We start from the raw sequence: 56,597 nt of genomic DNA, 5'->3' as shown, positions 1-56,597 counted from the left end.
CTGTCGGCGCGGGCGGACTCCATCGACGTGGTGCTCGGCCTGGAGGCGGGCGCCGACGACTACGTGACCAAGCCGTTCGACGGGGCCGTGCTGGTCGCCCGGATCCGTGCGGTGCTGCGCCGCTTCGGGCACGCGGGCGGCGGCGACCGGGCGGACGCGGGGAGCGGCCCGGACACCGGGGGTGTGCTCACCTTCGGCGAGCTGGAGGTCGACACCGAGGGCATGGAGGTGCGGCGGGCCGGACGGCCGGTGGCACTCACCCCCACCGAGATGCGGCTGCTGCTGGAGTTCTCCTCGGCGCCGGGCACGGTGCTCTCCCGGGACAAGCTGCTGGAGCGCGTGTGGGACTACGGCTGGGGCGGGGACACCCGCGTCGTCGACGTCCACGTGCAGCGGCTGCGCACCAAGATCGGCCAGGACCGGATCGAGACGGTCCGCGGCTTCGGCTACAAGTTGAAGGCCTGAGCGGGGACGGCGGGACACAGGGACATGCGGGGGTTCTTCCGACGCGGGCAGGGCGTCCGCACGCCAGGCATCCGTACGCTCGGCATCCGCAGCGGGCTGCGCTGGAAGCTCAGCGCGGCGATCGCGCTGGTCGGCGCGCTGGTCGCGGTCGCGCTGAGCCTGGTCGTGCACAACGCGGCGCGGGTCTCGATGCTGGACAACGCCCGCGACCTCGCGGACGACCGGGTCCTGATCGCCCAGCGCAACTACGAGCTGTCCGGGCGGCAGAACTTCCCCAACGCCAAGATCGACGACCCCGACCTGCCCCCGGAGCTGCGCCGCAAGGTCGAGGCCGGGCGGCGGGCGACGTACGTCTCGGAGCGGGACGGGGTGACGGACATCTGGGCCGCCGTGCCGCTCAAGGACGGGCACGTGATGTCCCTGCACTCCGGCTTCACCGACCGCAGCGCCGACATCCTCAAGGACCTGGACCAGGCCCTGGTCATCGGCTCCATCGCGGTCGTCCTCGGCGGCAGCGCGCTCGGCGTGCTCATCGGCGGCCAGCTCTCGCGCCGGCTGCGCAAGGCCGCCGCCGCCGCGAACGAGGTCGCCAACGGCGAGCCGGACGTACGCGTGCGGGACGCCATCGGCGGCGTCGTACGGGACGAGACGGACGACCTCGCGAGCGCGGTGGACGCGATGGCGGACGCCCTGCAGAAGCGGCTGGACGCCGAGCGCCGGGTCACCGCGGACATCGCGCACGAGCTGCGTACGCCGGTGACCGGACTGCTGACGGCGGCCGAGCTGCTGCCGCCCGGGCGGCCGACCGAGCTGGTGCTGGACCGGGCCAAGGCGATGCGCACGCTGGTGGAGGACGTCCTGGAGGTGGCCCGGCTCGACGGCGCCTCGGAGCGGGCCGAGCTGCAGGACATCATGCTGGGCGCCTTCGTGACCCGGCGGGTGGCGGCCAAGGATCCCGCCGTCGCCGTCCACGTGGTGCACGAGTCGGAGGTCACCACCGACCCGAGGCGCCTGGAGCGCGTGCTGTTCAACCTGCTCGCCAACGCCGCCCGGCACGGCCGTCCGCCCGTCGAGGTCAGCGTCGAGGGGCGGGTGATCCGGGTCCGCGACCACGGGCCGGGTTTCCCCGAGGACCTGCTCGCCGAGGGACCGAGCCGCTTCCGCACCGGCGCGGCGGACCGGGCCGGGCGGGGACACGGGCTGGGCCTGACCATCGCGGCCGGCCAGGCCCGGGTCCTGGGGGCCCGCCTCACCTTCCGCAACGTCCGGCCCGCCGGGGCACCCGAGCACGTACCCTCCGAGGGCGCGGTCGCCGTGCTCTGGCTGCCGGAGCACGCGCCGACGAACACCGGGAGCCACCCGATGCTGCCGGACCGGGTGGGCGGGGCCTAGGGGCTGCGGCGCTGGCTGGGCTTCCCGGCATGAATCCCGTGATCGACGTCCTTGTTGCTTCCGAGCTGGACCGCCTTGAGCATCTGTGGGGGCAGCTTCTGGCCCACCACAGTCGGGAAGCGGCGCACTTGGCGGCGCTCGGCACGGTTCGTCCGCGTCCTGGACGCCCCCGGGTCGTGGCAGTGGGGGGACCGGGTCGGCGTGCTGGAAACCCTCGTGGTCGATGACGAGGCTCGCGGTGCCGGGGTCGGACAGGCCCTTGTCGGAGCCGTGCGCGGGCAACGACCGCGCCCTGCGCTTCTACCAGCGCGAAGGAGCCGTCGACTTCACGAGCACGCTGGTCATGCCTGTCTCGCGGGCGTGAGCAGTCCGAGGGTGAGTGTCATCGAGCTGCTCGAATGAGCGGCTCGATGACAGTTGGGGGGCTAGTGGAGGTTGGCGACGAAGGCCTGCCAGGCGCTGGCCCCGACGGTGACGACCGGACCGGCCGGGTTCTTGCTGTCCCGCACGGGGACGGCACCGGCGGGGCAGTTGTCGGCGACCTCGACGCAGTCACCTCCGTTAGGACCGCTGTAAGTCGAGGTGCGCCAGGCGGCGCCGCCGGTGACGGTGCACTCGACGCATTCGCCGCCGGTACTTCCGCTGTAACTGGACTTACGCCACTGGCTGTTCCTCTGGCTGGGAGCCGTGTCCATAGCGTTCCTCCATCACCCGCATGATCAGTTCCGCCGAATCCTCCACGGAGAGGGCAGCAGCCTGCAAGCGAGCGTAACGGAGAGCGGCTTCCCTGATGGTCTCGGAATTGGCCGTCATGTGGCCGGAGATGAGGTCCTCCGTGTAGATGATGTCCGGGTTGTCGTCGAAGCGCATGGTGGTGAACGCCCCGTCCAGACTCGCGTGGGCCCCCGCCTCGTTCGGCAGCACCTGCACATGCATCCACCGGTGACCGGCGAACTCCAACAGCCGGGCCAGTTGCCGCCGCATGACCTCGCGCCCGCCGATCGGCCGGTGCAGTACCGCCTCGTCCAGCACCACCCAGGTCAGCGGCGGCTGTTCACGCTCCAGAATGCGCTGTCGTTCCATTCGGGCGGCCAGCAGGCCTTCCAAGTCGTCCGGCATGCCGGTGGCGAGCACCGCCCGCGCATACTCCTCCGTCTGCAACAGCCCGTAGACCAGCTGCGCCTGGTACGTCGAGATGTACGCCGCCTTCGCCTCCATCTCCGCGTACGGCTGGAACCACGTGGGCAGTTGGCTGCGCAGCACCAGGCCGATCAGCCGCGAGAACAGCCCGTCCGTGCCCAGCGCGGCGTCCACCCGTTCGGAGAAGTCCCGCGTCGGGACCTTCTTCGTGGTCTCGATCTGGCCGATCAGCGATCCGGTGCAGAAGATGATCTCGCCGAGCTGGCCCTGCTTGAGGCCGTGGGCCTCGCGCTGGCGGCGCAGTTCGTAGCCGTAGTAGTCGAGGGGGGAAGCGGTCGGGTCAAGGGACTGGATGTTGGCCACTGCGGCACCTCACTCCGGGACTGCGGACGGCAACACCTCACGGCGTTCGCTCCTGTGCGTAGTCGAGCGTACGCAGGGCGTCGCAGCCTTGTGGCGTGAATCACGTAACCGGTCCGCAGGCGGCGGACGTTGAGAGCCAGTACCACGCCGAGTTCGCCATGGGCGCGCACTCGGCCCGCCATCTGCGCCGCGTGCTGCGGCTGTACCTCGTCCGCTCGGGCCTGCGGGACGTGGCCGACGCCGCCGAGCTGGCGCTCACGGAGCTGGTCGCCAACGTCGTACGGCACGTGCCCGGCCGTCGTTGCCGCGTGTGCTTCCTGCTGTACCCGGGCGGCGTGCGCGTGGAGGTCGCCGACGGCTGCCCGGAGCTGCCGGTGGCGGCGGCCGTCGACGTACTGGGCGAGGGCGGGCGGGGGCTCGTGATCGTCGGGGCGGTGGCCGACCGGTGGGGCGTCACGCCGTACGCCGACGGGCGGGGCAAGACGGTGTGGTTCGAGTGCGGCCGTGACTGATCCCCGGGCCGGTGGGGTCACTCCTCGTGCGGCATGGGTGCCGGTTCGGCCTCCGCCATGCGGCGCTCGGTCCAGTACCTCTCCACCTCGCGCTGATTCTGCTGGACTTCGAAGGACGATGTGCCGCTCCCGGACTCGGCGGGAGATGCGGGGTCCTCGGACGTGTCCTGCCGGAGTACGACGACGGTGGCCACCAGCGCGGCGACGCCCGCGGTGAGGACGAGGGCGCGGACACCGGAGCGCTTCATGGGCGACCTCCTCGCGAGTGCGGAGCCGTACCGGAGCGGTGTTGCGGGAACGGCGCTCGTCCCGCCACGCTACCGGCCGCGCGGCGGGGTGAACACAGCCCACGAGGAAGGTCCCCGGGGGTCGGAACCACCCGGGGACCTTCCGGCGGGCAGAGCAGGGCAGGGGGCGTCACACCGCCTCGGTCACCGGTGCCTTCTTCGCCGCCGTGTCGTCGTCCCCGTCGGCCGGGCCGTCCGCCGCCCGCGGGCCCGCGCCCTTCAGCGGGACCTCCTTCACGAAGACCGCCGCGACCAGCGCGAGCACCGCCACCGCGGCGCCGAGCAGGAACGCTCCGTGAGTGCCGGAGGAGACCGCGTGCTGGTAGGCCTCGCGGGCCGTCGCCGGAAGCAGGTCCAGCGCCTCCTTGGTCAGCGTCGCCGACTGCTCGGTCACCTGGGAGCCGGCCGCTCCGGCGCGCTCGGACATGACGTCCTGGACCCGGTGGTTGAAGATCGCGCCCATGATCGCCACGCCGAAGGAGGAGCCCAGGGTGCGGAAGAGGGTGGTGGAGGAGGAGGCGACGCCCATGTCCTTCATCTCCACGCTGTTCTGCGCCACCAGCATGGTGATCTGCATCAGGCAGCCCATGCCGAGACCGACGACGGCCATGTACAGCCCGGAGGTGACGCGGCTGGTGTCGGTGTCCATGAGGGAGAGGAGGAAGAGCCCCGCCGTCATCAGCGCGCCGCCCGCCACCGGGAAGACCTTGTAGCGGCCGGTGTTGGTGGTGATCCGCCCGGCGACCATCGACGTGACGAGCATCGCGCCCAGCATCGGCAGGAGCAGCAGCCCGGAGTTGGTGGCCGAGGCGCCCTGCACCGCCTGCTGGTACAGCGGGAGGAAGAGGGTGGCGCCGAACATCACGAAGCCCACGATGAAGCCGATGAGCGACATCAGCGTGAAGTTGCGGCTGCGGAAGATGTGCAGCGGCACGATCGGCTCGGCGGCCTTGGTCTGCCAGAACACGAAGCCGACCAGCGCGGCGACGCCGATGCCGATCAGCTCCATGATCCGCGCGGAGGTCCAGGCGTACTCGGTGCCGCCCCAGGTGGTGACCAGCACGATCGCGGTGATGCCGACGGTCAGCAGCGCGGCGCCGAGATAGTCGATCCGGGCCTGGCCGCGCTTCTTCGGCAGGTGCAGCACGGCGCTGACGGCGACCAGCGCGATCGCGCCGAGCGGGATGTTGATGTAGAAGGACCAGCGCCAGCCCCAGTGGTCGGTGATGGTGCCGCCGACCAGCGGTCCGCCGATCATGGCCAGCGCCATGACGCCGGCCATCATGCCCTGGTACCTGCCGCGCTCCCGGGGCGGTATGAGGTCGCCGATGATCGCCATGACGCCCACCATCAGACCGCCGGCGCCGAGGCCCTGGACGGCGCGGAAGCCGATGAGCTGGCCCATGTCCTGCGCCATGCCGCTGAGCGCGGAGCCGATCAGGAAGATGACGATGGACGTCATGAAGACGCCCTTGCGCCCGTACAGGTCGCCGAGCTTGCCCCACAGCGGGGTGGAGGCCGCGGTCGCGAGCGTGTAGGCGGTGACCACCCAGGAGAGGTGCTCCAGGCCGCCGAGTTCGCCCACGATCGTCGGCATCGCGGTACCGATGATCATGTTGTCCAGCATCGCGAGCATCATCGCGATCATGAGCGCGAGCAGGACCACCCGCACGCTCCTCGGCTGTTTGCCGCCGCCCGTTTCGACGGCCCCTGCCGCCGGTGCGTCCGCCATGGACCTTCACTCCCCCAGCTACCGCTGTCGCTCGCCCGCTTACTTGCCGACCGGCAAGTTGACTACACTCGGGAAGGTAGAGGCGTAACTAGCCGGGCGTCAAGTAAGTTTTTGGAAAGTGCGCGGAGCGGGAGGTGCGTAGGAGGATGGGCGGCACGATGGACAGCACCAAGCAGCAGCGACGCCGCGGGGACACCCGCCGGCGCATCCAGGACGTGGCGCTCGCGCTCTTCGCCGAGCAGGGGTACGAGAAGACCTCGCTGCGCGAGATCGCCGAGCGGCTGGACGTCACCAAGGCGGCGCTCTACTACCACTTCAAGACCAAGGAAGAGATCCTGGTCAGCGTCTTCGAGGGTCTGGTCCGGCCGATGGAGGACCTGATCGAGTGGGGGCGGGAGCAGCCGCACACGCTGGAGACCAAGCAGGAGATCATCCGCCGTTACAGCGACGCGCTGGCGGCCGCGGGCCCGCTCTTCCGCTTCATGCAGGAGAACCAGGCGACCGTGCGGGACCTGCGCATCGGCGAGATGTTCAAGAGCCGCATGCTCGGTCTGCGGGACATCCTGATAGACCCCGAAGCGGACCTGGCCGACCAGGTCCGCTGTGTGAGTGCGCTCTTCACGCTGCACGCCGGGATGTTCGTCCTGAACGACCTGGCGGGCGACCCCGAGGACAAGCGCGCGGCCGTCCTCGAGGTCGCCACCGATCTGGTGACTCAGGCGCACCGGGGTGCTACGGGTACGTGACCCTCGGTCCTCAGACCGTCACGCCCTTGGAGCGCAGGAAGGAGACCGGGTCCACCGCCGAGCCGTAGTTCGGGGTCGTACGGATCTCGAAGTGCAGGTGCGGGCCGCTGGAGTTGCCGGTGTTGCCGGACTTCGCGATGGACTGGCCGGTCTTCACGATCTGGCCGGCCTTCACGTTGATCTTGGACAGGTGCGCGTACTGGGAGTACGTGCCGTTGCCGTGCTTGATCACGATCGCGTTGCCGTAGGCGGGGCCGTCACCGGCGCCGTTGCCGCCGGCCTTGACGACGGTGCCGCCGTGGGTGGCGACGACGTTGGTGCCGATCGGCACGGCGAAGTCCTGGCCGCTGTGCTTGCTGGCCCACATGCCGCCGTTCTGCGCGAAGCTGGCGGTGAGCTTGTAGTTCTTCACCGGGTCGACCCAGGAGGCGGCCTTCTTCTTGGTGGCCGTCTTCTTGGCGGTGGCGGTCTTGGCGGCGGCCTTCTCGGCCTTCGCCGCCTTGGCCTGCGCCGCGGCCTGGGCCTCGACGGCGCTCGCCGCGGTGGAGGTGCTGGAAGCCGCCGTGGTGCCGGTGGCTGCCGCGACCCCGGCCCCCAGTGCGACCGAGGCTCCGAGGCCGGCGGCCATCACCGCGGCGCGGGTGCGGACGGTCGTACGGGAAACACGGGACGTGACACGCGGGAACATTCGAACCTCATGGGGACGGGAACAGAGGAAAGCCCCTCCGGCGGGACGCTCGAGGCGCTCACCGGGCGGGCTCAACCTTGGTAACCCGACCAGCCCAAACCGCACAATGGTGTGACCTACGACCCTATCTAGTACTTCAGCACGATACTTCCCACCTCTTGACACAACTCCCGATTCGGACAAAACCAGGCCAGAGCCCCGCAAATCGGCCATCTCTTCGCGGAGGTATGTCCGTTTTCGTAGTTCTTGAGGCGTCCACTATTCCCCGTAGTACGCCCCGGAAGCCCTGTGCGGCACATCACCGGCGGCGGTCCTCGATGACCCCTCGAATGTGACCCGGGCTACTCCCGTCACCCTTAACCCGCCCCCCGCACAAGGCCGTTCACCTAGGCTCGGAACATGGTCGACGTCACAGCACTCGGGGCCCGTGTCGCGTCCAGCGCGGTGGTTCCGCTCGTCCGCAGGCTCTTCGTCCGGGACGGCCCCGGTGCCGGGCTCGTCGACCGGCCGGTGCGGATATCGGCGCTGGTGTCCTTCCGGGGCGAGAAGCGCGGCGTCACGCCGAAGGACGTCGACAAGGTCGCCGGGGAGCTGGTCCGCCGGGCGCTGCGGGCGGCCGGGCCGGACGAGCGGCCCGTCGGTCCCGACGAGGCCCGCGCCGTCACGGACGCGCTGGCCCGCACCTTCGCCCGGCTCGGCGAGATCACCATCGAGGACTACCAGGCCGTCGGGCTCGGCCCGGAGCGCTTCGCCCGCGAGCTGCGCACGGGCGTGCCGCTCGACCCGTACGGCCTGGGCGAGAGCGGGACGCTCCTGTACGAGCGGCTGCTGCACACCGCCGCGCTGCACATCCTGAACTTCCTCACCCAGCGCTCCACCTACGTGGCCCGCCAGCAGACCGTCCAGACCCAGCAGCTGGCCCGGCTGGTCCGGGCCGTCGACGTACTGCTGGAACGGCTGCCGTCCCAGTCGGCCGAGGACGCCGGGTTCGAGGAGCGCTACGCGGACCACGTCGCCGCCCGCTACGGCACCCTCACCATCTACGGGCTGGACGCCGGTACGCGGGAGTGGCCGCTGGACGCGGCCTACCTGAGTCTGGAGGCGACCCGGCCGCACGCGGGGCGGGAGGGCCGCCGCGACCCGGAGTACCTGACGGTGGCCGCCGAACGGCTGCTCGCCGGGCAGGAGCAGGTCTTCCTCCGCGGCGCCGCCGGTTCCGGGAAGACGACCCTCGTGCAGTGGCTCGCGGTGACGGCGGCGAGCCGCGCCTACGACCACGGGCTCACCCACCTCATCGGGCGGGTGCCCTTCGTGCTGCCCATGCGCCGCATCGTCCGGCCGGGGGCGGAGCTGCCCTTCCCCGGCGACTTCCTGCGGGCGGTGGGCGCCCCCGTGGCCGGGGAGCAGCCGCCGGGGTGGGCCGAGCGCGTGCTGCGGGCCCGGCGCGGCGTGCTGCTGGTGGACGGCATCGACGAGATCGCCGGCGACCGCCGCGCCGCCGCCCGGCGCTGGCTGCGCGAACTGGTGCGGGCCTTTCCCGGCAACCTGTGGCTGGTCACCTCCCGCCCCTCGGCCGTACCGGAGGACTGGCTGGCCGCCGAGGGCTTCGGCGAGCACTCCCTCGCCCGCATGTCCCAGGACGACGTCGCCACCTTCGTACGCCGCTGGCACCGCGCGGCCGACGCGCGGGAGTCGGTCGGCGAGTCGCTGCTGAGGTCGGTGCGGAGCACGTCCGAACTGAACCGGCTGGCCACCAACCCGCTGATGTGCGGCATGCTGTGCGCCCTGCACCGCGACCGCCGCGGCTTCCTGCCGCAGGACCGCAAGTCCCTGTACGAGGCCGCCCTGACCATGCTCCTGGAACGCCGCGACCGGGAGCGTGAACTGCCCGGTTCCGAGGGGCCGCGGCTGCCGTACTCGACCCAGGTGCAGCTGCTGCAGAAGCTGGCGTGGTGGCTGATCCGCAACGGCCGCCAGGAGATGGACCGGGCCGAGGCCCTGCAGCTCATCGGCCGCTCGCTGCCGGCACTGGGCCTGGCGGACACCGGCGGGGAGGAGGTCTACCGCGCGCTGCTGCTGCGCTCCGGACTGCTCCGCGAGCCGGCCGAGGGACGGGTGGACTTCCTGCACCGCACCTTCCGGGACTATCTGGGTGCCCGGCTGGCCGTGCAGGAGATGGACTTCGACCTGCTGGTCAACCACGCGGAGTTGGACGACTGGGAGGACGTCGTCCTGCTCGCCCTCGCACACGCCCGGCCCAGGGAGGCGGAGTACGTACTGGGCCGGCTGACGGAGCTGAGCCACCCGCGCGGCAGTCTGCTGGCGGCCGCCGGGCTCCAGTACGTGGCGGAAGTCGACCCGGCGGTGCGCAAACGGGTCGAGGCCGGGCTGCTCGCCCACGTGCCGCCGAAGACCTTCGACGCGGCGCTGGAACTGGCGCGCGCCGGAGGCGACCTGGTGCTGGGGCTGCTGCCGGGCCCGGAGGAGGCGGACCTCGGCCTGGCGGCCCGCGTGGTGCACACGGCGGTCGGCGTGGGCAGCGAGGCGGCGCTGCAGTTCCTGTGCCGCTTCCGCGATCACCGCGGTGCCGGCGTGCAGCAGTCCCTCGCCGCCGCCTGGCACACCTTCGACCGGGAACGGTACGCCCGCGAGGTCCTCGCCCATCTGCCCAGGCAGTGGGCCGTCGGCGTGTCCACGGTCGAGGACCTGCGCACCCTGCGCTCGCTCGGCGGCTGGGAACACATCCACGTCCGCGGCGCCTACCGGGTCGAGGACCTGACCGAACTGATCGTCGCCGACCGCCTCCTCCACCTGACGCTGGACGCGACCCACCCCGTGGAAGGGCTGGCCTGGCTCGCCGCCTTCCCCGGCCTGCGCACCGTCACCGTGCTGTCGGACACGGACCCCGCCGTGGCCCGGCAGGTGCCGGGAGGGGTGAAGCTCCAGATCACCGCGAACGACTCGTCCTCCCGACCCCAGGGGTAAGCCGTATCCATGGATTCCGCCGTCCGCACGCCCTCCCACCTCGCCGCGCCCCTCGTCCGCGGACTCTTCCGCGCCCCCTCCCGGCCGCCCGTGTTCTCCGAACCGGTCCCCGGCCTCGTCACCTGGCACGGCCGGGGCGCGTCGGCCACGCCGGACGACGTCCACCGCACCGCCGCCGACCTCGTCCACCTCGCCGCCGAGCGGCACACCGCGCCCGCCGCCGAACTGGCGTCGGTCGTCGACGTCCTGGCCCGCACCCTGCTCGCGATCGCCGAGGTGGACGTCACCGACGCCGACGCGGTACGGCTCGGGCCGCAGGGCTACGCGCGGCGCCTGCGGGGCGCGGTGCAGGGCGCGGACCGGGGGCTGTCGCCGGACGCCGCCTGGTTCCACGACGCGCTGCTGGTCTCCGTGTGCCTGCACGTCCTGCACCACCTGGTGCGCCGCTCGCCGCACCTCCAGCGGCAGTTGCCGGGCCGGGCCAGCCGGATCGCCCAGCTCGTCGACCTGGCGGACGCGGAGGCGGCGGCGCGGCAGCCCGAGCGGTCCGAGGAGGACGCGGCGTTCGAGGCCGAGTACGCCCAGTGGGTGGCCCGACGGCACGGCTGGCTGACCATCGTCGGCGTGGACTTCCCCAACGCGCCCGACCGTTGGCCGCTGGAGGAGACCTATCTCAGCCTGGAGGCGGAGGAGCGCAGCGGCGGCGTGGGCGGCGACGAGGACGAGCAGCGCACCGTGCTGCTGGCCGACCGTGCCCTGGAGGACCACGAGCGGGTGCTGCTGCGCGGCGGCGCCGGTTCGGGCAAGACGACGCTGGTGCAGTGGCTGGCGGTGGCCGCCGCCCGGGAGGGCTCCCGGGTCCCCTTCGTGCTCCCCGTACGCCGGTTCGCCCGGGAGGGCTTCCCCGCGCCGGACGACTTCCTGCACGCGGTCCGGCACCCGCTCGCCGGCCGGGCTCCGGAGGGCTGGGTGGTGCGCACCCTGCTCGCGGGCCGGGCGCTGCTGCTGGTCGACGGCATCGACGAGGCGCCCGAGAAGACGCGGGCCGAGCTGCGCGACCGGCTGCGGCGGCTGCTGCGGGTCTTCTCCGGCAACGGCTGCCTGGTCACCTCCCGGCCGTCCGCCGTCTCCGACGGCTGGCTGTCGGGGGGCGGGCTGGCCGAGGAGGACTTCGTCGAACTGTCGCTCGCGCCCATGTCGCGGGAGCAGGTGACGCGGTTCATCCGCGACTGGCACTCGGCGGCCCGCCTCGACGAGCAGAGCCGGTCGCGCGGGCCGCGGGAGCGCGGCGCCCTGGACGAGTACGAGCAGCGCCTCCTGCACTCCGTACGCATCTACCGCGAGCTGCGCCAGCTCGCCACCAACCCGCTGATGTGCGGCCTGATCTGCGCCCTGAACCGCGACCGGTCCGGCTCCCTGCCCAGCGGCCGCAAGGAGCTGTACGACGCCGCCCTGGAGATGCTGCTCCAGCGCCGCGACCCCGAACGGGACGTGCTGTACGCCGACGACGTGCGGCTCCAGCAGAGCACCAGGGAGCGGCTGTTGCAGAAGCTGGCCCACGCCATGCTGGAGGAGGACGCCTCCGAGCTGACCCGCGAGCGGGCGGTCGGCATCCTGGACGCCGCGCTGCCCGCCATGCCGGCCGCCCGCGCGCAGGGCGACGGAGCGAAGATCTTCGACCATCTGCTGCACCGCACCGGGCTGCTGCGGGAACGGTCGGGCGAGTCCGTCGACTTCGTCCACCGCACCTTTCAGGACTACCTGGCCGCCAAGGAGATCGTGGCGCGGGGCCGCTTTCCCACCCTGGTCGACCACGCCCACCAGCCCGAGTGGGAGGAGGTCATCCGGATGGCCGCCGCCCACGCCCGCCCCGAGGAGTGCGCGCACTTCCTGGACCGGCTGCTCGCCGCCGCGCCAGGGCTGCGCCGCCCGCAGGTCAACCACCGCCGGCTGATGGCCGCGGCCTGCCTGGAGCACGTCACCGAACTCGACCCCGCGGTGCAGCAACTGGTGCACGAGCGGACGAAGAACCTGGTGCGCCCGACGACGGAGCTCGCCGCCCGGGGCCTCGGCTGGGTCGGCCCCATCGTGCTGGAACTGCTGCCGGACCCGGGGCAGGTCCCCGACGACCGCCAGGCGCTGCTGCTCGCGATCACCGCGACCCGGGTGGAGGACGACGCCGCGATCGACTACCTCGTCCGGCTGCGCTCCCGGTCGGCCCTGCCGGTCCGCGCCGAACTGGCCCGGGGCTGGCGGCACTTCGACACCGAGCGGTACGCCGAGGAGATCATCGCCCACCTGGACCCGGACGGCCTCTACTTCCCGGTCTCCGACGCCGCCGAGCTGGCGGCGCTGCGCGGGCTCGGCGGACGCCCGCGCATCCAGGTGGCCGGCGTGATGCGGGCCGAGGAACTGCTGGCGGGGCTGATCCCCGAGCAGCTGACCCACCTCTGGCTGAACGCGGAGCTGCCCGACACGGACCTCTCCTGGCTGTCCGGCTTCCCCCGGCTGCGGGTACTGCGGGTCAATCCGCGGCTGCCGCGGGTGCGGAACGTGCCGGACGGGGTGGAGATCACGGCCTGACGGCGACTCCCGCACCCAGCTGACTACTGCTCAGTAACCCAATCGTTGCCGTCCCGCCACTTGTTCGGGCGAACATGCACGCGACAACTTGGTGCCGTCAGGCATCCGCGCAGGCATGAGAGGACCCCAACCCCCCATGACCGAACAGAACGGACAGACCAGACAGGCCTCCACGGAGACCGGCCAGGCTCGGCGCACGTGGCAGCGCGCCGTCGGTGCCGCCGCCGTGACCGCGGCGGCCCTCTCGGTGACGGTCACGCCCGCCGTGGCCGCCCCCTCCGCTCCCGCCGAGCAGCCGGCCGTCACCACGGTCGCCGCTGCCGCGGCCGACGTCGACTACGACACCTGGCAGCGCGACTGCCGGGCGGTGATGGACCAGGCGCTGCCCTACCTCAAGGAGCGCATCGCCGACGCCGCGCCCGGCGAGAAGCAGGCGATCGTCCTCGACATCGACAACACCTCGCTGGAGACCGACTTCGGCTTCAGCTACCCGCAGCCCGCCAACCGGCCGGTCCTGGAGGCCGCCCAGTACGCCCAGGAGCACGGCGTCGCCCTGTTCTTCGTGACCGCCCGCCCCGGCATCATCGAGGCGCCCACCGAGTGGAACCTCGACCACGCCGGGTACGAGTCCTCCGGCCTGTACGTGCGAGGCTTCCTCGACCTGTTCCGGGACGTCGCCGAGTACAAGACGGAACAGCGCGCCGAGATCGAGTCCAAGGGCTACACGATCATCGCGAACATCGGCAACAGCGCCACCGACCTGTCGGGCGGCCACGCCGAGCGGACGTTCAAGCTCCCGGACTACGGCGGCCAGTTGTCCTGACGCCGCCCGATAGGCTCCTCCCCTGGTCGAACGAGCTCGGGGGTGGCGCATGGAACCGACGGTACTGGGCGGGAAGTTGGCGTCCAGCCTGGTCGCCCCACTGGTGAAGAAGCTGTTCGCCACGGGCGGCCCCGGCGCCGGACTGGTCGACCGGCCGGTCCGGCTGACCCACCTCGTGGCGTTCCGGGGCGAGCAGCGCACGCTCGGCGAGAAGGAGGTGCGCGGGCTCGCGGGGCGGCTGGTCGGGGCGTCCCTGGACTCCCCCGGCGAGCCGCCCTTCCCGCCGGACGAGACGGAGGCCGTCGCGGACGCCCTGACGGCCCGTCTGCTGGCCCTCGGTGACCTGGACATGGACGACGTCCAAGCGGTGCGGCTCGGGCACCGGGAGCTGGCCGAGCAGCTGCGGCGCCGTACGCCGTCAGCCACCAGGGGCCTGTCCACCGACGCCTGCTACTTCCTCGACTCCGCGACCGAGTGGGCCTGCCTGCACATCCTGGAGTTCTTCACCAGGCGCTCGACCTTCGTGGCACGGACCCTGGTGGAGCAGACCCGCGGCCAGTCCGAACTGATCGCGAAGGTCGACGAGCTGATCGCCCGCGTCCCGCGCCCCGACGCCCGCGACACCGCCTTCGAACGCCGCTACCTCCCCTACGTCGCCGAGCGCCACAACCACCTCACCATCTACGGCCTCGACCTGCGCGACTCCCCCGACCGCTGGCCCCTCGAAGTCGCCTACCTGAGCCTGGAGGCGACCATCGGCGGGGAACCCGGCCGGGACACGGCGACCGGCGAGAGCGCACCGGCCCGTACGGGGCGGATGCCCGCCGAAGCGGCGCTGGACAGGGAACCCCGTGTGCTGCTGCGCGGCGACGCGGGCTCCGGCAAGACGACCCTGGTCCAGTGGCTGGCGGTGACCGCGGCCCAGGAGGGCACGCGCGTCCCGTTCGTGCTCCCCCTGCGTACCCTGGTCCGTACCGGCCCCCTGCCCGCCCCGGCCGCCTTCCTCGGCGCGGTCGGCTGTCCCCTGACGCCGCCGGACGGCTGGGCGGAACGCGTCCTGGCCGACGGCCGCGCGCTGGTCCTGGTCGACGGCCTGGACGAGATTCCGCAGGCCGACCGTCACGCCACCCGGGACTGGCTGAGCGGCCTTCTCCACGCCTACCCCGGCAACCACTGGCTGCTGACCAGCCGCCCTACCGCCGTGCGCGCCGACTGGCTCGCCCGGGAACGCTTCACGGAACTCTCCCTCGCGCCGATGGGCCGGGCGGAGGTCGCCACCTTCGTCCACCGCTGGCACGAGGCCGCTCGCTCCCCCGAGTACGAGCAGCGGCTGCTGGACTCCCTGCGCACCAAGCGCGATCTGGCCCGTCTCGTCACCAACCCGTTGATGTGCGGCCTGATCTGCGCTCTGCACCGCGAGCGCCGCGGCTACCTGCCCACCGGCCGCAAGGAGCTGTACGACGCGGCCCTCACCATGCTCCTCGCCCGCCGGGACCGGGAACGGGGCACGGTCGCCGTGGACGGCCCGGAGCTGGGCGAGGAAGCCCAGCTCGAACTGCTGCAGCGCCTCGCCTACGCCCTCGTCCTCAGCGGTCGGCAGGAAATGACGCTGGAGACGGCCGAGGGCATCGTGGACCGAGCCCTTCCCTCCCTCGGCCCGGCTTCCGGGCAGGGGGGCGCCCCCGAGGTGCTGCGGACCCTGCTGCTGCGCAGCGGTGTCCTGCGCCGCCCGGCCCAGGACGTCCTGGACTTCGTCCACCGCACCTTCCAGGACTACCTGGCAGCCCGGTACGCGGTCGAGGAGGGCCACCTCGGTGTCCTCGCCGGCCATGCCGAGGACACCGGGTGGGAGGACGTGATCCGCATGGCCGTGGCCCACGCCCGGCCACGCGAACGCGTCTCCCTGCTCAGGGAGCTGCTGGGCGGGAACGACCCACGACTCACCCTGCTGGCCCTGGCCGCCCTGGAGCACGTCGCCGCCCTGGATCCGGAGGTACGGGCGGAGGTGGAGCAGCGGGCCGCCGAGCTGATCCCCCCGCGTACGGCCGAGGCCGCGCGGGAGCTGGCGGGCGCGGGGCCGCTGGTCCTGGAACTGCTGCCGGGCCCGGAGGGCCTGTCGGCCGAGGAGGCGCAGGGCGTCACGGTCACCGCCTCGATCCTCGGCGGCGAGGAACCCGACGGCGCCCTCGCCGTCCTCCGCCGGTTCCGGGACCACCCCGACCTGGACGTCCGCCGCCAGCTCGCGGGCACCTGGCACCGCTTCGACGCGGAGGAGTACGCGAGGGAGGTACTGGACCACCTGGACCGGACGAACCTCTTCCTCGGCTGCGAGACACCCGAGCAGTTCGCGGCGCTCGCCGGAATGCGGCCGTGGCACAGGCTGACCGTCTCGGGGCGGTACTCCGCCGATTCGCTCGTCGCCCGGATCCCCGAGCCCTCGGCGGTCACCGCGCTGACCCTCACCGACAACCCGCTGCTCACCGACCTGTCCGCCCTGCGCCGCCTCACCTCGTTGAAGCGGCTGGCGTCCTACCGGTGCCCGAACGCGCACGGCCTGGACCGGCTGGCGGGGCTGGGCCTGACCGAACTCGCCCTCAGTTCCGGCACCGACCTGGCGGGGCTCCGGTCGCTCACGACACTGACCCTCCTCTCTCTGGTCCAGGAACTGCCGGGCACCGATCTCACCGAGGCGCTGCCCACCGACGCCCCACTGGCCTTCCTCTACCTGGGGGACGAGTGCACTGCCTCGACCGGGCTGCGGGGACTCGGTCAGTGGCGGACGTTGCGCACCCTCAGCCTCGGTGCGCTGACCACGGAGCTGACGGAGGAGGACTGGCGGCAGGTCGCCGCCCTGCCCGCCCTCACCCACCTGTACCTGAACGCGGCGATCCTCCGTGAGGTGCCGGCTTCCATCGGCCGGATGCCCGAACTACCGGGCGTGGAGGAGCTGGCGGTCGTCGGCCTGGAGGGCACCGAGCACCTGGCGGCGCTCGCGGCCCGGCTGCCGGAGGTGCACCGAGTGACCCTCCTCAACCGCGTCGGCCACTCCCTCGCTCTGGCCGACTTCCGTCCCCTCTTCCCGGGCGCCGAGGTGGTCCTGGAGGAACAGTGACCCGGCATGCGAAAGGGGGCTGCCCCGGGACCGAAGTCCCGGGGCAGCCCCCTTTCAGGCTCACCCCCGGAGGGCTACGCCTCCTTGCTCAGGTTCGGCCCGGCACCGCCGGCCGCCTGCTCGATCGGCGGGACGTCGGGGAGGGCCGACTTCTCCTCGCCCCGGAAGGTGAAGGTCGCCGAGTCGCCCTCGCCCTCGGTGTCCACGACCACGATGTGGCCGGGGCGCAGCTCGCCGAAGAGGATCTTCTCCGACAGGGTGTCCTCGACCTCGCGCTGGATCGTGCGACGCAGCGGACGCGCGCCCAGCACCGGGTCGTAGCCCTTCTTGGACAGCAGCTCCTTGGCGGACTGGGAGAGCTCGATGCCCATGTCCCGGTCCTTGAGGCGCTCGTCCACCTTCTGGATCATCAGGTCGACGATCCGCAGGATGTCGTCCTGGCTGAGCTGCGGGAAGACGACCACGTCGTCGACGCGGTTGAGGAACTCGGGCCGGAAGTGCTGCTTGAGCTCGTCCTGGACCTTGTTCTTCATGCGCTCGTAGTTGGTCTTCGTGTCACCCGCGGCGGCGAAGCCGAGGTTGAAGCCCTTGGAGATGTCCCGGGTGCCGAGGTTGGTCGTCATGATGATGACCGTGTTCTTGAAGTCCACGACCCGGCCCTGGGAGTCGGTCAGGCGACCGTCCTCCAGGATCTGCAGCAGCGAGTTGAAGATGTCCGGGTGGGCCTTCTCGACCTCGTCGAAGAGGACGACGGAGAACGGCTTGCGGCGGACCTTCTCGGTCAGCTGGCCGCCCTCTTCGTAGCCCACGTAGCCGGGGGGCGAACCGAAGAGACGCGACACCGTGTGCTTCTCGCTGAACTCCGACATGTCGAGGGAGATCAGCGCCTCCTCGTCGCCGAAGAGGAACTCGGCGAGCGCCTTGGACAGCTCGGTCTTACCGACACCGGACGGGCCGGCGAAGATGAACGAGCCACCGGGGCGCTTCGGGTCCTTCAGACCGGCACGGGTACGGCGGATCGCCTTGGACAGCGCCTTGACGGCGTCGACCTGGCCGATGACCCGCTTGTGGAGCTCGTCCTCCATGCGCAGCAGGCGGGACGACTCCTCCTCCGTGAGCTTGAAGACCGGGATGCCGGTGGCGGTCGCGAGGACCTCGGCGATCAGCTCACCGTCGACCTCGGCGACGACGTCCATGTCGCCGGCCTTCCACTCCTTCTCCCGCTTGGCCTTGGCGGCCAGGAGCTGCTTCTCCTTGTCGCGCAGGGAGGCGGCCTTCTCGAAGTCCTGCGAGTCGATCGCGGACTCCTTGTCGCGGCGGACGCCGGCGATCTTCTCGTCGAACTCGCGCAGGTCCGGCGGCGCGGTCATCCGGCGGATGCGCATCCGGGAGCCGGCCTCGTCGATCAGGTCGATCGCCTTGTCCGGCAGGAAGCGGTCCGAGATGTAGCGGTCGGCGAGCGTCGCCGCCTGCACCAGGGCCTCGTCCGTGATGGAGACGCGGTGGTGCGCCTCGTAGCGGTCGCGCAGGCCCTTGAGGATCTCGATCGTGTGCGGCAGCGACGGCTCCGCGACCTGGATCGGCTGGAAGCGGCGCTCGAGGGCCGCGTCCTTCTCCAGGTGCTTGCGGTACTCGTCCAGCGTGGTCGCACCGATGGTCTGCAGCTCACCGCGGGCCAGCATCGGCTTCAGGATGCTCGCGGCGTCGATGGCGCCCTCGGCGGCACCCGCACCGACCAGCGTGTGCAGCTCGTCGATGAACAGGATGATGTCGCCGCGGGTGCGGATCTCCTTGAGCACCTTCTTCAGGCGCTCCTCGAAGTCACCGCGGTAGCGGGAGCCGGCGACCAGCGCGCCGAGGTCCAGGGTGTAGAGGTGCTTGTCCTTGAGGGTCTCGGGCACCTCGCCCTTGACGATGGCCTGCGCGAGGCCCTCGACTACGGCGGTCTTGCCGACGCCGGGCTCACCGATGAGCACCGGGTTGTTCTTGGTACGGCGGGACAGCACCTGCATGACCCGCTCGATCTCCTTCTCGCGCCCGATGACCGGGTCGAGCTTGGACTCACGAGCGGCCTGGGTGAGGTTCCGGCCGAACTGGTCGAGGACCAGGGACGTGGAAGGCGTGCCCTCCGCAGGACCGCCGGCGGTGGCGGTCTCCTTGCCCTGGTAACCGGAGAGCAGCTGGATCACCTGCTGCCGCACCCGGTTCAGATCGGCGCCCAGCTTGACCAGGACCTGGGCGGCGACGCCCTCGCCCTCACGGATCAGGCCGAGCAGGATGTGCTCCGTGCCGATGTAGTTGTGACCGAGCTGAAGGGCCTCGCGGAGCGACAGCTCCAGGACCTTCTTGGCACGGGGGGTGAAGGGGATGTGACCCGACGGGGCCTGCTGGCCCTGCCCGATGATCTCCTCCACCTGCTGGCGGACCGCCTCGAGCGAAATCCCGAGGCTCTCAAGGGCCTTGGCGGCGACACCCTCACCCTCATGGATCAGGCCCAGGAGGATGTGCTCGGTGCCGATGTAGTTGTGGTTGAGCATCCGGGCTTCTTCCTGAGCCAGGACGACAACCCGCCGCGCGCGGTCGGTGAACCTCTCGAACATCGTTAATCGCTCCTCAGAGCGGTCAGGCAGTAAGGGGAACTTCCCCTCCCTGTCCTTCCGCAGCTTAGTCCCGCAAGCGGGGACCGCTCATTCCAACTGCCGACACCGTCGATGGCCTCCTGACCCCAGACGCCGACATCTGCCACAACCCGATGGTGCGAGACGATGTTCCCGCAGGCCAGGCACTTACCCCACTCGCCACTACGCCGATGGCGAACGTGAGGCGGCCCGATCCGCTCGTCGCCCCCTCCCACTAGGGATGTCTTACCCGCTGGGACTGACACTCCATGCCGCGCGCACCGGTTCCCTCCGCTATGGGCGAACAACCTTGCGCCTCCCCGCACCCCCGCACGCCTCCCTTTCCGGCACTCTGCGCGTCCACACCGCAACCCAGCGTAACTCGGGGGTTGTTTCGACTGTTGCACTTGGCATGGTTGGCGTCCCGCCCCAGGCACCGGTACCGGCAGTCCGTGATGCGTCCGTCGCCGCTTCCGGCGTGCCCGTTCCCCGCCGGCCGGCCGAAGCGGCCGGCTCCCGGGACCGGGTGCGGCGGTGGTACGAAAGCGTGCTCGGCTGGCCGACGGCCGCCGGGGCGCCGGTCCGGCTGCGCACGGGGGTCCGCTTCGACGTCCTGGACGTCCCGGCGAAGGCCGGTCACGCCGCGCTGGAGCGGCTCGGTCACCGCGGCACCGGCCCGCGGCGACCCGGATTCCCGGTGGCCCTGCGGGGTGAGCGGATGCTGCTGCTCGTGGCCGCGGGCGGCGCGGACGAGTTGCCCGGGCTGCTGGAGTGGCTGGAGTGGGGGTCCCTGCCGCTCGATCTGACGGCGGTCGGGGCGGGCGGCCTGGTCGACGCGCCGCTGGAGCCGACGGGCGGTGCGGGCGCCCCGGCCCCGGCTTCCGGCTCGGCACTCCCGCCGCCGCGTCCCGAGGACCGCGACGGCCGGCTCCGGCGGGGGGCCGCCGTCTGGCTGCGGCCCCCGGAGCAGGGGCGCGACGTCGAGGCCTCGCTGCCGACGCTGTCGGCCGTGGGCGGCGTAGGGTCCGCCCCCGATCTCGCCCGGCTGGTGCACACCCTGGCGACGGAATGCCACCGGTTCCGGCTCTCGCCGCCCCCGGCGCCGGTCCTGTGACGTGCGGTGCGGCCGGGTGATCAGCCGTTGGCCTTCTCGTACGCCTCGCGGATGATCGCGGGGACACGGCCGCGGTCGTTGACGTCGTAGCCGTTCTCCTTCGCCCAGGCGCGGATCGCCGCGGTGTCCTGGCTGCCGCCCGAAGAGGCACGGGCCTTGCCGCGTCCACCGGAAGCACGACCCCCGGTACGACGCCCGCCCTTCACGTAAGGCTCGAGAAGGCCGCGGAGCTTGTCCGCGTTGGCGTTGGTGAGATCGATCTCGTACGTCTTGCCGTCCAGCGCGAACGTCACGGTCTCGTCTGCCTCGCCACCGTCGAGGTCGTCGACAAGAAGGACCTGAACCTTCTGTGCCACCGGATTTCCTTTCATCGATAACTTGAGGGACCGGGCGTCCGCCGGCGTCCGCCGTATCGCCGTCCCTTGTTATAAGCAGTACTGCAGTACCTCGGAAAGCAAACCGCTTTTGCCGCAAAAACACAAACCCCCCGGCAGAGACCGGTAGCACCCCTCCGGGACGAAAAGATGCGCGTTTCGGACATAGGGAACCCGCGCACGGCGCATCGGTGGAATAAACCTGGCGAAGGACGCCTGTCGAAGCCCGTCGAAGCCCGTGACAGCCCGTCGGCGCACGGCGATCACAGATGCAGAAGCATCCGGCTGTTGCCCAGAGTGTTCGGTTTCACTCGTTCGAGACCCAGGAACTCAGCAACACCCTCGTCATAGGAACGCAGCAGCTCCGCGTAGACATCCGTGTCGACGGGCGTCTCCCCGATCTCGACGAAGCCGTGCTTGCTGAAGAAGTCCACTTCGAAGGTCAGGCAGAAAACGCGGCGAACACCGAGCCAGCGCGCCGTGTCCAGCAACTTCTCCAGCAACCGGTGCCCCACGCCGAAGCCCTTCAGTCCGGGCTTCACCGCGAGCGTCCGCACTTCCGCGAGGTCTTCCCACATCACGTGCAGGGCACCGCAGCCGACCACCTCGGCGTTGTCGTCCCGTTCCGCGACCCAGAACTCCTGGATGCTCTCGTAAAGCGTCACCATCGCTTTGTCGAGCAGGATGCGGTCACGAACGTACGCGTCGAGGAGCCGGCGCACGTCCGGGACATCGCTGGTGCGGGCCCGCCGGACGGTGATGGCTTTTGGCATGTGGGGACGCTATCGCTCACCGGCGTCCGGTACCGAACCGGGGCTGGGAGCGGGGGTATCCGGTCGGGTATCGGGCGCGGTATCCGGCCCCTGCACGATGCGGATGGCGTCTCTCAGCGCCTGGCGCTGTTCCTCGCTCATCATGCCGAAGAAGGCGATGAGGGCGGCGGCGGGGTTGTCGCTCTGGGACCACGCGTCGTTCATCAGCGCGGCGGCGTAGGCGGCGCGGGTGGAGACCGCCTCGTATCGATAAGCCCGGCCTTCCGCCTCGCGGCGCACCCAGCCCTTCTGATGGAGATTGTCCAAAACGGTCATCACCGTGGTGTAGGCGATGGACCGTTCCTGTTGCAGGTCTTCCAGGACTTCTCGAACGGTGACGGGGCGGTTCCACTTCCACACCCTCGTCATGACCGCGTCTTCGAGTTCTCCCAATGGGCGAGGCACGCTTCGAACGATAGTGGGAGATCCGGGCGATGGCGTGCCGGAACGTGCCGTACGTGGATGTTCGGCGTCAAACAGACACGAAAAGGGCGTACGGCTCCTCGTGGTGGGTGCGGGGAGTCGTACGCCTGTGGGCCGGGGTGAGGCCGGTCAGGTCTCGGGGTGGGCGGACGGCTGGCGGGCGCCCTCCGCCCGCGCGAGGGCGGCGTCGACGGCCGCGTCCTCCTTGGCCTTGTTGGCGCCGCCCTGGGTCTTCACGATCACCCTGATCACGCCGATGAAGAACACGGCCATGACGGCCGGGGGCAGGAGCGCGGAGACGTAGTCCATGGATCCAGGGTAGCCAGGCCGTCTCAGCCGGCGGCGAGGTGGTGCCGGGACGCGGACTCCGGCTCGGGCTCGGGCGGGGCGGGCTTGCGGCGGGGGAACACCTCGCCCGGGGTGGGTACGGGGCGTTTGGGAGCGGCCGGCTTCGGGGCGGGCTGCTGGGCGGGCTTGCGGGGCGGGTCCTGCTCGGGCTTCTTGTCGGACCGCCGGCCGCCGGGGAGGGCGAGGAGGAGACGGGTGCCGGTGCGCGTGCGCGCGGCCGGGAGGGTGACCTTGAGGGCGGCGGGCGGCACCTGGGGCGCGCAGCGGGCCAGGAGGGCGGCTGCGGCGGGGTTGCCGCGCAGGGCGCCGAGGGCGGCCAGGTCGTCCGCGTCCGGGCGGTGTCCGGCGGCCAGGGCCTCTTCCAGGAGCGCGAGGTAGCCGGTGGCGGTGCCGGGGAGGGCGGCGCGGTACCGGGCGAGGTCGGCCACCAGGAAGGCGCGCAACCTAACGCTCTCCCGCATCGCCTCGTCGAGCGACTCTGCGAGGTGGAGGCAGTCCCGGGCCTCCTGTGCCGAGACGGGGCTGGGCTTGAGGGCGAGGGCGAGGGCGCGCCGGAGCACACGCAGCTCCTGAGCGCCGAACGCCATGCCGCCGCGGGGTCCGTAGGGCGTGGGCATGCGGTGACGATACGCGCTAATCAGACAAACTCGGCATAAGTGGGCGGGGTGTGGCGTGGGGGCCACTCGGTTGCGGGTGCCTCCGGCGGTGGGGCGGGGGGGGTGCCTGCGGCGGACTGTGCGGGATCGGTGGGCGGGGGTGGGCGGAAACCCCCCGGCACGTCCCCTTCCCGCCGTACGCGGCCGACCGCCCGCGCGGGGCGGCCAGCCGCCGGGCGGGCGCCGCGCCATCGTGCGCGGCTGCGGGCGGTGGGGCCACGCCGCCGGGCTGCGGGCCGCCGTCCCGCCCAGCTGCCGCAGCTGCCCCAACTGCGGGCCGCCGTCCCGCCCAGCTGCCGCAGCTGCCCCAGCTGCGGGCAGTCCTGCCTCCCCCAGTGCCTGAACGGCCTGGGAGGTACCCCCAGGGCGATGAGGGTCCCCCCGCTCGAGCGAAGCCGAAAGTGGGGGAGGGCGGGCAGTGGGGCACCTCCCGCTCATGGGGCCCCTCCCGCGCGAACGAAGCCGAACGTGAGGGAGAAGCCGAGAGTGGGGGAGGCACCCCGGCAGCGCCGGGCCGCGACACCCACCCCCGACGCCCCACCCCCGGCGCCCGCACCCGCGCCGGGTGACCTGCGAACCCCGGACCGCGGAGCCCTACGCCGCCCGCACCCCGCGTCACCGCTACAGGCGGGACACGTTCCGCTCGTACACCAGGCGGAGTCCCATCAGGGTCAGCCACGGCTCGTGCTCGTCGATGACCGAGGACTCGCCCAGCACCATCGGCGCCAGCCCGCCCGTCGCGATGACCGTGACGTCGTCGGGGTCGTCGGCCAGCTCGCGGGCCATGCGGTTGACGACGCCGTCGACCTGACCCGCGAAGCCGTAGACGATCCCGGACTGCATCGCCTCGACCGTGTTCTTGCCGATCACGCTGCGCGGCCGGGCCACCTCGATCTTGCGGAGCTGGGCGCCCTTGACGCCGAGCGCGTCCACCGAGATCTCGATGCCGGGGGCGATGACCCCGCCGACGTACTCCCCGCGCGCGCTGACCGCGTCGAACGTCGTCGCCGTGCCGAAGTCCACGACGATCGCCGGGCCTCCGTACAGCTCGACGGCCGCCACCGCGTTGATGATGCGGTCGGCGCCGACCTCCTTGGGGTGGTCGGTGAGGATGGGGACGCCCGTCTTCACGCCCGGCTCCACGAGGACCGCGGGGACGTCGCCGTAGTAGCGGCGGGTTACCTCGCGGAGTTCGTGGAGGACGGAGGGGACCGTCGCGCAGATGGCGATGCCGTCGATGCCGTCGCCCAGCTCGTCGCCGAGGAGCGGGTGCATGCCCATCAGGCCCTGGAGGAGGACCGCGAGCTCGTCGGCCGTGCGGCGCGAGTCCGTGGAGATGCGCCAGTGCTCGACGATGTCCTCGCCGTCGAAGAGGCCCAGGACGGTGTGCGTGTTGCCTACGTCGATCGTCAGCAGCATGGCTTCTACTCCGCCGCTCGCAGGTCCAGGCCGATGTCCAGGATGCGGGAGCTGTGGGTGAGGGCTCCCACGGCCAGGTAGTCGACGCCCGTGGCCGCGTACGCCTTGGCGTTGTCGAGGGTCAGCCGGCCCGACGCCTCCAGGGCGGCCCGGCCGCCGACCAGGGCGACCGCCTCCTCGCACTCGGACGGGGTGAAGTTGTCCAGGAGGATCAGGTCGGCGCCCGCGTCGAGGACCTCGCGGAGCTGGTGCAGGGTGTCGACCTCGACCTCGATGGGAACGTCCGGGAAGCGTTCGCGGACGGCCTCGAAGGCCGCTGCCACACCGCCGGCCGCGATCACGTGGTTGTCCTTGACCAGGGCCGCGTCGGAGAGGGACATGCGGTGGTTGACGCCACCTCCGCAGCGGACCGCGTACTTCTCCAGGCTGCGCAGGCCGGGCGTCGTCTTGCGGGTGTCGCGGACCTTGGCCTTCGTGTCGTCCAGGACGTCCGCCCACGCGCGCGTGGCGGTCGCGATGCCCGACAGGCGGCACATGAGGTTCAGCGCGCTGCGTTCGGCGGTGAGGATGTCGCGGGTGCGGGTGGTGACGGAGAGGAGCCTGTCGCCTTCGTCGACGCGGTCGCCGTCCTCCACGTGGCGTTCCACCTCGAACGCGTCCGTGCAGACGACCGAGAGGACCGCCTCGGCGACCCTGAGGCCCGCCACGACGCCGGGCTCGCGGGCCGTGAAGTCGGCGGTCGCCACGGCATCCTCGGGGATGGTCGCGACCGTCGTGACGTCCACGCCGCCCGCCAGGTCCTCCTGGACCGCCAGGTTCGCCAGGTCCTCGATCTCGACGGGGTCGAGGCCGGAGTCCAGGAGGAGTGCCGCGAGGGCCGGGTCGAGGCCGCACTCCATGTAGGTGTCTTCGTCGGTGTCCGCGCCGCAGGCGCAGCCGTCGCCGCAGCCTCCGCCGGAGGCGAGGGGAAGGTCGTGGGTGTTCACTGCTGTCACTGCTCCTGGGGGCGCCGCGTCGGCTGGGGTGAGGGATTCGTCGGGGGGAATTCTGGCGTGTCCGTGGTGTGCACGGCGAGGGTGCGGTCCGGGTTCAGGCGTACGACGATGTGGCGGCGCCACATCGTGTCGTCGCGGTCGGCGTGGTCCTCGCGCCAGTGACAGCCGCGGGTCTCCTCGCGTCGGGCCGCCGCCGCCACCAGGACGCGGGCCACGCAGAGGAGGTTGGTGGCCTCCCACGTGTCCACGCCCGGTTCGGACGTCTTGCCGTGCTCGTGCAGGGCTTCGCGGGCCTCGGTGTGGAGGTGGTGGAGGCGGTCCGCCGCGCGGGTGAGCGATTCCGCCGAGCGCAGGACGCCGGCGCCCTCGGTCATGATCCGCTGGACGGCCAGGCGGGACTCGGGCGGGAGGAGGGGGTGCTCGGGCTGTTCGCGGTGCGGGAGGACGGCCGGTACGCGCGCGTGCAGGGTGCCTTCCGCGTGGGCCGTCGCTATGTCGGCGGCGATGCGCTCGGCGTAGACCAGTCCTTCGAGGAGGGAGTTGGAGGCCAGGCGGTTGGCTCCGTGTACGCCCGTGCAGGCCACCTCGCCGCACGCGTACAGGCCGGGGACCGTGGTGCGGCCCGAGGCGTCGGTGCGGACGCCGCCGGAGGCGTAGTGGGCGGCCGGGGCGACCGGGATCGGCTCGGTGACCGGATCGATGCCGTGGGCGCGGCAGGCGGAGAGGATCGTGGGGAAGCGGTTCTCCCACATCTCGGCGCCGAAGTGGCGGGCGTCCAGGTACATGTGCTCGGCGTTCTGCTGCTGCATGCGGCGCGTGATGCCCTTGGCGACGATGTCCCGGGGGGCGAGTTCCGCGAGGTCGTGCTGTCCCCGCATGAAGCGCACGCCGTCGGCGTCCACCAGGTGGGCGCCCTCGCCGCGTACCGCCTCCGAGACCAGGGGCTGCTGGCCCTCCGCGTCCGCGCCCAGGAAGAGCACCGTGGGGTGGAACTGGACGAACTCCAGGTCGCTGACCTCGGCGCCCGCGCGGAGGGCGAGTGCCACGCCGTCGCCCGTGGAGACGGCGGGGTTCGTCGTGGCCGAGAAGACCTGGCCCATGCCGCCGGTGGCGAGGACCACGGCGGGGGCGTGGACGGCTCCGACGCCGTCGTGCTGGCCCTCGCCCATGACGTGCAGGGTGACGCCGGCCGTGCGGCCGCCGGCGTCCGTGAGGAGGTCCAGGACGAGGGCGTTCTCGACGGTGCGGATGCCGTGCGCGCGGACCGCATCGACCAGCGCGCGGGAGATCTCCGCGCCCGTGGCGTCGCCGCCCGCGTGGGCGATGCGGCGGCGGTGGTGGCCGCCCTCGCGGGTGAGGGCCAGGCCGCCCTCGGTGGACTCGTCGAAGTGCGCGCCGGTGGCGATGAGGCGGCGTACGGCGTCCGGGCCCTCGGTGACCAGGGTGCGGACCGCCTCCCGGTCGCACAGGCCCGCGCCCGCGACCAGGGTGTCGTCCAGGTGCTGTTCGGGGGTGTCGCCCTCCCCCAGGGCCGCGGCGATGCCGCCCTGGGCCCAGCGGGTGGAGCCGTCGTCGAGGCGGGCCTTGGTGACGACGACCGTCCTGAGGCCCGCCGCCTCGCAGCGCAGGGCCGCGGTGAGGCCGGCGACCCCGGAGCCGACGACCACCACGTCCGCGTCGATGGCCCAGCCGGGCGCGGGGGCGTGCAGTCGTATGCCTGTGCTGGTCACGAGGCGGCTCCGAAGGTGAGGGGTGCGTTGTCGATCAGCCGGGTGGCGCCGACCCGGGCGGCGACGGCGAGGACGGCGTCGCCGGTGTGGTCGTCGCCGATCTCGGTGAAGTCGGACGGGTCGACCAGGGCGAGGTAGTCCAGCTCCAGCGGCGGGTCGAGGCGGGCGGCGTCGTCGAGCACGAGGCGGGCGGCGGCGCGTACGGCTCCCGGGGTGCCCGGGGACGCGTTCGAGACGGCGTGGGCGTCGGCCGCCGCGCGGGACTCGCCCAGGGCGCTCAGCGCCTCGGCACGCGCGTGCGTGGCGGGCACCTCGCGGGCCCGCGCGCGCAGCGCCTCCTGGGCGGCGTGCCGGTCGAGGCCGGCGAACAGCGCCTGGGAGAGGGCGAGGGCGGTGCGGCGCTCCCGGGGTGAGAGATAGCGGTTGCGGCTGGAGAGGGCCAGGCCGTCGTCCTCGCGCACGGTGGGGACGCCGACGATGTCCACGCCGAAGTTCAGGTCGCGGACCATGCGGCGGATCAGGGCGAGCTGCTGGGCGTCCTTCTGGCCGTAGAGGGCGAGGTCCGGGCGGGTGAGGTGGAGCAGCTTGGCGACGACGGTGAGCATGCCGTCGAAGTGGCCGGGCCGCGAGGCGCCCTCCAGGCGTTCGCCCATCGGTCCGGCGGTGACGCGCACCTGGGGTTCGCCGCCCGGGTAGACCTCGTCGACGGAGGGGGCGAAGACGGCGTCCGCGCCCGCCTGCCCGGCGATCCTCAGATCGGCGTCCAGGGTGCGCGGGTAGCGGTCGAGGTCCTCGCCGGCGCCGAACTGGAGCGGGTTGACGAAGACGGTGGCGACGACCTCGCCGTCCGGGCCGGCCAGGTCGCGGGCCGTGCGGATCAGCGTGGCGTGGCCCTCGTGCAGGGCGCCCATGGTCATCACGACGGCCCGGCGGCCGTGCCGCACGCGCGCGTGGAGTTCGTCGGCCGTACGCAGCAGGACAGGCGGCGGGGTGGTGGTCATCGGGCGTCTCCCTCGGTGCCGTCGGTGCCGTCGGTGCCGTCTGGGCCGCCGGTGTCGCCGGTGTCGCCGGTGTCGTCTGGGCCTGTGGTGCCGTCTGGGCCCGTGGTGTCGTCGTCGGTGGGGGCGGGGGTTCGCGTCGCGCCGCCGGGTCCGCCGGGCGTGGTCGCGGTCGCGGCCCCGGTCCCGGTCCCGTCGGCGAGTACCCCGAGGAGGTCCTCGGCGAGTTCCGCCCTCAGCAGGCCGTGGTCCAGGGCCCGGTCGGCGGTCGCGCGGGCCATCGCCACGTAGCCGGCGACCGCCTGCGGGGCGTGTGCGCGCAGCTCCTCGATGTGCGCGGCGACCGTGCCCGCGTCCCCACGCGCGACGGGGCCGGTGAGGGCCGCGTCGCCGGAGCGCAGGGCGTTGTCGAGGGCGGCGCCCAGCAGCGGGCCGAGCATCCGGTCGGGGGCCGCGACGCCGGCCGTGCGCAGCAGCTCCATGGACTGGGCGACGAGGGTGACCAGGTGGTTGGCGCCGAGGGCGAGCGCGGCGTGGTACAGCGGGCGCCGCTCCTCGGCGATCCACTCGGGCTCGCCGCCCATCTCGATGACCAGGGCCTCGGCGGCCAGCCGCAGCTCCTCGGGCGCGGTGACGCCGAAGGAGCAGCCGGCCAGGCGCTGGACGTCCACGGGGGTGCCGGTGAAGGTCATCGCCGGATGCAGGGCGAGCGGCAGGGCGCCGGCGCGCAGGGCGGGGTCCAGGACCCTCGCGCCGTACCGTCCGGAGGTGTGCACGAGCAGCTGGCCCGGCCGCACGGCCCCCGTCTCGGCGAGCCCGGTGACCAGCTCCGGCAGGGCGTCGTCGGGCACGGTCAGCAGGACCAGTTCGGCGCGCTGGAGTACTTCGGCGGGCGGGACGAGCGGTACGTCGGGCAGGAGTGCCGCGGCGCGCCGTCTGGAGGCGTCGGAGACCCCGGAGACGGCCACCGGGCGGTGCCCGGCGAGCTGGAGCGACGCGGCCAGCGCGGGACCCACGCGTCCGGCGCCGACGACGCCTACGGTGAGCCGCGCGGGGCGGTCCTTGGGGTCTGGCTGTGGGGTTGTGTTCACGCGACGGCGGCCTTCCCGTTCCAGTCCGCTCGGGGTACCGGACGATTTCTCGTCATGTTAACGCGATTGGTTCGGGGCACGTCCGGTTGTCCACAGGCTGTGGGTTTCCGCACTGCGGCCGGACACACGCCGCGGTGCGTGCCGGGCCCGCGCAACCCGGGTGCCCCGCCGGCGGCCCGCACGGCATGATCCCGGCATGAGCGATACGGCAGAGCAAGCTGAAACGACCGAGGAACGGTACCGGCGGCTGCGTGAACGACGCGTGGCCGTCCACCGCGACGCACGGCGCCTGCTCGCGCGCCCGGGGTTCATCACGTCCCTGCGGGAGCGCATGGCGCTGCTGGACGACGCCGCCGAGCTGTACGACCTCGACGAGCCCTCCGACATGTACGGCAACGGCATCGTGGCGGCACTGGAGGAGAAGACCGCGGCTCTGCTCGGCACCGAGGCCGCCGCCTTCTTCCCGACCGGCACCATGGCCCAGCAGGTGGCCCTGCGCTGCTGGGCGGGCCGCACCGGCAACCCGACCGTCGCGCTGCACGGGCTGGGCCACCCCGAGGTGCACGAGCGCGACGCCTTCAGCCGGGTCGGCGGTCTGCGTCCGGTACGGCTGACGGACGAGCCCCGGCAGCCGACCGCCGACGAGGTGCGCGGCTTCGACGAACCGTTCGGCGCGCTGATGCTGGAACTGCCGCTCCGGGACGCCGGCTTCCTGCTGCCCACCTGGGAGGAGCTGACCGAGGTCGTCGCCGCCGCGCGGGAGCGCGACGCGGTCGTCCACCTCGACGGGGCCCGCCTGTGGGAGTGCACCGTCCACTTCGGCCGCCCGCTCACCGAGATCGCCGCCCTGGCGGACAGTGTGTACGTCTCGTACTACAAGTCCCTCAAGGGCTACGGCGGTGCCGCCCTGGCGGGTCCCCGGACGCTGGTCGAGGAGGCGAAGGCCTGGCGGCACCGGTACGGCGGCCTGCTGTTCCAGCAGTTCCCCACGGCGCTGTCCGCGCTCGCGGGACTGGAGCGGGAGCTGCCCCGGCTGCCCGAGTACGTGGCCCACGCGCGCGTAGTGGCCGCCGCGCTGCGCGAGGGCTTCGCGGCGGCCGGCCTCCCGTGGGCGCGGGTGCACCCGGAGGTGCCGCACACCCACGAGTTCCAGGTCTGGCTGCCCTGCGACGCCGACGACGCGGGCGAGGCCGCGCTGCGGCAGGGCGAGGAGACCGGGACGATGCTCTTCTCCCGGCCCTGGGACGCGCGCGGCCCGGGGATCGCCTTCACCGAGATCGGGGTGGAGTCGGCGGGCCTGGAGTGGACGGCCGACGACGTGAGGGCGGCGGTCGCCGACTTCGCGGCCAGGCTGCGGTTCTGACCGCTCACGGTGTGGTCCGAGGCCGACGGCTCACGGGCTGGCTGCGGGCCGGCCCTCCGCGGCCGGACCGCGACTCCGATCACCCGCAGCCAGACCGCAAGCGCCGACACCGCGCAGCGGCACCGGCACACTGACCGACCTGCACCCGGGCCCGTCCCTGCACGACCTCGACCTACCCGCGACCGGACCGCAAGCCCGACCATCCGCGACCGCCCTGGGGCCCGCACCCCGCACGACCGGACCGCGACTCCGACGGCCCGCAGCCGACCCGCGGCACCCGACCGACCTCGGCCGGGCTGTGGTCCGGCCGCTCACGGCCGGCCCGCAGAACCGACCGTCCGCGACCACCCCAGCTGGCCGAGACCACCCGTGACCGCCCCAGCAGGCCCGACCATTCCGCGGCCGGTCCACGTCCACGGGCCTGACCGGGCACGCGCCGGCCGCCCGGGCCGCCCGGGCCCGCGGGTGCCCGGGCGTGAGGTCTCAGCCCAGGGGGCGCGGCCACAGGGACCGCCACCGACGCAGGGCGCGCCGCAGGCGGCCGTGCGCGGGGCGGCCGGCGAGCACGGCCCGGAACCGGCGGTGGTCGCGCCACTCGCGCACGACCTGCCGGTCCCTGCTCCCGGGCGCCGGCGGCGCGGGGTCGCCGAGCTGCCGGGCGCGGTAGGTGTCGAGGAGGTACTGCTGTGTGATGCTCATGGCGGATCGCCTTCTCCAGGGGACGTAGGAGTGGAAGTCGGGCTCCGCGGCTGCCCCGTGGCTCCAGACTGCGCCCGCGGCGAGCCGCGGTCCGTCGATTGACGGCGGCGGTCAATCGGCGGCGGCGTTGTCAGTGGCGGGGTGCACCATGAGGGCATGAGCGTGCGCATCGACATCGCGGGGCTGCGGCCGGAGAGGGTCGCCGTCGTGCCCTCGCCCCTGGCCGAGCTGGGCATGGCACTGCACGCCCTGTCCGAGCCGGGGCACCACCCGGGACTGCAGGGCTGGGCGACGGGCGTGACCGCGCGGCTCGACCCGCATCTGGCCGACCGGATGTGCGAGGCCGACTTCCTGTGGCGGACGACGTTCTCGGACCTGTTCATGCCCTTCGCGGGCGTGCCGGGCCGGGGCACGCTCCCCGGCGCCACCCTCGCCGAGGACCTGGACCTGCTGGACAAGCTGTCCGACGAGCAGTTCGTGGACGCGGCCCTGGAGTTCACCTGCGCGCTGCCGTACAGCACCGGAGGCGTCTCGGCGCTCGGCGACCCCGAAGCGCGCCGACGCGCGCTGGACCTGGCCGCCGCGCGGGGGCCGCAGCAGCTGCGGTTCAGCGAGCGGCTGCTGGCCGATCCGCCGCGCATCCGCGGCTGGCTGCGGCAGTTCGCGCAGGACTGCGACGAGGCGTTCTTCGCGGAGGCCTGGTCCCGGCTGCGCCACCAGCTCGCGGCCGACGCCCGGCACAAGACGGAGCTGCTGCGCCGCAAGGGCCTGGCCGAGGCGCTGGCCGCCGTGTCCCCGGCCGTCTCCCTGGACGAGGACGCCGCGCGGATCACGGTCGACAAACTGGGCGACGGCCGCTCGGCGACCGGGAGCGGCGGCCTCCTGCTCGTCCCGACCAGCCTGGGCTGGCCGCACCTGATGGTCCTGCACCGGCACGACTGGCAGCCGGTGCTGCACTACCCGGTCGGCTCCCCGGAACTGGCCTCGCCGCCGTCGGTCGAGCAGCTCACCCTGCGGATGACCGCGCTGTCCCACCCGGTCCGGATGCGGATCTGCCGCCACCTGGCCCGCAGCGCGTACACCACGAGCGAGCTGGCGCAGGCGCACGGCGTGACGGCACCGGAGATATCCCGGCACCTCGGGGTGCTGAAGAAGGCGGGGCTGATCACCACCCGCCGCCGCGGCCGGTACGTGCTGCACCAGCTGGACGTGACGGTGGTGGCGCGGCTGGGCAGCGACTTCCTGGAGGGCATACTCCGCTGATCACGGGGCGTGGCGGTCCGATCGGGGCCCGGCCGGCCCCGCACGCCCCTCAGCCCTGCCCGCCCCTCAGCCCTGCCCGCCGCCCGCCCGTACCAGCCCCGTCTCGTAGGCGAGGACCACCACCTGCACCCGGTCGCGCAGGTCCAGCTTGGTCAGGATGCGGCCCACATGGGTCTTCACCGTCGCCTCGGACAGCACCAGCCGCGCCGCGATCTCCCCGTTGGACAGGCCCTGCGCGACCAGCACCATCACCTCGCGCTCCCGCTCGGTGAGCCGCTGCAGCTCCTTGTGCCGGGGCTCCTGGCCGGTGGCCGGCAGCATCGGCGCGAAGCGGTCCAGGAGCCGGCGGGTGGTCGAGGGCGCGACCACCGCGTCCCCGCTGTGCACGGAACGGATCGCGGCGAGCAGCTCCCCCGGCGGCACGTCCTTGAGCATGAAGCCGGAGGCGCCCGCCTTCAGCGCCGAGAAGGCGTACTCGTCGAGGTCGAAGGTGGTCAGGATCAGCACCTTCGGCGCCGCCGGGTCCACACAGATCCGGCTGGTGGTCTCGACACCGTCGAGCTTGGGCATGCGGACGTCCATCAGGACCACGTCCACGGCGGTCGAACGCAGCACCTGGAGGGCCTCGACGCCGTCGCCCGCCTCCGCGACGACCTCCATGTCCGGCTGGGCGGCGAGCACCATCCGGAACCCGGTGCGCAGCAGCACCTGGTCGTCGACGAGCATTACGCGGATCGTCATCGGGGCCTCTTCCATGGGGCTTGCGGTCTTACAGGTGTCAACGCGGTACGCGCGTACGGGCGCGGTGGTTCAGTGTGCGGGTTTCAGGGGCAGCAGCGCGCTGATGCGGAATCCTCCGCCCGGCCGCGGGCCGGCGTCCAGGGTGCCGCCCACCATGCCCACCCGTTCCCGCATGCCGATCATGCCGTGGCCCTGACCGTCGAAGCCGCCCTCCTCGTACAGCTCGTGCGGGGCGCCCTTGCCGTCGTCCTCGATGAGCAGACCGAGGCCGTCGTCGAAGTAGACCAGCCGCACGCTCGCGCCCGCGTTGGGGCCACCGTGCTTGCGGGTGTTGGTGAGCGCCTCCTGGACGATGCGGTACGCGGTGAGCTCGACACCGCTGGGCAGTTCGCGCGGGGTGCCCTCGACCTTGAAGTCGACGGGCAGGCCGGAGCTGCGGCACTGCTCCACGAGGTCCTCGATCTGCTGGACGTCGGGCTGTGGCACGTACTCGCCGGCCTCCTGGTGCTCGCCGGTGCGCAGCACGCCGAGCAGGCGCCGCATCTCGGCGAGGGCCTGGCGGCCGGTGGAGGAGATGGTCTCCAGGGCCTTCTTCGCCTGGTCGGGGGCGGCGTCCATGACGTAGGCGGCGCCGTCGGCCTGGACCACCATCACGGAGACGTTGTGCGCGACGACGTCGTGCAGCTCGCGCGCGATCCGGGCGCGTTCGGCGGCGACCGCGACCTTGGACTGGGCCTCGCGCTCCTTCTCCAGCCGGGCGGCCCGCTCCTCCAGCTGCGCGAAGTAGGCGCGGCGGGTGCGGACGGAGTCGCCGAGCACCCAGGCGAGGGCGAAGGGCACCGCCTGGAAGACCGTTATGGCGATGTTGGCCCCTATGCCCAGCTCCCCGTCGGCCCAGCGCAGCTGGGCGACGGGGGCAGCGCACAGCCCCACGGCGAGCGCGGTCCGGGAGGCCCAGCGGGCTCCGGTCGCGGCGACGGTGTAGACGATCACCAGGAAGGCGAAGTCGGCCGGGAGCGTGGAGACGTCCAGCGCCAGTTGCCCCACGCCGAGGACGAGGGCGAGTATCAGCATCCTCTCCGGCATCCGCTGCCGCAGCGCGATCACGAGGCACAGCAGGACGGTGAAGACGACGAGCAGCGCCGTGGTGTCCGTGCCCTCGCCCCGCGGCTGCGGGGCCGACAGGGACACCAGGGAGATACCGAGCAGGACGAGAGCCCAGAAACAGTCGACCCCGGTCGGGTGTCTGCGGATGAAGTCGTAGAGGCGCTGCACGTAACCCAGCGTAGGGAAGGGAGATAGGTGCAGGGGTCAACCGGAGGGCCGATCCGCAGTCTCAACGCATACTCCGCAAGGTGGAGGCTCCGTTCCTCTGTACCCCTAGCCTGGGTCTGTGACAGCTGGGACAAGCGGGGCCGAAGAGGCCTCCGGGACGCACGAGGACTGGCAGGAGTGGCGGGGCTGGCGAGAGGCCGCACAGGACGCCCTCTACGGACCGGCCGGTTTCTACCGCGTCGCGCCCGGCGGACCGGCCGGGCACTTCCGGACGTCCGTCCACGCGTCGCCGCTGTTCGCCGGGGCGGTGGCACGGCTGCTGTGCCGGGTCGACGAGGCGCTGGGGCGGCCCGCGTCACTGGACTTCGTGGACATGGCGGCCGGCCGCGGCGAGCTGGTCACCGGGGTGCTGGCCGCGCTGCCCGCCGGCGTGGCCGCCCGCACGCGCGCGTACGCCGTCGAGATCGCCGACCGCCCGGACGGGCTGGACGACCGGATCGAGTGGCTCGCCGAGCCGCCGCGCGGGGCGACGGGGCTGCTGTTCGCCAACGAGTGGCTGGACAACGTGCCGGTGGACGTCGCGGAGGTGGACTCCGACGGAGTGGTCCGGCGGGTGCTCGTCCGGGGCGACGGCACCGAGCGGCTCGGGGTGCCGGTGGCGGGGGCGGAGGCCCGGTGGCTGGCCCGGTGGTGGCCGCTGACCGGCGAGGAGGGGCTGCGGGCGGAGATCGGGCTCCCCCGGGACGCCGCCTGGGCCGCCGCCGTCTCGGCCCTGGAGGCGGGGCTCGCCGTGGCCGCCGACTACGCGCACACCACGGCCGCCCGCCCGCCGTTCGGGACGCTGACGGGCTTCCGGGAGGGGAGCCAGACGCCGCCCGTGCCGGACGGTTCCTGCGACATCACCGCGCACGTGGCACTGGACGCGTGCGCGGCCGCCGTGGAACGCGCTGACGCGAGCAGTGCCGCAGGGAAGCGCACTGTGGAGCGCACGCCCCCCGACGCGCTGCTGCGCCCCCAACGGGAGGTCCTGCGCGCCCTCGGCATCACAGGCGTACGCCCCCCGCTCGCGCTGGCCTCCACCGACCCGGCGGCGTACGTACGCGCGCTGGCAGACGCCTCCGAGGCCGCCGAGCTGACCGCGGCGGGCGGGCTCGGCGACTTCCGCTGGCTGCTCCAGCCGGTCGGGCCCGTCGACGCCGGGGCCCTACTTGTCGATGTCCCCGACCACGAAGAACAGTGACCCGAGGATCGCCACCATGTCGGCGACCAGCGTCCCGGGCAGCAGCTCGGTGAGCGCCTGGATGTTGTTGTACGAGGCCGAGCGGAGCTTCAGCCGGTACGGGGTCTTCTCGCCCTTGCTGACGAGGTAGTAGCCGTTGATGCCGAGCGGGTTCTCGGTCCAGGCGTAGGTGTGGCCCTCGGGTGCCTTGAGCACCTTCGGGAGCCGCTGGTTGACCGGCCCGGGGGCCAGCTCGGCCAGCCGGTCCAGGCAGGCGTCGGCGAGGTCGAGGGCGTTGTGCGTCTGCTCCAGGAGGCACTCGAAGCGGGCCAGGCAGTCGCCCTCCGCGCGGGTGACGACCTTCAGGGTGTCCTGGAGCTCGCCGTAGGCCAGGTAGGGCTCGTCGCGGCGCAGGTCGAAGTCGACACCCGAGGCGCGGGCGACGGGCCCGCTGACGCCGTAGGCGTGCACGGCCTCGGGGCTCAGGGCACCCACCCCGCGCGTGCGCCCCCGGAAGATCTCGTTGCCGAGCACCAGGTCGTCGAAGACGTCCATGCGCGAACGCACGGCGGCGACGGCACCGCGCGCGCGTTGGGCCCATCCGGCGGGCAGGTCCTCCTTGAGGCCTCCGACGCGGTTGAACATGTAGTGCATGCGCCCGCCGGAGACCTCCTCCATGACGTTCTGGAGGACCTCGCGCTCCCGGAAGGCGTAGAAGACGGGGGTGATGCCGCCCAGCTCCAGCGGGTACGAGCCGAGGAACATCAGGTGGTTGAGCACCCGGTTCAATTCGGCGAGCAGCGTGCGCGTCCACACCGCGCGGGTGGGGACCTCCATGCCGAGCATGCGCTCGACGGCGAGGACCACGCCCAGCTCGTTCGAGAACGCCGACAGCCAGTCGTGGCGGTTGGCGAGCACGATGATCTGACGGTAGTCACGGGCCTCGAACAGCTTCTCCGCGCCGCGGTGCATGTACCCGATCACGGGTTCCGCGCGGACGATGCGTTCGCCGTCCAGGACCAGCCGCAGCCTCAGCACTCCGTGCGTGGACGGGTGCTGTGGCCCGATGTTGAGCACCATGTCGGTGCTCTCCGCGGCGCCGCCGATGCCGACCATGGTCTCCGTCGTGGGAGTCATGCACACAGTCTCCCCTACGTACGCTGGCCCCATGGAGACGGGGAGCCCTGACGACACGGGCGCGGCGGGGACGGCGAGGGCCACGCGGGAGGAGCCGGTGTGGACCGGCCTGCCGCCGGGACTGCTGCGCATGCGACGCCTGCTGCTGGTGGTGTGGCTGGGGCTGCTCACCCTCGCCGCGGGCCTGCTGCCGGGCCTGTTCCTGGAACCGGCCTGGGCGTTCCTCGCACTGCTGCCGCCGGCTTTGGCGGTGTGGGGCTGGGTGATGCTGGAGCGCAACTGGCGTTCCTGGCGGTACGCCGAGCGCTCCGACGACCTGCTGATCAGCCGGGGTGTGCTGTGGCGGGAGGAGACCGTCGTCCCGTACGGGCGCATGCAGCTGGTCGAGGTGACGTCCGGTCCCGTCGAGCGCCATTTCGGCCTGGCCAGCGTCCAGCTGCACACGGCCGCCGCCGCGACCGACGCGACCATCCCGGGCCTTGACCCGGCCGAGGCGGAACGGCTCCGCGACCGGCTCACCGAGCTGGGCGAGGCCCGATCGGCGGGGCTGTGACGACGCCCGGCGAGGAGGAGACGGGCCGGGACCCGGTGACGCCGGGGACGGAGGCCCCCCGCAGGCGCCCCGCGCCCCCCGCACCGGGAACGGCCGACACGGGTCCGGCGGCGGCACCCGAGGCGGACGGCCCCGGTCCGCGCCCCGCCCCACCGGGTCCGGGGGAACCCCGTCGGCGCCCCGCCCCGCCAGGGACGCAGAACTCCGCCCCGCGCCCCGCCGCGCCCACGACGGAGGCGGCCGGCGCGGGCCCGGCAGCACCCGCACCGGAGTTGCCCGGCACGGGTTCCGCGCCGCCCGGGACGGAAGAGACCGGCACGAGCAGCCCCACGCTGCCCGCACCGAAGGAATCCGGCACGGACCCCGCTGCCCCGGGAGGCGGAACCACCGAGCGCCGGTTGCACCCCGTCACGCCACTGCGGCGGGCGTGGGCGCCGGTGGCCGTGCTGGTCGGGTGGGCCGTGCACGACCCCGACCAGGCGCAGCGCCAGCTGACCCGGCTGACCACGACCCACCTGCTGATCGGTCTCGCCGTACTGATCCCGGCCGCCGCCCTGTACGGCTTTTTGACCTGGTGGTTCACCCACTACGCGGTGACCGACACGGAGCTGCGCATCCGCACCGGGCTGCTCTTCCGGCGTACCGCCCACATCCGGCTCGAACGCGTCCAGGCCATCGACGTCACCCAGCCCCTCCTCGCCCGCGTCGCGGGGGTCGCCAAACTCAAACTCGACGTCATAGGCACCGGCAAGAAGGACGAACTGGCCTTCCTGGGCGCCGGCGAGGCCCGCGCCCTGCGGGCCGAACTGCTCGCCCGCGCCGCCGGCCTCGCACCCGAGACCGCCCACGAGGTCGGCGAGGCACCCTCGCGGCAACTCCTGCGCGTACCACCGCGCGTGCTGGCCGTTTCGCTGCTGCTGACCGGCGCCACCTGGGGCACGCTGATCGCCGCCGTCGTCGTACCCACCCTCCTGTGGCTCGCCACCCACAACCTGTGGACGGTCCTGGCGACCGCCCTGCCGCTGCTGGGCGCCGCGGGCGCGAGCAGCGCGGGCCGGTTCGTCGGGGAGTACGACTGGACGGTGGCCGAGTCCCCGGACGGGCTCCGCCTCGACCACGGGCTGCTGGACCGCGCGCACGAGACGGTGCCGCCGGGCCGGGTGCAGACCGTGCGGATCGTGGAGCCGCTGCTGTGGCGGCGGCGGGGCTGGGTGCGGGTGGAGCTGGACGTGGCCGGGTCGTCGAACTCCGTACTGCTGCCGGTCGCCCCGCGCGAGCTCGCGGAGTCGGTCGTGGCGCGCGTGCTGCCCGGGGTGACCGTGCCGGCCGGCCCGGAGCTGTCGCGCCCGCCAAGCCGGGCCGCGCGCTGCCGTCCGCTGTGGTGGCGGGGCTACGGGCTCGTGGTCACCGACACGGTCTTCGCCGCCCGGTACGGGCTGCTGCGCCGCAGCCTGGCCCTGGTGCCGCACGCCAAGGTGCAGAGCGTCCGCCGCACCCAGGGGCCGTGGCAGCGGGCGCTGCGGCTGGCCGACGTACGGGTGGACACGGGGGCGAACAAGACCGTGACCGCGCGCCTGCGCGACGCCGGCGAGGCGGTGGAACTCCTGCGGGCCCAGGCGGAACACTCCCGGACCGGCCGCCGGGACGCGCTGCCGGACCGGTGGATGGCCTGAGAGCCCCGCCCTGCCCTGCTGCCCTGCCCCACTCCCTCCCGGTCAGGACACGGCGCTGCGCAGCCCCTGCACGTCGATCTGCTCCGTCTCGTCGTGGGCGGTCAGGTCGATCACCTGGCCCACGCCCCGGGACTCCTCGCCGGCCGGCTTGAAGCCCGCCTCCTTCTCCGCCTTGTGCAGGGCGAGGGCCTCCTGGCCGACCACGTCGGCGAGGTCCTCGTTCTGGACGGTCTCCAGGGCCTCGGGCGACGACGACCTGCCGTCCTGGCCCTCCTTGGTGCCGAAGAAGTCGAAGCCGCCCTCGACCAGGGGGCGCCGCGCCGGGGCCGACGGTACGACCGCCACCGCGGCCGGCACCGTGTAGTGACCGGTGGCCTGCCCGGTGGGCGCGGTGGGTTGCGCGGGCCGCTCGTCGGGCCGGTCCGTGGGGGAGGCGGCGGCGGTGCGCTCGTGTCCGCCGGCCGCCTCGGGCTGCCCCTGCGCCTCGTCCTCCCGCGCGGTGCCGTCCGCCGACGCGCGCTGCCCGCCGCCGTTCCCGTCATCGCCTCCGCCGCCACGGGAGTCGCCGGAGTCGCCGTCGCCGGAGTCGCGGTGACCGGAGTCGCGGTGACCGGAGTCGCGGTGGCCGGCGGGCGCGTCCCCGGCGAAGCGGGCCAGTGCCGCGTTCGCCCGCAGGAACAGCCGGGAGCCCTCGGGAGAGAAGACGGCGGGAACTTCCCCGTCGGCCGAGTCAGTCACCGTGTCCTCGACCGCCGCCTCCTCAGCCGCCACCTCTTCGGCCGCCACCTCTTCGGCCGCCACCTCTTCGGCCGCCGGAGCCTCGTCCGGTGCCGGGCGGGCGGCCGGCAGCGCGGGCGCCTGCGGCACGGCCTCTATCTCCAGCAGCCGACGGCCCTCCAGGGCGCTGGCCCGCTCGGTCTCGGCGGTGGCGTAACGCCGCAGCAGGGAGGCGTGCTCGTTGCGCAGCCCCGCCAGTTCGGTGCGCTTGGCCCGCAGCCGGTGCTCCAGCTTCTGACGCAGTTCGCGCGACTCCTCCAGGTCGGACTCCAGTTCGGCGACCCGTTCCTCGTAGCGCCACTCGTCGCTCGCCCGCGCGCGCGTGAGGTCGGCGACCCGCTTGCCCGCCTGGGCGTCCCAGTGCCGCATGACGACCGCGCCCACGACGGCCGTCACCGCGGCGGCCGCGGCCAGGGCGCGCAGGACCGTCGCTTCGCTGAACACCCAGGGACCGAAGGCGCAGACGACGGAGACGCCTGCGATCGCCGACGGCGGAAGCAGCCTGTGCAGGGGCGGGGAATGGCGGTGACGTCCACGTGGCATGGCCAGAAACTTACCGCGCGTAGGCGAATCTTGGCGCCCCGCCCCGCAAAAACACAGTCATCTCGAAGGTGTTCACACGCCACCGGCATTCCACAAGGCCGCCGACGCCCGAATTACCTCAAGATCATTTCAGGACCGCCCGCCGACCCGCCCGCTCAGCCACTCCAGCGTCGCGGGAATCTCGCGCCGCCAGGTATTGAAGTTGTGCCCGCCGCTTTCCAGGATGATCGACGAGATCCGCGTCGGCTTCCGTTCCTTCACCAGACCGATGAACTTCACCGTGTCCTTGTAGTTCGTCTCACCGGACCGGCTACTGCTGACGAGCAATGACGTGTCCGGTGCCGGAAGGTTCTTGACGCACCACCACAGACTGGCCCGATTCTCGACGCGCTGATCTCCCTGGAAGAGATCGCCCGTGGTGGGATCGCTGGGCGCGTCGTAGTAGGCGGACAGTCCGGCCCCCGCCCCGAACACCTCGGGGTGGTGCATGGCGAGCTTCAGAGCGCAGTAGCCTCCGGTCGAGTTGCCGACGACACCCCAACTCCCCCGCCCTTTGCCGACGCGATAGTGCGCGCTCACGGCCTCGGGAAGGTCCTTGGCGAAGAAGGACTCCGTCTGCGGGCCGCCCGGCACGTCCACACACTCGGTGTCGCGCGGCGGCGCCACGGTGGGCCGCAGCATCACCAGAATCATCGGCCGCATCCGCCCCGCCTTGACCAGATCGAACGCCGTGCGCGGATAACGGAGCTTGTCCACCAGTGCCGAGGCGGTCCCCGGATAGCCGGTCAGTACGACGGCGGCGGGAAAGGTACGCGCACGGTGCCGTGCCTGGAAGTACTCGGGCGGCAGATACACGTACGCGGGCGACGCGATCCGCGTCGTACGGCCCACGATCCGTATCTCCTGCACCTGCCCGGCAACCTCCGGCCGTCCCCCGCCCGCCGGCGTCACCCGCCGTTCACCCACGACCCGCACCGGACCGCTCCCATCCGCCGAGTGGTCCACGACCACACCCTGACCGTCCACCCGCCCGAACAGGTCGGCCCAGCTCCCGTAGAACCCGAAGGCCTGGTTGGCGGCCAGCCCCACCGCCGCGAACACCGCCACCTGAGTGCCCAGCAGCAGCCCCACCCGCCCCAGCACGGCCCGTACACTCCGCCGCCCCAGCCGTGGCCACCACCACACCGTGCCGGCGAACAGCAGCACGCCTGACACCACCGCCAGCGCCAGCACCTTGTCGCTCGTGAGACCCATGCGTTGCTACCTGCCTGTGCTTTCCAAGGGGCTTTCCGACAGGCGGAGTGAACCTCTCCACCCGAGACACCGTCCTAGAGGGCGCAATGTCGCCGGATGCCCGAAACAGGCCCGGATCCACTCTCTCTCGCAGAACCACAGGTGCGATGTCTGTCAGGACAGATGAGGAAATGTCGGGCAGGGTTCCGGTCGAGTCCACCGGCCCACGACGAGTACTGCGCGGCCCCCGCCCGGAGAACGTCCCCCTCCTCGTCGGCCGCGCGTGCGCACTCGTGGGCCTCCTGGACATCGCCGCCGGCGTCTTCCCCCGCTTCCGGCACAGCCGCGTGCACGCCCTCGCCGAGGTCCTCCCCGGCTCCTTCGGCCCCTTCGCCGCGGCCCTCTCCCTCAGCGCCGGCGTCCTGCTCCTCCTGCTCGCCCACGGCCTCAAGCGCCGCAAGCGCCGGGCGTGGCGAGCGGCCGTGGCGCTGCTCCCCCTCGGCGCCGTCGCCCAGTTCGGCTACCGCCACTCCCTCCTCGGCGTACTCATCTCCCTCGCTCTGCTCGCCCCTCTCCTGCGCCACCGCGACCAGTTCTCGGCGCTCCCCGACCCCCGCAGCCGCTGGCGGGCGCTGGCCAACTTCGTCCTCATGTCCGCCGGTTCCGTGATCCTCGGCCTGCTCGTCGTCAGCGCCCACCCGCACCGCGTGATCGGCGACCCGAGTCTGGCCGACCGCATCACCCACGTGCTGTACGGCCTGTTCGGCGTCGAGGGCCCGGTCGACTACCGGGGCACCACCTCCTGGACGGTGGCCTTCTCCCTGGGCGCCCTCGGCCTGCTGACCGCCGTCACCACCATCTACCTGGCCCTCCGCCCCGAACACCCCGCGGCCCGCCTCACCGAGGACGACGAGACCCGCCTGCGCGCCCTCCTCGCCCGGCACGGCGGCCGCGACTCCCTCGGCCACTTCGCGCTGCGCCGCGACAAGGCGGTCGTCTTCTCCCCGAGCGGCAAGGCGGCCGTCACCTACCGCGTCGTCTCCGGTGTGATGCTGGCCAGCGGCGACCCGATCGGCGACGTGGAGGCGTGGCCGGGCGCCATCGAGCGCTTCATGGACGAGGCCCGCGCCCACTCCTGGACCCCGGCCGTCATGGGCTGCTCCGAGACCGGCGGCGAGGTCTGGACCCGCGAGACCGGGCTCGACGCCCTCGAACTCGGCGACGAGGCGGTGGTGGACGTGGCAAATTTCTCCCTCACCGGCCGCGCGATGCGCAACGTACGCCAGATGGTCAAGCGCATCGAGCGCGCCGGTTACGAGACCCGCGTACGACGCGCGGCTGACCTCTCCGACGCCGAACTGGACCGCGTCCGCCGCGCCGCGGACGCCTGGCGCGGCACGGACACCGAGCGCGGCTTCTCCATGGCCCTCGGCCGCATCGGCGACCCCTCCGACGGCGACTGCCTGATAGCGACGGCCCACCGGCAGGACACCGAGCCCGGCGAGTTCGGCGACCTCAAGGCGGTCCTGCACTTCGTGCCGTGGGGCACGGACGGGGCGTCCCTCGACCTCATGCGCCGCGACCGCGCGGCCGACCCCGGCATGAACGAGCTTTTGATCGTGGCCGCCCTCCAGGCCGCCCCGAAACTGGGCATCGCCCGGGTGTCCCTGAACTTCGCGATGTTCCGCGCGGCGCTCGCACGGGGCGAGAAGATCGGCGCGGGTCCGGTGCTCCGTGCCTGGCGAGGTCTGCTGGTGTTCCTCTCCCGCTGGTTCCAGATCGAGTCGCTGTACAAGTTCAACGCCAAGTTCCGCCCCCGCTGGGAGCCGCGCTTCGTCGTCTACCGCCGTTCCGCCGACCTCCCCCGCATCGGCTTCGCCGCGATGCAGGCCGAGGGCTTCGTCACACTGACCCCGCCGCGTTTCCTGCGCCGGGGTACGCCGACGCGGCGGCCGTGTCCGCACGGCGTGTCGGAGCGGGGGGTGCGGGCGGCGTAGGGCTCCGCGGTCCGGGGTTCGCAGGTCACCCGACGCGGGTGCGGGCGCCGGGGGTGGGGCGTCGGGGGTGGCTGTCGCGGCCCGGCACTGCCGGGGTGCCTCCCCCACTCTCGGCTTCTCCCTCACGTTCGGCTTCGTTCGCGCGGGAGGTGCCCCATGAGCTGGAGGTGCCCCCACTGCCCACCCTCCCCCACTCTCGGCTTCGCTCGAGCGGGGGGACCCCCATCGCCCTGGGGGTACCTCCCAGGCCGTTCACGCACTGGGGGAGGCACGACTGCCCGCAGCTGCGGCAGCTGGGCGGGACGGCGGCCCGCAGCCCGGCGGCGTAGCCCCACCGCCCGCAGCCGCGCACGATGGCGCGGCGCCCGCCCGGCGGCTGGCCGCCCCGCGCGGGCGGTCGGCCGCGTACGGCGGGAAGGGGACGTGCCGGGGAGGGTGTCCGCCCCCAGCGGTTGGCGCGTCCGCACCGTCCACCCCCGTAGCCGACCGATTCCGCGCCGTCCCGAGGACGGACACCCCCGACGCGGGCCCCGACCCACCACCAAACCCACCGCGCTACCCGCACCCCCACCGAACCCGCAGCGGCACCGCACGCACCCCCACCCCCACCCCCACCCATCGAACCCACACAGGCCGCCGCAGACACCCCACCCCCACCCACCGATCCCGCACGGGCCGCCGCAGACACCCCACCCCCAACCGCCGGAGGCACCCGCAACCAAGTGGCCCCACCGCCGGAGGCCTACGCTGAACACATGAGCAAGCAGACCGCCCACCGCCACCACCTCGCGGGACTGACCGCATGGGACCGCTGCGCGGTCATGGGAGTCGTCAACGTGACCCCCGACTCCTTCTCCGACGGCGGTCGCTTCTTCGACACCACGGCAGCCATCAAGCACGGCCTCGACCTGGTGGCCGAGGGCGCCGACCTCGTGGACGTCGGCGGCGAGTCCACCCGCCCCGGGGCCACCCGCGTCGACGAGGACGAAGAGCTCCGCCGCGTCGTCCCGGTCGTGCGCGGACTGGCCTCCGAGGGCGTCACGATCTCCGTCGACACCATGCGCGCCTCCGTCGCCGCCCAGGCACTCGCCGCCGGCGCCGCCCTGGTCAACGACGTCAGCGGCGGCCTCGCCGACCCCCGCATGATCCCGGTCGTCGCCGACGCCGGCGCCCCCTTCGTCGTCATGCACTGGCGCGGCCTCCTGGAGGGCGGCAACGTCCGCGGCACCTACGCCGACGTCGTCACCGAGGTCGTCGACGAACTGCGCGCCCGCGTGGAGGCCGTCCTCGACGGCGGCGTCGCCCCCGACCGCGTCGTCGTCGACCCCGGTCTCGGCTTCTCCAAGGACGCCGAGCACGACCTCGTCCTCCTCGCCCACCTCGACCGCCTCCACGCCCTCGGCCATCCCCTCCTCGTCGCCGCCTCCCGCAAGCGCTTCCTCGGCCGGGTCCTGGCCGGCCCCGACGCCGCTCCGCCCCCCGCGCGGGAGCGCGACGCGGCCACCGCCGCCGTCTCCGCCCTCGCCGCACACGCCGGCGCGTGGGCCGTACGCGTGCACGAGGTCCGCGCCACCGCCGACGCCGTACGCGTCGCCCGCGCCGTCGAGGGAGCCCGGTGAACGCCCCGCACATCGACGTCGAGCAGGTCGAGGCGGCCAACACCGCCTTCTACGAGGCACTCGAACAGGGCGACTTCGAGAAGGTCTCCGAGGCCTGGCTCACTCCGTCCGACCTGGGCGTCGACGAGTCGTACCACGACCCGGCCGACGCCGGCGTGGTCTCCTGCGTACACCCCGGCTGGCCGGTCCTCACCGGCCGCGGCGAGGTCCTGCGCTCCTACGCCCTGATCATGGCGAACACCGACTACATCCAGTTCTTCCTCACCGACGTGCACGTCTCCGTGACCGGCGACACCGCCCTGGTGACCTGCACCGAGAACATCCTCAGCGGCGGCCCCGCACCCGAGGGCGACGACGAGCTCGGCCCGCTCGTCGGCCAGCTCGTGGTCGCCACCAACACGTACCGGCGCACGCCCGCCGGCTGGAAGCTCTGGTCGCACCACGCCTCCCCGGTACTCGCCGAGACCGGAACTGAGGACGAGGACGACGAAGGCCCCGGAAACCCACCCCTGACCGGTCCGGGTGAACCCTGATCCCGGAAGTGGTTGGAATCACGGGCCACCGGGTATGGGCGGCTACCAACCCGTGATCCACCGGGGCCGCCAGGGCAAACGCGGGATGAAACCTCGCGGCGTGCGCCCTCCCCCGCACACCCCGTGTCCCGGCGCTGTCGGTGCCCGCGGGTAGATTCGACTGAGGCCGCCGTACCGCCCGCACGTGGTACGCACGGCCGAGACCGACGACTGCAGGAGTGATTCGCGTGGATCGTGTCGCGCTGCGCGGCCTGAAGGCCCGCGGGCACCACGGTGTGTTCCCCAAGGAGCGCGAGGACGGCCAGACCTTCCTCGTGGACATCGTCCTTGGCCTGGACACCCGACCGGCCGCGGCCGACGACGACCTGGCGAAGACCGTGCACTACGGCATCGTGGCCGAGGAGGTCGTGGCCGTCGTCGAGGGCGAGCCCGTCAACCTCGTCGAGACACTCGCCGAGCGCATCGCCCAGGTCTGTCTGAAGCACGAAGGGGTCGAGGAGGTCGAGGTCTGCGTCCACAAGCCGGACGCACCGATCACCGTCCCCTTCGACGACGTGACCGTCACCATCATCCGGAGCCGTGTATGAGCGCCCCCTTCACCAAGGGTCCCAGCGACCCGACCGTACAGCCGGTGCCCGCCTCCGTCATCGAGCAGGTCGACGCGGCCGACACCACGCTGTCCAACCCCAAGCGCGCCGTGGTCGCCCTGGGCGCCAACCTCGGCAACCGCCTGGAGACCCTCCAGGGGGCGATCGACGCCCTGGAGGACACCCCCGGCGTGCGCGTCAAGGGGGTCTCGCCGGTGTACGAGACGGAACCCTGGGGCGTCGACCCGGACAGCCAGCCGTCGTACTTCAACGCGGTCGTGATCCTCAAGACCACCCTGCCCCCGTCCTCCCTGCTGGAGCGGGCGCACGCGGTCGAGGAGGCCTTCCACCGGGTCCGCGACGAGCGCTGGGGCCCGCGCACCCTCGACGTCGACATCGTCGCCTACGCGGACGTCGTCTCCGACGACCCGCAGCTCACCCTCCCCCACCCGCGCGCCCACGAACGCGCCTTCGTCCTCGCCCCCTGGCACGACGTGGACCCGGAGGCTCAGCTGCCGGGACACGGCGCGGTCGCCGATCTCCTGGACACCGTCACCCGGGAGGGCGTCGCGCCCCGCGCCGACCTGGAACTCCGGCTGCCCGAGTAGTCGTTAAGGACGAGAAGGCCGGCCAGGCCGACGGCCACGCCGAAGACCGGCACCGGGGACCGAAGGGACACGGAACAGCGTGAAAGAGTTGCGCATCAGGGTGCTGGTCGGCGTGTTCCTCGTCGCCGGCGTCCTGTCCTGGGCGGGCGCCCGCCTGTGGAACTCGCTCGGGAGCCTTCCGAGCGTCCCTCTGGCCGCCCCCGTCGTTCTCGCCCTGATCGCGGTGTTCCTGCTCGCCACCGCGCTCTCGCTGCGCGCCCGGCTGAAGGCCCAGCGGGAGCGTGTGCCGGGCGCCAAGGGCGTCGACCCGATGCTGGCGGCCCGCGCGGTCGTCTTCGGCCAGGCCAGCGCCCTGGTGGCCGCCCTGGTGGCGGGGGTGTACGGCGGCACGGCGGTCTTCCTGCTGGAGTACCTGGACGTCCCCGCCCGCCGCGACCAGGCCGTCTACGCCGGTTTCTCGGTGGTGGCGGGCATCGCCGTCATAGCGGCCGCCCTCTTCCTGGAGCGCGTCTGCCGCCTCCCGGAGGACGACGACCACCAGGGCACGGCCACGGCGGCCTGACGCCCGTCCGCCGGACGCCCGCTCGGCCCGGCCCCGGCGTCAGCGAGCCATGATCAGGCTCATCGCCTCGTTGCGCGTGGCGACGTCGCGCAGCTGCCCGCGCACCGCCGACGTCAGGGTCTTCGCCCCGGGCTTGCGGATGCCGCGCATCGACATGCACATGTGCTCGCACTCCACGACGACGATCACGCCCTGCGGCTCCAGGATCTTCATCAGGGAGTCGGCGATCTGCGTGGTGAGACGTTCCTGCACCTGGGGCCGACGGGCGTAGACGTCCACCAGGCGGGCCAGCTTGGACAGGCCGGTGATCTTGCCGTTGGTCGACGGGATGTAGCCGACGTGCGCCACCCCGCGGAACGGGACGAGATGGTGTTCGCACGTACTGAACACCTCGATGTCCTTCACCAGGACCATCTCGTCGTGCCCGAGGTCGAACGTCGTCGTCAGCACATCCTCGGGCTGCTGCCACAGTCCCGCGAATATCTCCCTGTACGCCCGCGCCACCCGCGCCGGCGTCTCCCTCAGCCCCTCGCGGTCCGGGTCCTCGCCGACCGCCATCAGCAGTTCGCGTACGGCGTTCTCGGCCCGCTTCTCGTCGAACTCGCCGATCTGGCCCTCGCCGTCCAGCGTCACGGGGTCGGTCATCTGGTGCCTCGTTCCTGTCCTGTCCTGCGGTCGGCACACGGAAATGCCGCGCCCCCCAAGGCTAGAACCTGGGGGGCACGGCATACATTCCGGGCCTGGCGGGGCCGCCGGGAGCAGCCGGGTCAGCTCTCCGGACGGTCCTCCGGGGCTCGTTCCGGTGCCGGGGCCGGCTCCGGCGTGGCGCTCTTGGCCGTGGAGATCGCCGCCGACGCGCCGTTGGTTCCGTTCGTCAGGGCGAGCTCCTTGGGGGAGAGCACCGGCGGACGGGTCGACGGCGTACGGCGCGAGGAGCCGGTCCAGGCGGGCCGGGACGGGCGCTTGACGATCTGGGAGAAGATCTCGGCGATCTCCTCCTTGCCCAGCGTCTCCTTCTCCAGCAGCGCGAGGACGAGGTTGTCGAGGACGTCGCGGTTCTCGACCAGGATCTCCCAGGCCTCGTTGTGCGCCGTCTCGATGAGCTTCTTGACCTCCTCGTCGACCAGCGCGGCGACCTCTTCCGAATAGTCGCGCTGGTGGGCCATCTCACGCCCGAGGAACGGCTCGCTGTTGTCGCCGCCGAACTTGATCGCGCCGAGGCGATCGGTCATGCCGTACTGCGTGACCATCGCCCGAGCGAGGCCGGTGGCCTTCTCGATGTCGTTGGCCGCGCCCGTCGTCGGGTCGTGGAAGACAAGCTCCTCGGCCGCGCGGCCGCCCAGCATGTAGGCGAGCTGGTCGAGCATCTCGTTGCGCGTGGTCGAGTACTTGTCCTCGTCCGGGAGCACCATCGTGTAGCCCAGGGCCCGGCCTCTGGACAGGATGGTGATCTTGTGTACCGGGTCGGAGTTCGGCGAGGCCGCCGCGACCAGGGCGTGACCGCCCTCGTGGTACGCGGTGATCTTCTTCTCCTTGTCCGACATGATCCGGGTCCGCTTCTGCGGGCCCGCGACCACACGGTCGATCGCCTCGTCCAGCATGTGGTTGTCGATCAGCTTCTGGTCGCTGCGGGCCGTCAGCAGGGCGGCCTCGTTCAGCACGTTGGCCAGATCGGCACCGGTCATGCCGGGCGTACGGCGGGCGACGGCCGACAGGTCGACGTCCGGGGCGACCGGCTTGCCCTTCTGGTGGACCTTGAGGATCTCCAGACGGCCCTGCATGTCCGGACGGTCGACGGCGATCTGCCGGTCGAAACGACCGGGGCGCAGCAGCGCCGGGTCGAGGATGTCGGGCCGGTTCGTCGCGGCGATGAGGATCACGCCGCCCTTGACGTCGAAGCCGTCCATCTCGACGAGCAGCTGGTTCAGGGTCTGCTCGCGCTCGTCGTGACCGCCGCCGAGGCCGGCGCCGCGGTGGCGGCCGACCGCGTCGATCTCGTCGACGAAGACGATCGCCGGGGCGTTCGCCTTGGCCTGCTCGAACAGGTCGCGGACCCGGGAGGCACCGACACCGACGAACATCTCGACGAAGTCGGAACCGGAGATCGAGTAGAAGGGCACGCCCGCCTCGCCCGCGACGGCCCGCGCGAGCAGGGTCTTGCCGGTACCGGGCGGGCCGTACAGCAGCACGCCCTTGGGGATCTTGGCGCCGACGGCCTGGAACTTGGCCGGCTCCTGCAGGAACTCCTTGATCTCGTGGAGTTCCTCGACGGCCTCGTCGGACCCGGCGACGTCGGAGAACGTCGTCTTGGGAGTGTCCTTGGTGATGAGCTTGGCCTTGGACTTGCCGAAGTTCATGACCCGGGAGCCGCCACCCTGCATCTGATTCATCAGGAACAGGGCGATGACGATGATGAGGACGAAGGGAAGCAGGGTGATCAGGATCCCGACGAACGGGTTCTGCTTCGACGGCGACACCGTGTAGCCGTCGGGGATCTGCTTGTCCTGGTACTTGTTCTGCAGGGTGCTGGCGAGCGTCTCGCCCTGGTCGCCGATGTAGCTCGCCTGGACCTTCGAGCTGCCCTCGACCTCTTCGCCGTCCTTGAGCTGAATCTGGATCTTCTGCTCGTCGCCGGTGGTCAGCTTGGCCGACTCGACCCTGTTGTCGTTGATCGCCTGGACGACCTGGCCCGTGTCCACCGTCTTGTAGCCGCCGGACGAGCCGACGACCTGCATCAACACGACCACGGCAAGGACGGCCAGCACGATCCACATGATTGGCCCACGGAAGTATCGCTTCACGTCCATCCTCCGGAGCGGTGGCGCCCCGTCCCTCCTGCCATAGTGAGTTTGATAAGACAGTTCTTCTGACGGTACCCCAGCGGGGCGGCCCTCAGCCGCACGGGACCGCCGGCGTCCCGTCTGCATGCTTCAACGGCGCGGGGGCCTCCGGGGTTCCCGGCCGCCCCCGAAACGCCGCGGAGCGCGCCACAGGGCCGTGTCAGCCGCCGTAGACGTGGGGCGCGAGCGTACCGACGAACGGCAGGTTGCGGTACTTCTCGGCATAGTCGAGGCCGTAGCCCACGACGAACTCGTTGGGGATGTCGAAGCCGACCCACTCCACGTCGATGGCGACCTTCGCGGCGTCGGGCTTGCGCAGCAGCGTGCACACCTTGAGGGAGGCGGGCTCGCGCGAGCCGAGGTTGGAGATCAGCCAGGACAGGGTCAGGCCGGAGTCGATGATGTCCTCGACGATCAGGACGTGCTTGCCCTTGATGTCGGTGTCGAGGTCCTTGAGGATCCGCACCACGCCGGAGGACTGGGTGCCCGCGCCGTACGAGGACACCGCCATCCAGTCCATCGTGACGGGGGTGGACAGCGTGCGCGCGAGGTCGGCCATGACCATCACGGCGCCCTTGAGCACGCCGACGATGAGCAGGTCCTTGCCCGCGTACTCCGCGTCGATCTTCGAGGCCAGCTCGGCCAGCTTCGCGTCGATCTCTTCCTTGGTGATGAGTACCTTCTCGAGGTCGGCACCCATGTCGTTCGCGTCCACCCGCATCACTTTCGGTCGTCCCACCGGCCACTCCGGAGCGCCCCGGCGATCCGTGTACGGGATCGGTGGGAGGGTCCGGATTCAGCCTTGCCGAATCACCAGTCTGCCACCCTGCCGCCGGGCGACGACTTTGCCGGGGAGGTTGATGGCTCCCTGACCGCGCCAGCCGGTGATCAGCCGGTCGACTTCCTCGATGTGGCGGGCGAACAGGGCGCCGGCCGGAGCACCGGCGTCGATGGCGGCGCGGCGCAGGATCCGGCGGCGTACGGCGGGCGGCAGGGCGTAGAGCTTGGCGCACTCCAGCACACCGGAGGCGTCGCGGACGCCCGCCTCGGCCTGCCGGGCCCAGGTGTCGAGGGCGTCGGCGTCGTCCCGGGAGAGCTGGGCCGTACGGGCGAGGGCCTCGACGACGCCCTTGCCGAGGGCCTTCTCCAGGGCGGGCAGACCCTCGTGACGCAGCCGGGAGCGGGTGTAGGCCGGGTCGGCGTTGTGCGGGTCGTCCCAGACGGGCAGGGACTGGACCATGCAGGCCTTGCGGGCGGTCTGCCGGTCGACCTGGAGGAAGGGACGCCGGTAACGGCCGCCGGCCCCCGAGACCGCGGCCATGCCCGACAGGGAGCGGATGCCGGAGCCGCGGGCGAGGCCCAGCAGGACGGTCTCGGCCTGGTCGTCGCGGGTGTGGCCGAGCAGGACGGCGGCGGCTTCGTGGCGGGCGGCGGCGGCGTCCAGGGCGGCATAACGGGCGTCGCGGGCGGCGGCTTCGGGCCCGCCCGCGCGGCCGACGCTCACGGCGGTGGCCTCGACGGGGTCCAGGCCCAGTTCGCGCAGGCGCAGGACGACCTCTTCGGCGCGCAGGTCGGAGCCGCTCTGCAGGCCGTGGTCGACGGTGACGCCGCCGGCGCGGACGCCGAGGCGGGGGGCCTCGAAGGCGAGGGCGGAGGCGAGCGCCATGGAGTCGGCGCCGCCGGAGCAGGCCACGAGCACGAGCGGCGACGGCGGGCGCTCGGGCATGCGCTCGGCGGCCGTCGCAGCGGGTACGCCGGCCGTGGTGTTCAGTTCGGTGAGGATGTCGTGGAGGACGCGGCGGACCGCCAGGCGTATCGCCGCGACCGCAGGATGGGGACCCATGTCCGGTGCCCTTCATGAAGTTGTCGGGGGGTGAGCCCGAGGTTCGGTCACACAGAGTGTGTAGATGGTGACAGAAACGGGCCGTTCCCCGAGCATCGCACGCCTGTCGAGAGCCCACGGTCCCTCGGACGGGTGATTGGAGGGGCGTTCGACTGCCGTCGGCCGGATTCGTTCACGCCCGATCCCCGGGGCTCACGACTCCGGCTTGCGGTGCACCCGCGCGATCCAGTCCGCCGGTTTGGAGATCTCCGCCTTGGTGGGGAGGGTGTTGGGCGAGGTCCAGACGCGGTTGAAACCGTCCATGCCGCACTCCTCGACGACGGCCCGCACGAAGCGTTCGCCGTCCCGGTACTGGCGGAGCTTGGCGTCCAGGCCGAGCAGCTTGCGCAGCGCCAGGTCGAGGCGCGAGGCGCCCTTGGCACGGCGCTGCTGGAACTTCTCGCGGATCTCCCCGACGCTCGGCACGACCGCCGGGCCGACCCCGTCCATCACGAAATCGGCGTGCCCCTCCAGGAGCGACATCACGGCGGTGAGGCGGCCGAGGACCTCCCGCTGGGCCGGGGTCTGCACCAGCTCCACCAGCGACCGGCCGCCGTCGTCCTCCTCGCCCTCGGGGCGTCCCCCGGCGAGGGTCTGGGCGGCCTCGCGGACCCGCTCCAGCACGGTCATGGGGTCGACGTCGGTCTCCGAGAGGAACGACTGGATTTCGCCCTCCAGGTGGTCGCGCAGCCAGGGCACCGCAGTGAACTGGGTGCGGTGCGTCTCCTCGTGCAGGCACACCCAGAGGCGGAAGTCGTGCGGGTCGACGTCGAGTTCGCGCTCGACGTGCACGATGTTCGGCGCGACCAGGAGGAGCCGGCCACCGCCGTTCGCGCCCGCGGGCAGCTCGCGGGTGGCCGGGGCGAAGGTCTCGTACTGGCCGAGGACCCGGGAGGACAGGAAGGACAGCAGCATGCCCAGCTCCACGCCGGTGACCTTGCCGCCGACGGCGCCGAGGACCGCGTTGCCCGCGCCGCCGCCGCGCCGCTCCTCCATCTTCTCCAGCAGCGGCTTGAGGATCTCCCGGAACCCGGCGACGTTCGCCCGGACCCAGCCCGGGCGGTCGACGACGAGGACGGGGGTGTCGTGGGCCTCCTCGGTGGCCAGGCGGGTGAAGCCGCGGACGTGCTCCTCCGAGGACTTGGCGTGGCGGCGGAGCTCTGCGACGACGGCCCTGGCCTCGTCGCGGCTCACCTCGGGGCCCGGCCGTACGAGCCGGGTCGCGGTCGCCACCGCGAGGTTCCAGTCGACCATGCCGGAGGATGCGCCGATGCTCGTCATTCCTCAACCGTACGTGAGCGCTGCCGCTGGGGGCAGGCTGTGGCGGGCGGTGGGGTGGGGGGCTCGGGGGAACCCGCGTTGGTGCGGGGCGGGGGTGGGCGCGCGGCCCGACGCGGCGGGGTGCCGCTGCGCCCACCCGTCCGCCCCGGCGGCACGACTGCCCGCAGCCGCGGAGGGGGACGGCTACGGCGGCCCGGACGCCAGGGCCGTAGCCAGCCGGTCCAGGGCCGCCTGGGCCTCCCACGCGTTCGTCGTGTCCGAGGCCAGGAAGGCGAAGCCCAGGAGGCGGCCGTCGGGGGTGGCGACCGTGCCGGCGAGGGTGTTGACGCCCGTCAGGGTGCCGGTCTTGGCGCGTACGACACCGGCCGCGCGGTCCGTGTAGCGGCCGCTCAGGGTGCCGGTGAAGCCGGCGACGGGCAGGCCGGTGAGGACCGGGCGGAGCTCGGGGCGGGACGGGTCGGCGGCCTCGGCGAGCAGGGCGGTGAGGAGGCCGGCGGTGATGCGGTCGGTGCGGTCCAGGCCGCTGCCGTCGTGGAAGCGGGCGCCGTCCACGGGCAGGCCCAGTTGCTTCAGGCGGGCCGTGATCGCCGCCGAGACCCCGTCGAAGTCGGCGCTCTCGCCGCTCGCCAGGGCGGTGTGGCGGGCCAGGGCCTCGGCGAGGTCGTTGTCGCTGTTGGTCAGCATCCGCTCGACCAGCGCCGACAGCGGGGGTGAGGAGACGGTGGCGAGGGTGTCCGCGCGGTCGGTGGCCTTGGAGGGGCCCGGGGCCGACGCGGTGACGCCGTGCCGCTCCAGGAACTCGGCGAAGGCACGGGCGGCGTCGGCGGCCGGGTCGGGCACGCGCGGGGCGGGGCCGCTGACGGAGTCGTCCGTGCGGCCCTCGTCGGCCATCAGGGCGGTGACGCGGGCGAGGTTCTCGTTGACTCCGATCGGGTGCATTTCCGTACCGGCGTAGAGCGTCGTGTCGTACGACAGCGTCACCTCGCGCACGTCGCGCTTCTTCAGGGCGGCGGCGGTCCTCTCGGCGAGGGTGCGCAGGCTCGCGAGGCCCCGGGCGTCCTTCCGCGCGGTGAGCGTGGGGTCGCCGCCGCCGACGAGGACGAGTTCGCCGGTGTCGGTCTCCAGGGCGGTGCGGGTGGTGAGGCGGTGGTCGGGACCGAGGGCGGTGAGCGCGGCGACGGCGGTGGCGATCTTGGTGGTGGAGGCGGGGGTGAGTGCCGTGTCGGCGCTTCGGCCGTAAAGGCGCTCGCCGGTGGTGAGGTCCACGACGGCCGCCCCGCGGCCGCCGAGCGCCGGGTCCTCCGTCAGCGGTCCGAGGACGTCGGCCAGGGGAGTGCCGCCGGGCACGGCCTCGGCGCCGCGCGGGGCGCCGTCCGCCGTGCCGCCGAGGCCGGTGAGGACGGACGGGGCGCTGGGCGCGGGGCGCGGCGAGCCGGACGTCGTACCGGAGCCGTCCGGTCCGCGGCCGTGATCTGCGCCACCCGTGCGCTCCAGGGCGACGGCCCGGTCCCGCTCGGCCGTACGCTGACCCCTGGAGTCCCAGGGGCCGGCGGCGGTCACCACACCGGCGGCCAGTGCCAGCCCGGCCGTGGCGGCACCGGCGGTGTACTGCCAGGTCTTGGGCCTCGTGACCCGGTCGAGCTGCGGCGCCGTGGCCCGTGCGAACCGTGCGAACCGCGGTCGGACGGCACGCGCGGCCCGCGCCACACGCGGTCCCGCGGCCCGCCAAGGCCTCAGCTCTGGCACTACCACCAGCCCCTTTCGCGATCACACACCTGCGTGAGGGACACTTAACCACCAGAACTGTGTGCTGATCATGGAGGAGCGTCCGGTGGAGTTCGACGTCACGATCGAGATCCCGAAGGGTTCGCGGAACAAGTACGAGGTGGACCACGAGACCGGTCGTATCCGCCTGGACCGCCGCCTGTTCACCTCGACCGCCTACCCGACCGACTACGGCTTCGTCGAGAACACCCTCGGCGAGGACGGCGACCCGCTGGACGCGCTGGTCATCCTGGACGAGCCGACGTTCCCGGGCTGCCTGATCCGCTGCCGCGCGATCGGCATGTTCCGGATGACGGACGAGGCCGGCGGCGACGACAAGCTGCTGTGTGTCCCGTCGACCGACCCGCGTGTGGAGCACCTGCGTGACATCCACCACGTCTCGGAGTTCGACCGCCTGGAGATCCAGCACTTCTTCGAGGTCTACAAGGACCTGGAGCCCGGCAAGTCCGTCGAGGGCGCCGACTGGGTGGGCCGCACGGACGCCGAGGCCGAGATCGAGCGGTCCTACAAGCGCTTCAAGGACCAGGGCGGCCACTGAGCACGCCTCCTGAATCCCTTCCGTAACGGGCCGCACGCGCACGCGTGCGGCCCGTTACGCGTTTGGGTGCGCATACTGAGGGCTACAAGGGGGTGTGTCGTACGAGGGCCCAGGGAGCGTTTCGCAGGTGACGGAGGCGGAGGACCGCAAGCCGCAGTCGGACGAGGCGCGCAGTGCCTTCCGGCCGCCCGTCGGCGTCGGCGCGCCGGTCGACGACGAGTCGTCGACGACGTCCGAGTTCGAGATCCCGCAGGGGCTGGCGGTGCCCCGGCACGCCGGCACGGAGTCCGAGACGACCTCCGAGTTCGCGCTGCCGGAGGGGCTGGACGCGCCGTCGGGAACGCCCGCGGACTTCGAGGGCTCGGCGTTCAGCATGCCGAGCACGTACCACGCGTGGTCGCCGGCCACCTTCACCCCGGCGAGCGGCATCCCGGCGGTCAACCTGACGGACGTGCCCTGGCAGGACCGGATGCGCGCGATGCT

At 72.6% G+C, this 56,597-nt stretch carries 51 protein-coding genes (2 of these 51 cut by a window edge); 23 read left to right on the top strand and 28 right to left on the bottom strand.

Annotated elements, in window-relative coordinates:
• From cseB to M6G08_RS10310, 3 genes are all read left to right on the top strand, one after another.
• Positions 1–465, top strand: partial view of a two-component system response regulator CseB gene (cseB, locus tag M6G08_RS10320; protein WP_272586871.1) — the 3' portion only. It extends 240 nt beyond the left edge of the window; the window shows 465 of its 705 coding nt (coding positions 241–705); its start codon lies off the left edge, out of view; it ends in the stop codon at positions 463–465.
• Between the two features lie 24 nt (positions 466–489).
• Complete coding sequence (gene cseC / locus M6G08_RS10315; RefSeq protein ID WP_272586870.1) at positions 490–1,857, top strand: two-component system sensor histidine kinase CseC; 1,368 nt, start codon at positions 490–492, stop codon at positions 1,855–1,857.
• A gap of 223 nt (positions 1,858–2,080) precedes the next feature.
• On the top strand, positions 2,081–2,221 hold the full coding sequence (locus tag M6G08_RS10310) for a hypothetical protein (RefSeq protein ID WP_272586869.1): 141 nt from the start codon (positions 2,081–2,083) through the stop codon (positions 2,219–2,221).
• 61 nt (positions 2,222–2,282) lie between these two features.
• Here M6G08_RS10310 and M6G08_RS10305 read toward each other — a convergent pair whose 3' ends face one another.
• The gene (locus M6G08_RS10305) at positions 2,283–2,552 is read right to left on the bottom strand and encodes a DUF397 domain-containing protein (RefSeq protein ID WP_272586868.1); all 270 of its coding nucleotides are present in this window, start codon (positions 2,550–2,552) and stop codon (positions 2,283–2,285) included.
• Positions 2,512–3,360: a helix-turn-helix domain-containing protein gene (locus M6G08_RS10300; RefSeq protein WP_272586867.1), complete on the bottom strand. Its 849-nt coding sequence runs from the start codon at positions 3,358–3,360 to the stop codon at positions 2,512–2,514. The genes M6G08_RS10305 and M6G08_RS10300 overlap by 41 nt, the downstream gene beginning before the upstream one ends.
• Before the next feature lie 95 nt (positions 3,361–3,455).
• On the opposite strand from M6G08_RS10300, the gene M6G08_RS10295 reads away from it, so the two are divergent.
• Positions 3,456–3,872 (top strand): ATP-binding protein, encoded by a 417-nt coding sequence (locus M6G08_RS10295; protein ID WP_443048775.1) that lies wholly within the window; start codon positions 3,456–3,458, stop codon positions 3,870–3,872.
• A 17-nt stretch (positions 3,873–3,889) separates the two neighbouring features.
• On the opposite strand, the gene M6G08_RS10290 is transcribed toward M6G08_RS10295, so the two are convergent.
• Both M6G08_RS10290 and M6G08_RS10285 read right to left on the bottom strand, forming a co-directional pair.
• Positions 3,890–4,120 carry a hypothetical protein gene (locus tag M6G08_RS10290; RefSeq protein ID WP_272586866.1) on the bottom strand — a complete coding sequence of 77 codons (231 nt, stop codon included), beginning with the start codon at positions 4,118–4,120 and terminating at the stop codon, positions 3,890–3,892.
• Between the two features lie 169 nt (positions 4,121–4,289).
• Positions 4,290–5,891 (bottom strand): MDR family MFS transporter, encoded by a 1,602-nt coding sequence (locus M6G08_RS10285; protein ID WP_272586865.1) that lies wholly within the window; start codon positions 5,889–5,891, stop codon positions 4,290–4,292.
• A 146-nt stretch (positions 5,892–6,037) separates the two neighbouring features.
• On the opposite strand from M6G08_RS10285, the gene M6G08_RS10280 reads away from it, so the two are divergent.
• Positions 6,038–6,637 (top strand): TetR/AcrR family transcriptional regulator, encoded by a 600-nt coding sequence (locus tag M6G08_RS10280; protein ID WP_272586864.1) that lies wholly within the window; start codon positions 6,038–6,040, stop codon positions 6,635–6,637.
• 10 nt (positions 6,638–6,647) lie between these two features.
• Here the strand turns inward: M6G08_RS10280 and M6G08_RS10275 are convergent, their stop codons facing one another.
• Positions 6,648–7,325, bottom strand: coding sequence for a M23 family metallopeptidase (locus M6G08_RS10275; protein ID WP_272586863.1), 678 nt, complete (start codon positions 7,323–7,325; stop codon positions 6,648–6,650).
• Positions 7,326–7,724: 399 nt separating this feature from the next.
• Between M6G08_RS10275 and M6G08_RS10270 the strand changes: the two genes are divergently transcribed.
• The 4 genes from M6G08_RS10270 to M6G08_RS10255 all read left to right on the top strand — a co-directional run bounded on the left by M6G08_RS10270 (position 7,725) and on the right by M6G08_RS10255 (position 16,828).
• The gene (locus M6G08_RS10270; protein ID WP_272586862.1) at positions 7,725–10,310 is read left to right on the top strand and encodes an NACHT domain-containing protein; all 2,586 of its coding nucleotides are present in this window, start codon (positions 7,725–7,727) and stop codon (positions 10,308–10,310) included.
• A 9-nt stretch (positions 10,311–10,319) separates the two neighbouring features.
• Entirely contained in the window at positions 10,320–12,893 is a 2,574-nt protein-coding gene (locus M6G08_RS10265; RefSeq protein WP_272586861.1) for an NACHT domain-containing protein, read from the top strand.
• Positions 12,894–13,029: 136 nt separating this feature from the next.
• The gene (locus M6G08_RS10260; protein ID WP_272586860.1) at positions 13,030–13,716 is read left to right on the top strand and encodes an HAD family acid phosphatase; all 687 of its coding nucleotides are present in this window, start codon (positions 13,030–13,032) and stop codon (positions 13,714–13,716) included.
• A gap of 49 nt (positions 13,717–13,765) precedes the next feature.
• Positions 13,766–16,828: an NACHT domain-containing protein gene (locus M6G08_RS10255; RefSeq protein ID WP_272586859.1), complete on the top strand. Its 3,063-nt coding sequence runs from the start codon at positions 13,766–13,768 to the stop codon at positions 16,826–16,828.
• A gap of 74 nt (positions 16,829–16,902) precedes the next feature.
• Here M6G08_RS10255 and M6G08_RS10250 read toward each other — a convergent pair whose 3' ends face one another.
• Positions 16,903–19,428 (bottom strand): ATP-dependent Clp protease ATP-binding subunit, encoded by a 2,526-nt coding sequence (locus tag M6G08_RS10250; protein WP_272586858.1) that lies wholly within the window; start codon positions 19,426–19,428, stop codon positions 16,903–16,905.
• Between the two features lie 430 nt (positions 19,429–19,858).
• Here M6G08_RS10250 and M6G08_RS10245 point away from each other — a divergent pair, with 430 nt between their 5' ends.
• Positions 19,859–20,560 carry an SCO3374 family protein gene (locus tag M6G08_RS10245; protein ID WP_272586857.1) on the top strand — a complete coding sequence of 234 codons (702 nt, stop codon included), beginning with the start codon at positions 19,859–19,861 and terminating at the stop codon, positions 20,558–20,560.
• A 20-nt stretch (positions 20,561–20,580) separates the two neighbouring features.
• Here M6G08_RS10245 and M6G08_RS10240 read toward each other — a convergent pair whose 3' ends face one another.
• The 10 genes from M6G08_RS10240 to M6G08_RS10195 form a co-directional block, all read right to left on the bottom strand.
• Complete coding sequence (locus M6G08_RS10240; RefSeq protein ID WP_272586856.1) at positions 20,581–20,916, bottom strand: histone-like nucleoid-structuring protein Lsr2; 336 nt, start codon at positions 20,914–20,916, stop codon at positions 20,581–20,583.
• Between the two features lie 281 nt (positions 20,917–21,197).
• Positions 21,198–21,707 (bottom strand): amino-acid N-acetyltransferase, encoded by a 510-nt coding sequence (locus M6G08_RS10235; protein WP_272586855.1) that lies wholly within the window; start codon positions 21,705–21,707, stop codon positions 21,198–21,200.
• Between the two features lie 9 nt (positions 21,708–21,716).
• On the bottom strand, positions 21,717–22,151 hold the full coding sequence (locus M6G08_RS10230; RefSeq protein ID WP_272586854.1) for a BlaI/MecI/CopY family transcriptional regulator: 435 nt from the start codon (positions 22,149–22,151) through the stop codon (positions 21,717–21,719).
• A gap of 147 nt (positions 22,152–22,298) precedes the next feature.
• Positions 22,299–22,478, bottom strand: a complete 180-nt coding sequence (locus M6G08_RS10225; RefSeq protein ID WP_073726719.1) for a hypothetical protein — start codon at positions 22,476–22,478, stop codon at positions 22,299–22,301.
• Positions 22,479–22,501: 23 nt separating this feature from the next.
• Positions 22,502–23,134: a hypothetical protein gene (locus tag M6G08_RS10220; protein ID WP_272586853.1), complete on the bottom strand. Its 633-nt coding sequence runs from the start codon at positions 23,132–23,134 to the stop codon at positions 22,502–22,504.
• 660 nt (positions 23,135–23,794) lie between these two features.
• On the bottom strand, positions 23,795–24,592 hold the full coding sequence (locus tag M6G08_RS10215; protein WP_073726717.1) for a type III pantothenate kinase: 798 nt from the start codon (positions 24,590–24,592) through the stop codon (positions 23,795–23,797).
• A gap of 5 nt (positions 24,593–24,597) precedes the next feature.
• Positions 24,598–25,578: a carboxylating nicotinate-nucleotide diphosphorylase gene (gene nadC / locus M6G08_RS10210; RefSeq protein WP_272591302.1), complete on the bottom strand. Its 981-nt coding sequence runs from the start codon at positions 25,576–25,578 to the stop codon at positions 24,598–24,600.
• A gap of 5 nt (positions 25,579–25,583) precedes the next feature.
• Positions 25,584–27,317: an L-aspartate oxidase gene (locus M6G08_RS10205; protein ID WP_272586852.1), complete on the bottom strand. Its 1,734-nt coding sequence runs from the start codon at positions 27,315–27,317 to the stop codon at positions 25,584–25,586.
• Complete coding sequence (gene panC / locus M6G08_RS10200; protein ID WP_272586851.1) at positions 27,314–28,318, bottom strand: pantoate--beta-alanine ligase; 1,005 nt, start codon at positions 28,316–28,318, stop codon at positions 27,314–27,316. The genes M6G08_RS10205 and panC overlap by 4 nt, the downstream gene beginning before the upstream one ends.
• Positions 28,315–29,406: a Rossmann-like and DUF2520 domain-containing protein gene (locus M6G08_RS10195; RefSeq protein WP_272586850.1), complete on the bottom strand. Its 1,092-nt coding sequence runs from the start codon at positions 29,404–29,406 to the stop codon at positions 28,315–28,317. The genes panC and M6G08_RS10195 overlap by 4 nt, the downstream gene beginning before the upstream one ends.
• 196 nt (positions 29,407–29,602) lie before the next feature.
• Between M6G08_RS10195 and M6G08_RS10190 the strand changes: the two genes are divergently transcribed.
• Entirely contained in the window at positions 29,603–30,769 is a 1,167-nt protein-coding gene (locus M6G08_RS10190) for a threonine aldolase family protein (RefSeq protein WP_272586849.1), read from the top strand.
• 483 nt (positions 30,770–31,252) lie between these two features.
• On the opposite strand, the gene M6G08_RS10185 is transcribed toward M6G08_RS10190, so the two are convergent.
• Positions 31,253–31,468 (bottom strand): hypothetical protein, encoded by a 216-nt coding sequence (locus M6G08_RS10185; protein WP_272586848.1) that lies wholly within the window; start codon positions 31,466–31,468, stop codon positions 31,253–31,255.
• A 156-nt stretch (positions 31,469–31,624) separates the two neighbouring features.
• Here M6G08_RS10185 and M6G08_RS10180 point away from each other — a divergent pair, with 156 nt between their 5' ends.
• A complete protein-coding gene (locus M6G08_RS10180) occupies positions 31,625–32,731 on the top strand; it encodes a DUF5937 family protein (protein ID WP_272586847.1) in 1,107 nt (368 codons plus the stop codon).
• A 66-nt stretch (positions 32,732–32,797) separates the two neighbouring features.
• On the opposite strand, the gene M6G08_RS10175 is transcribed toward M6G08_RS10180, so the two are convergent.
• Positions 32,798–33,472 carry a response regulator gene (locus tag M6G08_RS10175; RefSeq protein WP_073726709.1) on the bottom strand — a complete coding sequence of 225 codons (675 nt, stop codon included), beginning with the start codon at positions 33,470–33,472 and terminating at the stop codon, positions 32,798–32,800.
• A 69-nt stretch (positions 33,473–33,541) separates the two neighbouring features.
• Positions 33,542–34,747 carry a sensor histidine kinase gene (locus M6G08_RS10170; RefSeq protein ID WP_272586846.1) on the bottom strand — a complete coding sequence of 402 codons (1,206 nt, stop codon included), beginning with the start codon at positions 34,745–34,747 and terminating at the stop codon, positions 33,542–33,544.
• 118 nt (positions 34,748–34,865) lie between these two features.
• Here M6G08_RS10170 and M6G08_RS10165 point away from each other — a divergent pair, with 118 nt between their 5' ends.
• The gene (locus M6G08_RS10165; RefSeq protein WP_272586845.1) at positions 34,866–35,987 is read left to right on the top strand and encodes an SAM-dependent methyltransferase; all 1,122 of its coding nucleotides are present in this window, start codon (positions 34,866–34,868) and stop codon (positions 35,985–35,987) included.
• On the opposite strand, the gene M6G08_RS10160 is transcribed toward M6G08_RS10165, so the two are convergent.
• Entirely contained in the window at positions 35,952–37,103 is a 1,152-nt protein-coding gene (locus tag M6G08_RS10160; RefSeq protein WP_272586844.1) for an NADH-quinone oxidoreductase subunit D, read from the bottom strand. The two genes, M6G08_RS10165 and M6G08_RS10160, sit on opposite strands and share 36 nt — an antisense overlap.
• Positions 37,104–37,134: 31 nt before the next feature.
• Here M6G08_RS10160 and M6G08_RS10155 point away from each other — a divergent pair, with 31 nt between their 5' ends.
• Positions 37,135–37,656 (top strand): PH domain-containing protein, encoded by a 522-nt coding sequence (locus M6G08_RS10155; RefSeq protein WP_272586843.1) that lies wholly within the window; start codon positions 37,135–37,137, stop codon positions 37,654–37,656.
• Positions 37,657–37,988: 332 nt separating this feature from the next.
• Entirely contained in the window at positions 37,989–39,329 is a 1,341-nt protein-coding gene (locus tag M6G08_RS10150; RefSeq protein ID WP_272591301.1) for a PH domain-containing protein, read from the top strand.
• Between the two features lie 42 nt (positions 39,330–39,371).
• On the opposite strand, the gene M6G08_RS10145 is transcribed toward M6G08_RS10150, so the two are convergent.
• Entirely contained in the window at positions 39,372–40,649 is a 1,278-nt protein-coding gene (locus tag M6G08_RS10145; protein WP_272586842.1) for a hypothetical protein, read from the bottom strand.
• Positions 40,650–40,778: 129 nt separating this feature from the next.
• Positions 40,779–41,903: an alpha/beta hydrolase gene (locus M6G08_RS10140; protein ID WP_272586841.1), complete on the bottom strand. Its 1,125-nt coding sequence runs from the start codon at positions 41,901–41,903 to the stop codon at positions 40,779–40,781.
• A gap of 170 nt (positions 41,904–42,073) precedes the next feature.
• Here M6G08_RS10140 and M6G08_RS10135 point away from each other — a divergent pair, with 170 nt between their 5' ends.
• The 6 genes from M6G08_RS10135 (at position 42,074) to M6G08_RS10110 (ending at position 47,788) form a co-directional block, all read left to right on the top strand.
• Entirely contained in the window at positions 42,074–43,879 is a 1,806-nt protein-coding gene (locus tag M6G08_RS10135; RefSeq protein ID WP_272586840.1) for a phosphatidylglycerol lysyltransferase domain-containing protein, read from the top strand.
• 755 nt (positions 43,880–44,634) lie between these two features.
• Positions 44,635–45,498 (top strand): dihydropteroate synthase, encoded by an 864-nt coding sequence (folP, locus tag M6G08_RS10130; protein WP_272586839.1) that lies wholly within the window; start codon positions 44,635–44,637, stop codon positions 45,496–45,498.
• Entirely contained in the window at positions 45,495–46,031 is a 537-nt protein-coding gene (locus M6G08_RS10125) for a nuclear transport factor 2 family protein (protein WP_272586838.1), read from the top strand. The genes folP and M6G08_RS10125 overlap by 4 nt, the downstream gene beginning before the upstream one ends.
• 227 nt (positions 46,032–46,258) lie before the next feature.
• Positions 46,259–46,618 (top strand): dihydroneopterin aldolase, encoded by a 360-nt coding sequence (folB, locus tag M6G08_RS10120; RefSeq protein WP_011028954.1) that lies wholly within the window; start codon positions 46,259–46,261, stop codon positions 46,616–46,618.
• On the top strand, positions 46,615–47,226 hold the full coding sequence (gene folK / locus M6G08_RS10115; protein ID WP_272586837.1) for a 2-amino-4-hydroxy-6-hydroxymethyldihydropteridine diphosphokinase: 612 nt from the start codon (positions 46,615–46,617) through the stop codon (positions 47,224–47,226). The genes folB and folK overlap by 4 nt, the downstream gene beginning before the upstream one ends.
• A gap of 79 nt (positions 47,227–47,305) precedes the next feature.
• The gene (locus M6G08_RS10110) at positions 47,306–47,788 is read left to right on the top strand and encodes a DUF3180 domain-containing protein (RefSeq protein ID WP_272586836.1); all 483 of its coding nucleotides are present in this window, start codon (positions 47,306–47,308) and stop codon (positions 47,786–47,788) included.
• A 39-nt stretch (positions 47,789–47,827) separates the two neighbouring features.
• On the opposite strand, the gene folE is transcribed toward M6G08_RS10110, so the two are convergent.
• The 6 genes from folE to dacB form a co-directional block, all read right to left on the bottom strand.
• Positions 47,828–48,433, bottom strand: coding sequence for a GTP cyclohydrolase I FolE (folE, locus tag M6G08_RS10105; RefSeq protein ID WP_272586835.1), 606 nt, complete (start codon positions 48,431–48,433; stop codon positions 47,828–47,830).
• 122 nt (positions 48,434–48,555) lie between these two features.
• On the bottom strand, positions 48,556–50,595 hold the full coding sequence (gene ftsH, locus M6G08_RS10100; RefSeq protein WP_272586834.1) for an ATP-dependent zinc metalloprotease FtsH: 2,040 nt from the start codon (positions 50,593–50,595) through the stop codon (positions 48,556–48,558).
• Between the two features lie 193 nt (positions 50,596–50,788).
• Complete coding sequence (gene hpt / locus M6G08_RS10095) at positions 50,789–51,328, bottom strand: hypoxanthine phosphoribosyltransferase (protein ID WP_272591300.1); 540 nt, start codon at positions 51,326–51,328, stop codon at positions 50,789–50,791.
• A gap of 96 nt (positions 51,329–51,424) precedes the next feature.
• Positions 51,425–52,471: a tRNA lysidine(34) synthetase TilS gene (gene tilS / locus M6G08_RS10090; RefSeq protein WP_272586833.1), complete on the bottom strand. Its 1,047-nt coding sequence runs from the start codon at positions 52,469–52,471 to the stop codon at positions 51,425–51,427.
• A gap of 192 nt (positions 52,472–52,663) precedes the next feature.
• Positions 52,664–53,791, bottom strand: coding sequence for an Rv3626c family coenzyme F420 biosynthesis-associated protein (locus M6G08_RS10085; protein ID WP_272586832.1), 1,128 nt, complete (start codon positions 53,789–53,791; stop codon positions 52,664–52,666).
• Between the two features lie 183 nt (positions 53,792–53,974).
• Positions 53,975–55,543 carry a D-alanyl-D-alanine carboxypeptidase/D-alanyl-D-alanine endopeptidase gene (gene dacB / locus M6G08_RS10080; RefSeq protein WP_272586831.1) on the bottom strand — a complete coding sequence of 523 codons (1,569 nt, stop codon included), beginning with the start codon at positions 55,541–55,543 and terminating at the stop codon, positions 53,975–53,977.
• 79 nt (positions 55,544–55,622) lie between these two features.
• Between dacB and M6G08_RS10075 the strand changes: the two genes are divergently transcribed.
• Both M6G08_RS10075 and M6G08_RS10070 read left to right on the top strand, forming a co-directional pair.
• Positions 55,623–56,114 carry an inorganic diphosphatase gene (locus tag M6G08_RS10075; RefSeq protein ID WP_007452023.1) on the top strand — a complete coding sequence of 164 codons (492 nt, stop codon included), beginning with the start codon at positions 55,623–55,625 and terminating at the stop codon, positions 56,112–56,114.
• A 127-nt stretch (positions 56,115–56,241) separates the two neighbouring features.
• Positions 56,242–56,597, top strand: partial view of a threonine/serine exporter family protein gene (locus M6G08_RS10070; RefSeq protein WP_272586830.1) — the 5' end (the start) only. The gene runs 1,351 nt beyond the window's last position; only the first 356 of its 1,707 coding nucleotides appear in the window; its start codon is at positions 56,242–56,244; the stop codon falls past the right edge of the window.

This window comes from Streptomyces sp. M92, assembly GCF_028473745.1.
Classification (GTDB): domain Bacteria; phylum Actinomycetota; class Actinomycetes; order Streptomycetales; family Streptomycetaceae; genus Streptomyces.
This window is presented reverse-complemented; position numbering and strand designations above follow the sequence as displayed.

What these genes read in the sequence shown, in the direction of transcription:
- M6G08_RS10285 (WP_272586865.1), bottom strand. Translation starts at nt 5,891, where the DNA reads ATGGCGGACGCACCGGCGGCAGGGGCCGTCGAAACGGGCGGCGGCAAA.
- M6G08_RS10305 (WP_272586868.1), bottom strand. Translation starts at nt 2,552, where the DNA reads ATGGACACGGCTCCCAGCCAGAGGAACAGCCAGTGGCGTAAGTCCAGT.
- M6G08_RS10260 (WP_272586860.1), top strand. Translation starts at nt 13,030, where the DNA reads ATGACCGAACAGAACGGACAGACCAGACAGGCCTCCACGGAGACCGGC.
- M6G08_RS10085 (WP_272586832.1), bottom strand. Translation starts at nt 53,791, where the DNA reads ATGACGAGCATCGGCGCATCCTCCGGCATGGTCGACTGGAACCTCGCG.
- M6G08_RS10160 (WP_272586844.1), bottom strand. Translation starts at nt 37,103, where the DNA reads ATGACTCCCACGACGGAGACCATGGTCGGCATCGGCGGCGCCGCGGAG.
- M6G08_RS10290 (WP_272586866.1), bottom strand. Translation starts at nt 4,120, where the DNA reads ATGAAGCGCTCCGGTGTCCGCGCCCTCGTCCTCACCGCGGGCGTCGCC.
- M6G08_RS10275 (WP_272586863.1), bottom strand. Translation starts at nt 7,325, where the DNA reads ATGTTCCCGCGTGTCACGTCCCGTGTTTCCCGTACGACCGTCCGCACC.
- M6G08_RS10185 (WP_272586848.1), bottom strand. Translation starts at nt 31,468, where the DNA reads ATGAGCATCACACAGCAGTACCTCCTCGACACCTACCGCGCCCGGCAG.
- M6G08_RS10220 (WP_272586853.1), bottom strand. Translation starts at nt 23,134, where the DNA reads ATGCCCACGCCCTACGGACCCCGCGGCGGCATGGCGTTCGGCGCTCAG.
- M6G08_RS10265 (WP_272586861.1), top strand. Translation starts at nt 10,320, where the DNA reads ATGGATTCCGCCGTCCGCACGCCCTCCCACCTCGCCGCGCCCCTCGTC.
- M6G08_RS10215 (WP_073726717.1), bottom strand. Translation starts at nt 24,592, where the DNA reads ATGCTGCTGACGATCGACGTAGGCAACACGCACACCGTCCTGGGCCTC.
- cseC (WP_272586870.1), top strand. Translation starts at nt 490, where the DNA reads ATGCGGGGGTTCTTCCGACGCGGGCAGGGCGTCCGCACGCCAGGCATC.
- M6G08_RS10270 (WP_272586862.1), top strand. Translation starts at nt 7,725, where the DNA reads ATGGTCGACGTCACAGCACTCGGGGCCCGTGTCGCGTCCAGCGCGGTG.
- panC (WP_272586851.1), bottom strand. Translation starts at nt 28,318, where the DNA reads ATGACCACCACCCCGCCGCCTGTCCTGCTGCGTACGGCCGACGAACTC.
- M6G08_RS10255 (WP_272586859.1), top strand. Translation starts at nt 13,766, where the DNA reads ATGGAACCGACGGTACTGGGCGGGAAGTTGGCGTCCAGCCTGGTCGCC.
- M6G08_RS10180 (WP_272586847.1), top strand. Translation starts at nt 31,625, where the DNA reads ATGAGCGTGCGCATCGACATCGCGGGGCTGCGGCCGGAGAGGGTCGCC.
- folK (WP_272586837.1), top strand. Translation starts at nt 46,615, where the DNA reads ATGAGCGCCCCCTTCACCAAGGGTCCCAGCGACCCGACCGTACAGCCG.
- M6G08_RS10245 (WP_272586857.1), top strand. Translation starts at nt 19,859, where the DNA reads ATGGTTGGCGTCCCGCCCCAGGCACCGGTACCGGCAGTCCGTGATGCG.
- M6G08_RS10190 (WP_272586849.1), top strand. Translation starts at nt 29,603, where the DNA reads ATGAGCGATACGGCAGAGCAAGCTGAAACGACCGAGGAACGGTACCGG.
- folP (WP_272586839.1), top strand. Translation starts at nt 44,635, where the DNA reads ATGAGCAAGCAGACCGCCCACCGCCACCACCTCGCGGGACTGACCGCA.
- ftsH (WP_272586834.1), bottom strand. Translation starts at nt 50,595, where the DNA reads ATGGACGTGAAGCGATACTTCCGTGGGCCAATCATGTGGATCGTGCTG.
- M6G08_RS10235 (WP_272586855.1), bottom strand. Translation starts at nt 21,707, where the DNA reads ATGCCAAAAGCCATCACCGTCCGGCGGGCCCGCACCAGCGATGTCCCG.
- M6G08_RS10310 (WP_272586869.1), top strand. Translation starts at nt 2,081, where the DNA reads ATGACGAGGCTCGCGGTGCCGGGGTCGGACAGGCCCTTGTCGGAGCCG.
- M6G08_RS10280 (WP_272586864.1), top strand. Translation starts at nt 6,038, where the DNA reads ATGGGCGGCACGATGGACAGCACCAAGCAGCAGCGACGCCGCGGGGAC.
- hpt (WP_272591300.1), bottom strand. Translation starts at nt 51,328, where the DNA reads ATGGGTGCCGACCTCGAGAAGGTACTCATCACCAAGGAAGAGATCGAC.
- M6G08_RS10135 (WP_272586840.1), top strand. Translation starts at nt 42,074, where the DNA reads ATGTCGGGCAGGGTTCCGGTCGAGTCCACCGGCCCACGACGAGTACTG.
- M6G08_RS10225 (WP_073726719.1), bottom strand. Translation starts at nt 22,478, where the DNA reads ATGGACTACGTCTCCGCGCTCCTGCCCCCGGCCGTCATGGCCGTGTTC.
- folE (WP_272586835.1), bottom strand. Translation starts at nt 48,433, where the DNA reads ATGACCGACCCCGTGACGCTGGACGGCGAGGGCCAGATCGGCGAGTTC.
- M6G08_RS10155 (WP_272586843.1), top strand. Translation starts at nt 37,135, where the DNA reads ATGGAGACGGGGAGCCCTGACGACACGGGCGCGGCGGGGACGGCGAGG.
- tilS (WP_272586833.1), bottom strand. Translation starts at nt 52,471, where the DNA reads ATGGGTCCCCATCCTGCGGTCGCGGCGATACGCCTGGCGGTCCGCCGC.
- M6G08_RS10140 (WP_272586841.1), bottom strand. Translation starts at nt 41,903, where the DNA reads ATGGGTCTCACGAGCGACAAGGTGCTGGCGCTGGCGGTGGTGTCAGGC.
- M6G08_RS10175 (WP_073726709.1), bottom strand. Translation starts at nt 33,472, where the DNA reads ATGACGATCCGCGTAATGCTCGTCGACGACCAGGTGCTGCTGCGCACC.
- M6G08_RS10250 (WP_272586858.1), bottom strand. Translation starts at nt 19,428, where the DNA reads ATGTTCGAGAGGTTCACCGACCGCGCGCGGCGGGTTGTCGTCCTGGCT.
- M6G08_RS10145 (WP_272586842.1), bottom strand. Translation starts at nt 40,649, where the DNA reads ATGCCACGTGGACGTCACCGCCATTCCCCGCCCCTGCACAGGCTGCTT.